55 protein-coding genes, 1 tRNA gene and 3 pseudogenes (1 of these 59 running past the window's edge) are annotated in these 55622 nt (G+C 65.6%); 30 read left to right on the plus strand and 29 right to left on the minus strand.

Annotated elements, in window-relative coordinates:
* Positions 1-317 (plus strand): annotated as a pseudogene (locus P0086_RS13325) (hypothetical protein); the annotation flags it as partial.
* A 76-nt stretch (positions 318-393) separates the two neighbouring features.
* Here P0086_RS13325 and P0086_RS13330 read toward each other — a convergent pair.
* Both P0086_RS13330 and P0086_RS13335 read right to left on the minus strand, forming a co-directional pair.
* Positions 394-1029 (minus strand): LysE family translocator, encoded by a 636-nt coding sequence (locus tag P0086_RS13330; protein WP_275786208.1) that lies wholly within the window; start codon positions 1027-1029, stop codon positions 394-396.
* A 155-nt stretch (positions 1030-1184) separates the two neighbouring features.
* Positions 1185-2075, minus strand: coding sequence for a DMT family transporter (locus tag P0086_RS13335; RefSeq protein ID WP_275786212.1), 891 nt, complete (start codon positions 2073-2075; stop codon positions 1185-1187).
* A gap of 331 nt (positions 2076-2406) precedes the next feature.
* On the opposite strand from P0086_RS13335, the gene P0086_RS13340 reads away from it, so the two are divergent.
* The 3 genes from P0086_RS13340 to P0086_RS13350 are packed head-to-tail and all read left to right on the plus strand — an operon-like array spanning position 2407 to position 5603.
* On the plus strand, positions 2407-3801 hold the full coding sequence (locus P0086_RS13340) for a circularly permuted type 2 ATP-grasp protein (RefSeq protein WP_275786971.1): 1395 nt from the start codon (positions 2407-2409) through the stop codon (positions 3799-3801).
* Positions 3802-3806: 5 nt separating this feature from the next.
* Positions 3807-4748 (plus strand): alpha-E domain-containing protein, encoded by a 942-nt coding sequence (locus P0086_RS13345; protein ID WP_275786214.1) that lies wholly within the window; start codon positions 3807-3809, stop codon positions 4746-4748.
* A 24-nt stretch (positions 4749-4772) separates the two neighbouring features.
* On the plus strand, positions 4773-5603 hold the full coding sequence (locus tag P0086_RS13350) for a transglutaminase family protein (protein ID WP_275786217.1): 831 nt from the start codon (positions 4773-4775) through the stop codon (positions 5601-5603).
* Positions 5604-5620: 17 nt separating this feature from the next.
* Here P0086_RS13350 and P0086_RS13355 read toward each other — a convergent pair whose 3' ends face one another.
* The 8 genes from P0086_RS13355 to chvE form a co-directional block, all read right to left on the minus strand.
* Positions 5621-6034 (minus strand): type II toxin-antitoxin system VapC family toxin, encoded by a 414-nt coding sequence (locus tag P0086_RS13355; RefSeq protein WP_275786219.1) that lies wholly within the window; start codon positions 6032-6034, stop codon positions 5621-5623.
* Positions 6031-6270, minus strand: a complete 240-nt coding sequence (locus P0086_RS13360) for a type II toxin-antitoxin system Phd/YefM family antitoxin (RefSeq protein ID WP_112606577.1) — start codon at positions 6268-6270, stop codon at positions 6031-6033. Before P0086_RS13360 ends, P0086_RS13355 begins: the two co-directional genes overlap by 4 nt.
* Before the next feature lie 168 nt (positions 6271-6438).
* The gene (gene araD, locus P0086_RS13365; RefSeq protein ID WP_112598593.1) at positions 6439-8178 is read right to left on the minus strand and encodes an L-arabinonate dehydratase; all 1740 of its coding nucleotides are present in this window, start codon (positions 8176-8178) and stop codon (positions 6439-6441) included.
* 64 nt (positions 8179-8242) lie between these two features.
* Positions 8243-9676, minus strand: coding sequence for an aldehyde dehydrogenase family protein (locus P0086_RS13370; RefSeq protein ID WP_275786226.1), 1434 nt, complete (start codon positions 9674-9676; stop codon positions 8243-8245).
* A 54-nt stretch (positions 9677-9730) separates the two neighbouring features.
* The gene (gene araD1, locus P0086_RS13375; protein ID WP_275786229.1) at positions 9731-10726 is read right to left on the minus strand and encodes an AraD1 family protein; all 996 of its coding nucleotides are present in this window, start codon (positions 10724-10726) and stop codon (positions 9731-9733) included.
* Positions 10727-10862: 136 nt separating this feature from the next.
* The gene (gene mmsB / locus P0086_RS13380; protein ID WP_112606579.1) at positions 10863-12071 is read right to left on the minus strand and encodes a multiple monosaccharide ABC transporter permease; all 1209 of its coding nucleotides are present in this window, start codon (positions 12069-12071) and stop codon (positions 10863-10865) included.
* Positions 12071-13606, minus strand: coding sequence for a multiple monosaccharide ABC transporter ATP-binding protein (mmsA, locus tag P0086_RS13385; RefSeq protein WP_112606817.1), 1536 nt, complete (start codon positions 13604-13606; stop codon positions 12071-12073). The genes mmsB and mmsA overlap by 1 nt, the downstream gene beginning before the upstream one ends.
* A 118-nt stretch (positions 13607-13724) precedes the next feature.
* Positions 13725-14795, minus strand: a complete 1071-nt coding sequence (gene chvE, locus P0086_RS13390) for a multiple monosaccharide ABC transporter substrate-binding protein (protein ID WP_112598587.1) — start codon at positions 14793-14795, stop codon at positions 13725-13727.
* A 268-nt stretch (positions 14796-15063) separates the two neighbouring features.
* Between chvE and P0086_RS13395 the strand changes: the two genes are divergently transcribed.
* Both P0086_RS13395 and P0086_RS13400 read left to right on the plus strand, forming a co-directional pair.
* On the plus strand, positions 15064-16080 hold the full coding sequence (locus tag P0086_RS13395; RefSeq protein WP_112598586.1) for a LysR family transcriptional regulator: 1017 nt from the start codon (positions 15064-15066) through the stop codon (positions 16078-16080).
* A gap of 9 nt (positions 16081-16089) precedes the next feature.
* Complete coding sequence (locus P0086_RS13400) at positions 16090-16626, plus strand: hypothetical protein (RefSeq protein WP_275786237.1); 537 nt, start codon at positions 16090-16092, stop codon at positions 16624-16626.
* Between the two features lie 34 nt (positions 16627-16660).
* Here P0086_RS13400 and P0086_RS13405 read toward each other — a convergent pair whose 3' ends face one another.
* Positions 16661-16897 carry a hypothetical protein gene (locus P0086_RS13405; protein ID WP_275786241.1) on the minus strand — a complete coding sequence of 79 codons (237 nt, stop codon included), beginning with the start codon at positions 16895-16897 and terminating at the stop codon, positions 16661-16663.
* 319 nt (positions 16898-17216) lie between these two features.
* Between P0086_RS13405 and iolG the strand changes: the two genes are divergently transcribed.
* Positions 17217-18209 (plus strand): inositol 2-dehydrogenase, encoded by a 993-nt coding sequence (gene iolG, locus P0086_RS13410; protein WP_275786244.1) that lies wholly within the window; start codon positions 17217-17219, stop codon positions 18207-18209.
* A gap of 105 nt (positions 18210-18314) precedes the next feature.
* Here iolG and P0086_RS13415 read toward each other — a convergent pair whose 3' ends face one another.
* Positions 18315-19532: an ROK family transcriptional regulator gene (locus P0086_RS13415; RefSeq protein WP_148187866.1), complete on the minus strand. Its 1218-nt coding sequence runs from the start codon at positions 19530-19532 to the stop codon at positions 18315-18317.
* Positions 19533-19780: 248 nt separating this feature from the next.
* Here P0086_RS13415 and xylF point away from each other — a divergent pair, with 248 nt between their 5' ends.
* The 5 genes from xylF to P0086_RS13440 all read left to right on the plus strand — a co-directional run bounded on the left by xylF (position 19781) and on the right by P0086_RS13440 (position 28341).
* Entirely contained in the window at positions 19781-20818 is a 1038-nt protein-coding gene (gene xylF, locus P0086_RS13420) for a D-xylose ABC transporter substrate-binding protein (RefSeq protein WP_112593921.1), read from the plus strand.
* A 236-nt stretch (positions 20819-21054) separates the two neighbouring features.
* Positions 21055-22368 (plus strand): sugar ABC transporter permease, encoded by a 1314-nt coding sequence (locus tag P0086_RS13425; protein WP_112593920.1) that lies wholly within the window; start codon positions 21055-21057, stop codon positions 22366-22368.
* A gap of 14 nt (positions 22369-22382) precedes the next feature.
* A complete protein-coding gene (locus P0086_RS13430; RefSeq protein WP_112593919.1) occupies positions 22383-23168 on the plus strand; it encodes an ATP-binding cassette domain-containing protein in 786 nt (261 codons plus the stop codon).
* A 416-nt stretch (positions 23169-23584) separates the two neighbouring features.
* Positions 23585-28081, plus strand: coding sequence for an FG-GAP-like repeat-containing protein (locus tag P0086_RS13435; protein WP_275786251.1), 4497 nt, complete (start codon positions 23585-23587; stop codon positions 28079-28081).
* A 183-nt stretch (positions 28082-28264) separates the two neighbouring features.
* Positions 28265-28341 (plus strand) — tRNA-Arg (locus P0086_RS13440).
* A 409-nt stretch (positions 28342-28750) separates the two neighbouring features.
* Here the strand turns inward: P0086_RS13440 and P0086_RS13445 are convergent.
* Together P0086_RS13445 and P0086_RS13450 are read right to left on the minus strand one after the other, a co-directional pair.
* Positions 28751-29107: pseudogene (locus P0086_RS13445) on the minus strand (ribonucleotide-diphosphate reductase subunit beta); the annotation flags it as partial.
* A gap of 181 nt (positions 29108-29288) precedes the next feature.
* The gene (locus P0086_RS13450) at positions 29289-31025 is read right to left on the minus strand and encodes a GNAT family N-acetyltransferase (RefSeq protein ID WP_275786253.1); all 1737 of its coding nucleotides are present in this window, start codon (positions 31023-31025) and stop codon (positions 29289-29291) included.
* A gap of 418 nt (positions 31026-31443) precedes the next feature.
* Here P0086_RS13450 and P0086_RS13455 point away from each other — a divergent pair, with 418 nt between their 5' ends.
* Both P0086_RS13455 and P0086_RS13460 read left to right on the plus strand, forming a co-directional pair.
* Positions 31444-31935 carry a terminase gpA endonuclease subunit gene (locus P0086_RS13455; RefSeq protein ID WP_275786256.1) on the plus strand — a complete coding sequence of 164 codons (492 nt, stop codon included), beginning with the start codon at positions 31444-31446 and terminating at the stop codon, positions 31933-31935.
* 107 nt (positions 31936-32042) lie between these two features.
* Positions 32043-33080, plus strand: a complete 1038-nt coding sequence (locus tag P0086_RS13460; RefSeq protein ID WP_275786258.1) for a PIN domain-containing protein — start codon at positions 32043-32045, stop codon at positions 33078-33080.
* 472 nt (positions 33081-33552) lie between these two features.
* Here the strand turns inward: P0086_RS13460 and P0086_RS13465 are convergent, their stop codons facing one another.
* Both P0086_RS13465 and P0086_RS13470 read right to left on the minus strand, forming a co-directional pair.
* Positions 33553-33894, minus strand: coding sequence for a carboxymuconolactone decarboxylase family protein (locus tag P0086_RS13465; protein ID WP_148655956.1), 342 nt, complete (start codon positions 33892-33894; stop codon positions 33553-33555).
* 7 nt (positions 33895-33901) lie between these two features.
* Positions 33902-34669: an SDR family NAD(P)-dependent oxidoreductase gene (locus tag P0086_RS13470; protein ID WP_112616457.1), complete on the minus strand. Its 768-nt coding sequence runs from the start codon at positions 34667-34669 to the stop codon at positions 33902-33904.
* A gap of 108 nt (positions 34670-34777) precedes the next feature.
* On the opposite strand from P0086_RS13470, the gene P0086_RS13475 reads away from it, so the two are divergent.
* On the plus strand, positions 34778-35281 hold the full coding sequence (locus P0086_RS13475) for a TetR/AcrR family transcriptional regulator (protein WP_275786263.1): 504 nt from the start codon (positions 34778-34780) through the stop codon (positions 35279-35281).
* Positions 35282-35418: 137 nt separating this feature from the next.
* Positions 35419-35793, plus strand: coding sequence for a hypothetical protein (locus P0086_RS13480; protein ID WP_275786266.1), 375 nt, complete (start codon positions 35419-35421; stop codon positions 35791-35793).
* Between the two features lie 66 nt (positions 35794-35859).
* Here P0086_RS13480 and P0086_RS13485 read toward each other — a convergent pair whose 3' ends face one another.
* Positions 35860-36129, minus strand: coding sequence for a hypothetical protein (locus tag P0086_RS13485; protein WP_275786269.1), 270 nt, complete (start codon positions 36127-36129; stop codon positions 35860-35862).
* 275 nt (positions 36130-36404) lie between these two features.
* On the opposite strand from P0086_RS13485, the gene P0086_RS13490 reads away from it, so the two are divergent.
* The 4 genes from P0086_RS13490 (at position 36405) to P0086_RS13505 (ending at position 39044) form a co-directional block, all read left to right on the plus strand.
* Complete coding sequence (locus P0086_RS13490; RefSeq protein WP_275786272.1) at positions 36405-36797, plus strand: GFA family protein; 393 nt, start codon at positions 36405-36407, stop codon at positions 36795-36797.
* Between the two features lie 90 nt (positions 36798-36887).
* Entirely contained in the window at positions 36888-37532 is a 645-nt protein-coding gene (locus P0086_RS13495) for a MarR family transcriptional regulator (protein WP_275786275.1), read from the plus strand.
* Between the two features lie 42 nt (positions 37533-37574).
* On the plus strand, positions 37575-38291 hold the full coding sequence (locus P0086_RS13500) for a hypothetical protein (RefSeq protein WP_275786278.1): 717 nt from the start codon (positions 37575-37577) through the stop codon (positions 38289-38291).
* A gap of 183 nt (positions 38292-38474) precedes the next feature.
* A complete protein-coding gene (locus P0086_RS13505; RefSeq protein ID WP_345799312.1) occupies positions 38475-39044 on the plus strand; it encodes a redoxin family protein in 570 nt (189 codons plus the stop codon).
* Between the two features lie 137 nt (positions 39045-39181).
* On the opposite strand, the gene P0086_RS13510 is transcribed toward P0086_RS13505, so the two are convergent.
* Positions 39182-39652 carry an aminoacyl-tRNA deacylase gene (locus P0086_RS13510; RefSeq protein WP_112593907.1) on the minus strand — a complete coding sequence of 157 codons (471 nt, stop codon included), beginning with the start codon at positions 39650-39652 and terminating at the stop codon, positions 39182-39184.
* Positions 39653-39863: 211 nt separating this feature from the next.
* Between P0086_RS13510 and P0086_RS13515 the strand changes: the two genes are divergently transcribed.
* Positions 39864-40232 carry a DUF488 family protein gene (locus tag P0086_RS13515; RefSeq protein WP_275786283.1) on the plus strand — a complete coding sequence of 123 codons (369 nt, stop codon included), beginning with the start codon at positions 39864-39866 and terminating at the stop codon, positions 40230-40232.
* Positions 40233-40470: 238 nt separating this feature from the next.
* Here P0086_RS13515 and P0086_RS13520 read toward each other — a convergent pair whose 3' ends face one another.
* The 4 genes from P0086_RS13520 to P0086_RS13535 all read right to left on the minus strand — a co-directional run bounded on the left by P0086_RS13520 (position 40471) and on the right by P0086_RS13535 (position 43357).
* Positions 40471-41514: a Gfo/Idh/MocA family oxidoreductase gene (locus tag P0086_RS13520; RefSeq protein WP_275786286.1), complete on the minus strand. Its 1044-nt coding sequence runs from the start codon at positions 41512-41514 to the stop codon at positions 40471-40473.
* 8 nt (positions 41515-41522) lie between these two features.
* A complete protein-coding gene (locus P0086_RS13525; RefSeq protein WP_275786289.1) occupies positions 41523-42308 on the minus strand; it encodes a ThuA domain-containing protein in 786 nt (261 codons plus the stop codon).
* A gap of 101 nt (positions 42309-42409) precedes the next feature.
* A complete protein-coding gene (locus P0086_RS13530) occupies positions 42410-42751 on the minus strand; it encodes an SMR family transporter (protein ID WP_112593903.1) in 342 nt (113 codons plus the stop codon).
* Positions 42752-42796: 45 nt separating this feature from the next.
* Positions 42797-43357: a TetR/AcrR family transcriptional regulator gene (locus tag P0086_RS13535; RefSeq protein ID WP_275786292.1), complete on the minus strand. Its 561-nt coding sequence runs from the start codon at positions 43355-43357 to the stop codon at positions 42797-42799.
* Between the two features lie 296 nt (positions 43358-43653).
* Here P0086_RS13535 and P0086_RS13540 point away from each other — a divergent pair, with 296 nt between their 5' ends.
* Together P0086_RS13540 and P0086_RS13545 are read left to right on the plus strand one after the other, a co-directional pair.
* On the plus strand, positions 43654-44070 hold the full coding sequence (locus P0086_RS13540) for a group II truncated hemoglobin (protein WP_275786296.1): 417 nt from the start codon (positions 43654-43656) through the stop codon (positions 44068-44070).
* Positions 44067-44438, plus strand: a complete 372-nt coding sequence (locus P0086_RS13545; protein WP_275786298.1) for a DUF423 domain-containing protein — start codon at positions 44067-44069, stop codon at positions 44436-44438. Before P0086_RS13540 ends, P0086_RS13545 begins: the two co-directional genes overlap by 4 nt.
* A 276-nt stretch (positions 44439-44714) precedes the next feature.
* Here the strand turns inward: P0086_RS13545 and P0086_RS13550 are convergent, their stop codons facing one another.
* From P0086_RS13550 to P0086_RS13565, 4 genes and pseudogenes are all read right to left on the minus strand, one after another.
* Positions 44715-44999: a hypothetical protein gene (locus tag P0086_RS13550; protein WP_275786300.1), complete on the minus strand. Its 285-nt coding sequence runs from the start codon at positions 44997-44999 to the stop codon at positions 44715-44717.
* Positions 44996-45322: pseudogene (locus tag P0086_RS13555) on the minus strand (DUF2325 domain-containing protein); the annotation flags it as partial. The gene P0086_RS13550 and the pseudogene P0086_RS13555, both read right to left, overlap by 4 nt.
* A gap of 508 nt (positions 45323-45830) precedes the next feature.
* A complete protein-coding gene (locus tag P0086_RS13560) occupies positions 45831-46730 on the minus strand; it encodes an energy transducer TonB (protein WP_275786303.1) in 900 nt (299 codons plus the stop codon).
* A 50-nt stretch (positions 46731-46780) separates the two neighbouring features.
* Complete coding sequence (locus tag P0086_RS13565; RefSeq protein ID WP_275786305.1) at positions 46781-47209, minus strand: hypothetical protein; 429 nt, start codon at positions 47207-47209, stop codon at positions 46781-46783.
* A 294-nt stretch (positions 47210-47503) separates the two neighbouring features.
* Here P0086_RS13565 and P0086_RS13570 point away from each other — a divergent pair, with 294 nt between their 5' ends.
* From P0086_RS13570 to P0086_RS13595, 6 genes are all read left to right on the plus strand, one after another.
* A complete protein-coding gene (locus tag P0086_RS13570; RefSeq protein WP_275786309.1) occupies positions 47504-48559 on the plus strand; it encodes a ChuX/HutX family heme-like substrate-binding protein in 1056 nt (351 codons plus the stop codon).
* 10 nt (positions 48560-48569) lie between these two features.
* A complete protein-coding gene (locus tag P0086_RS13575) occupies positions 48570-49514 on the plus strand; it encodes an ABC transporter substrate-binding protein (RefSeq protein WP_275786311.1) in 945 nt (314 codons plus the stop codon).
* Between the two features lie 25 nt (positions 49515-49539).
* The gene (locus tag P0086_RS13580; RefSeq protein ID WP_275786313.1) at positions 49540-50616 is read left to right on the plus strand and encodes an iron ABC transporter permease; all 1077 of its coding nucleotides are present in this window, start codon (positions 49540-49542) and stop codon (positions 50614-50616) included.
* A gap of 34 nt (positions 50617-50650) precedes the next feature.
* A complete protein-coding gene (locus tag P0086_RS13585) occupies positions 50651-51439 on the plus strand; it encodes a heme ABC transporter ATP-binding protein (RefSeq protein WP_112593894.1) in 789 nt (262 codons plus the stop codon).
* A gap of 99 nt (positions 51440-51538) precedes the next feature.
* Positions 51539-51916, plus strand: coding sequence for a hypothetical protein (locus tag P0086_RS13590; protein WP_112593893.1), 378 nt, complete (start codon positions 51539-51541; stop codon positions 51914-51916).
* Between the two features lie 197 nt (positions 51917-52113).
* Positions 52114-52545 carry a hypothetical protein gene (locus tag P0086_RS13595; RefSeq protein ID WP_112593892.1) on the plus strand — a complete coding sequence of 144 codons (432 nt, stop codon included), beginning with the start codon at positions 52114-52116 and terminating at the stop codon, positions 52543-52545.
* Positions 52546-52664: 119 nt separating this feature from the next.
* Here P0086_RS13595 and P0086_RS13600 read toward each other — a convergent pair whose 3' ends face one another.
* The 3 genes from P0086_RS13600 to P0086_RS13610 form a co-directional block, all read right to left on the minus strand.
* Complete coding sequence (locus tag P0086_RS13600; RefSeq protein WP_112593953.1) at positions 52665-54176, minus strand: HWE histidine kinase domain-containing protein; 1512 nt, start codon at positions 54174-54176, stop codon at positions 52665-52667.
* A 123-nt stretch (positions 54177-54299) separates the two neighbouring features.
* Positions 54300-54860: an RNA polymerase sigma factor gene (locus P0086_RS13605; protein WP_112593891.1), complete on the minus strand. Its 561-nt coding sequence runs from the start codon at positions 54858-54860 to the stop codon at positions 54300-54302.
* Positions 54857-55123 carry a NepR family anti-sigma factor gene (locus tag P0086_RS13610; protein WP_275786322.1) on the minus strand — a complete coding sequence of 89 codons (267 nt, stop codon included), beginning with the start codon at positions 55121-55123 and terminating at the stop codon, positions 54857-54859. Before P0086_RS13610 ends, P0086_RS13605 begins: the two co-directional genes overlap by 4 nt.
* A gap of 109 nt (positions 55124-55232) precedes the next feature.
* Between P0086_RS13610 and P0086_RS13615 the strand changes: the two genes are divergently transcribed.
* On the plus strand, positions 55233-55622 hold the 5' portion of the coding sequence (locus P0086_RS13615) for a response regulator (protein WP_112593889.1). Its footprint extends 402 nt past the window's final position; the window shows 390 of its 792 coding nt (coding positions 1-390); it begins with the start codon at positions 55233-55235; the stop codon falls past the right edge of the window.

Raw genomic sequence — 55622 nt, forward strand, 5'->3', positions numbered from 1 at the left:
CTTCCGATCTGGGCGCCCGCGGCGGCCAGCAGCATGCCGAGCATCGCGCGCAGTCAGGCAGCCAGGCCGGCGAACGCGGCGAAGGCCAGATCGTGGACCGCGGCTTCTCCGACCGCCCGCAGAAGCGCCAGGACCGCCGCCCCGACACGGCCAGCCACGACGGCGCCGGGCAGAACCGGCACGCGCCGGGCCGCCCCGACCAGAAGCACGCCGAAGGCCGCAACCGCAACCACGCCGGCGGCCGTCCGGGCCAGAACAACGGCAACCGCAATGGCCAGTCGCGCCGCCAGAACGGCAAGCGCCGCGAACAGGCCTGAGCGCGGCTATCGGATTGCAACGACGAGAATTGCGGCGGGCCTCGGCCCGCCGTTTTCATTTGGCCTGGCCCTGCCTCTAAGCCCCGCCCCGCCGATAGAGGGCCAGCGAGCCGGCAAGCGCCAGCAGCGCGCCGCCGCACATCCGGTCGAGCCAGATGGCGCCCGACCTGCGCAGCATCCGGACCGCCTGCGCACCGAGCAGCGCATAGCCGAACATGACGACGAAATCGATGCCGGCAAAGACGAGCGCCAGCACCAGATATTGCCCGGCCTGCGGCGCCGCCGGGTCGATGAACTGCGGCAGGAAGGCCGAGAAGAACAGGTAGCCCTTCGGGTTCGTCACCGCGACGAGGAAGCTCTTGAGGAAGATCGACCGGGCCGTCCCGGTATCGGTGGCGCCCGCCGGCTGCAGCGAGGCCTCGAGCGTGCCCTTCGAGCGAAGGAGCATGACGCCGAGGAAGGCGAGATAGCCGGCGCCGAGCCACTTGACGACGGAAAACCAGAATTCGGATGCGGCAAGCAGGGCCCCGAGGCCGAGCGCAACCGCGCCGATCAGCACGAAGTCCGACAGCACCGCGCCGACCATGCCGAGGCAGGCGCGCCGCACCCCGAAGCGCGATCCGTTCGATAGCGCCAGCAGCACCGTCGGTCCCGGCGTCGTGATCCCGATGAAGGCCACGAGTGCAAACGCAACTACGGTTGTTCCAACCATGTCGACTCCCCCGTCCTGATAGCCGTGCTCTGCTCCCGCCGCCGTCCGGACACGGGCGGACCGCCGGGATACGGCATCCGGCGCCCGCCAAAGAGTACGGAATTTTGCCGCGACTGCAATTGCCGGTGGCGGGCCGTCTGCCACGCCCTCGCCGCCTACTCCGCCGGCGCGGTCTGCGGCGCCTTGCGGTTTGCGAGATAGACGCCGGCGACGACGACGAACGTGCCTGCGATCATCGGCAGGGTCAGTTCCTCGCCGAAGGCGATCGCCGCTTCGATCGCCGCGAGCGGCGGCACCAGATAGATCAGCGAGGCGGCACGGGCCACCTGGCCGCGGCGCAGAAGGTAGAGCAGCAGCAGGATCGCCCCCATCGAGATCCCGACCACGGACCAGACGAGCAGCGCCACGAAACCGAAGGACAGTTCCACCCGGAACGGTTCGAGGGCCAGCGCGAAGGGCAAGGTGACGACAAGGGCGCCGACATATTGCAGCGTCGCGATCGCGCGGATGTCGCCGGTCTGCAGGTGCTGCTTCTGGTAGATCGTGCCGTAGGTGACCGACATCATGCCGATCACGTTCAGGATGATCGGGAAAGTCGGTATCTCCGCATGCCCCGCGCCCACAAACTTCGGCAGCACCGCGAGGGCGACGCCGGCGAAGCCAAGACCGATGCCGGCCTTCTGCAGCGGCGACAGCCGCTCGCCGATGAAGTACGGCGCCGCCAGCGCCGTCATCAGCGGCTGCAGCGCGGCGATGATGCCGGAGAGCGCCGCCGGCACCCCCTGGCCGATCGCCCACCAGACAGCCCCCAGATAGAAGCCGTGCAGGAAGACGCCGGAGACGATCGCATGCACGACCGTCGACCGGTCCGAAGGCCAGTGCACGCCGGCGACCTGGCAGTAGGCGGCAAACAGGATCGCCGCGGTCGCATAGCGCACCGCGAGGAACGTCAGCGGATCGGAGTAGATGCCGCCGTACTTCGCCACCACCCAGCCCGAGGACCAGAGCAGCACGAAGAGTGCCGGAGCGATGCGATCGAGGGACATGGAGGGCTTCCGGACGGCTTTTCGGATCGAAGGCGAAAGCGTTAGGGCGCCGGCGTCCGATGGTCAAAGCAATATTCTTGATCGTTAGGTTCAACCGCGCTGCGCACGCGGCATTTGCATCTTAATTGAGCAGTTGCAACCGCATCCGCAGGCCGACAGGCGCCGCGGCCGGCCAGAGACGGGCCGCGGCATCGAAACGCGTGCAGGCCTTTGCCGCTTGTTTGCGCCGGACAGATTTTTGCATGCCGATTGAGCACGGTTCTTGCATTGCCCAGGACGTTGTACTCAAATGGCGAGAAAATTGGGGAACACGCCGTTGGCATTTGACGAAATGATGAACGCGGACTCCAGCCCGCGCCAGCCATACCAAGACTACTTTGAATGGTATTCCAGTCAGGATCGGGCCCGCCTGATCGCCAAGTCCAGGGATGCCGAGAACATCTTCCGCAAGACCGGCATCACCTTCGCCGTCTATGGCCACGCGGATAGCTCCGAAAAGCTCATCCCCTTCGATCTCATCCCCCGCATCATCTCCGGCCGCGAATGGCGCAAACTGGCCCAGGGCATCGAGCAGCGGGTGATCGCGCTGAACGCCTTCCTCGACGACATCTACCACAAGCAGGAGATCATCCGCGCCGGCCGGCTGCCGCGCGAACTGATCGAGAAGAACGAGGCGTTCCTGCCGCAGATGATCGGCTTCAAGCCGCCGGGCGGCGTCTACACCCACATCGTCGGCACCGACATCGTGCGCACCGGCGAGGACCAGTTCTACGTCCTGGAGGACAATGCCCGCACGCCCTCCGGCGTCAGCTACATGCTGGAAAACCGCGAAACCATGATGCAGATGTTTCCGGAGCTGTTCCAGCAGAACAAGGTCCGCCCGGTCCAGAACTATCCGAACCTCCTGCGCCAGAGCCTCGCCTCGCTGGCCCCGCCCGGCTGCACCGGCAGGCCGCGCGTCGCAGTCCTCACGCCCGGCATCTACAACTCCGCCTTCTACGAGCACGCCTTCCTGGCAGACCAGATGGGCGTCGAACTGGTGGAGGGATCCGACCTGCGCGTCATCGACGGCAAGGTGAAGATGCGGACCACGCGGGGATACGAGGCGATCGACGTGCTCTACCGTCGCGTCGACGACGATTTCCTCGATCCCCTCACCTTCCGCCCCGAATCCGCGCTCGGCATCCCGGGCATCATGGACGTCTACCGGGCCGGCAACATCACCATTGCGAATGCGCCGGGAACCGGCATCTGCGACGACAAGGCGATCTATTCCTACATGCCGGAAATCGTCGAGTTCTACACCGGCCGCAAGGCGATCCTCGAAAACGTGCCGACCTGGCGCTGTTCGGAACCGGACAGCCTGAAATACGTGCTCGAGCACCTGGAAGAGCTGGTGGTGAAGGAGGTGCACGGTTCGGGCGGCTACGGCATGCTGGTCGGCCCGACGGCGACCAAAAGGGAGCGCGCCCTCTTCGCCGACAAGCTGAAGAGCAAGCCGGGCGGCTACATCGCCCAGCCGACGCTGTCGCTCTCCACCGTTCCGATCCTGGTCAACAAGGGCGTGGCGCCGCGCCATGTCGATCTGCGCCCCTATGTTCTCGTCTCCGACAAGGTGCAGATCATCCCCGGCGGCCTGACGCGCGTGGCGCTGAAGGCCGGCTCGCTCGTGGTCAATTCGAGCCAGGGCGGCGGCACCAAGGATACCTGGGTTCTGGAGGACTGAGCGCCATGCTGGGCAGAACCGCAAACGGACTGTACTGGATGTTCCGCTACATCGAGCGGGCGGAAAACACGGCAAGGCTGATCGATGCCGGCCTGCGCATGTCGCTGACCCGCAGCGACAGCCGCGACGACGACTGGGACGGCGTGCTGCAGAGCGCCGGCGTGCGCGAGGACTACGACAAGGTGCATCCGACGCTTTCGAGCGTCGACGCGATCGACTACCTGTTGCGCGACAAGGCCAACCCTTCGAGCGTGATGTCCTGCATCGACGCGGCCCGCAACAACGCCCGCATGGTGCGCACCGCGCTGACGCGCGAGACCTGGGAAGCGGTCAACGAGTGCTGGATCGAGCTCAAGCACGTGCTCGCCCGCAAGGCGCGCTCGACCGACCTGCCGGAGATCATCGAGACGATCAAGCGCCGCGCCGGCCTCATCCGCGGCGCCTTCCACGGCACGATGCTGCGCGACGACATCTACAACTTCGCCCGCATCGGCACCTTCATCGAGCGCGCCGACAACACCGCGCGCATCCTCGACGTGAAATACTACGTGCTGCTGCCGGCGATCTCGCAGGTCGGCTCGTCGCTGGACAACATGCAGTGGGAATCGATCCTGCGCTCGGTCTCCGCCCACCGCTCCTACGGCTGGGTCTATGACGGCGAGTACAAGCCCTCCAACATCGCCCACTTCCTGATCCTGAACGCGCGCATGCCGCGCTCGCTCGCCTTCAGCTACGAGAAGATCGTCAGCAACCTGTGCTTCCTCGGCCAGGCCTACGGCGAGACCCACGCCGCGCACGAGACCGCCTCGACGACACTGACGCTGCTCCAGAACCGGACGATGGAAGACATCATGGACCAGGGGCTGCACGAGTTCATCGAGGAATTCATCGTCCAGAACAACAGGCTGGGGCAGGAAATCGCGGACGGCTACCGCTTCTATCAGTAGCGTTGCGCGGCAGGGGACTTGAAGATGCGGCTGAAGATCAATCATACGTCGGTCTACACCTATGACGAGCCGGTGCAGTACTCGCTGCAGCGCCTGCGGCTGACCCCGAAGACCCAGCCGGGCCAGACGGTGCTCGACTGGCGGACGACCGTTCACGGCGCGCATGTGGAGGTCGGCTACAGCGACCATTTCGGCAATCACGTCGATCTCGTCAGCACGAACGCCGACCAGACGACGATCCGAATCATCGCCGAGGGCGAGGTCGACACCGAGGACCGCGCCGGCGTCTTCGGCCCGCACCAGGGCTACGTTCCGCTCTGGCTCTACCTGCGCGAGACGGCGCTGACGAAGCCCGGCCGGCTCGTTCGCGAACTCGTCCGCGCCTCGGACGGCGAGACGGAACTCGCCCGCCTGCACGCGCTGATGGCGACCATCCACAAGGCGATCGACTACAAGACCGGCGAGACGGCGGCGGATACGACGGCGGAGCGTGCGCTCGAGAAGGGCTCGGGCGTCTGCCAGGACCACGCCCATGTGATGATTTCGGCCGCACGCGTGCTGGGCCTGCCGGCCCGCTATGTCTCGGGCTATCTCCTGATGGACGGCCATGTCGACCAGACGGCCAGCCACGCCTGGGCCGACGTTCACGTTCAGGGCATCGGCTGGATCGGCTTCGACGCGGCCAACGACATCTGCCCCGACGATCGCTACGTGCGGCTGGCCACCGGCCTCTGCTACCGCGACGCCGCCCCCGTCTCCGGCCTGGTCGTCGGCCGCGCCGCCGAGACGATGAGCGTATCGATCCGGGTCGAGGCGGCCGGGCAGAGCCAGAGCCAGTCGCAGAGCCAGAGCTAGAGCCGGATCAGCCGGTGCTATACGCCGGCATCCTCGGCAAGGACGTGGCCGAGTGCAGCATAGTCGAGCACGGCCCGGTCCGCCGTCAGCAGGATCGCGCCGAGATTGCGCGTCGTGGCGACGATCAGGCGATCGGCGGGATCGGCGTGGAAGGCGCCCGGCAAGCGCACGCTGTCGACGGCGATCGCAGGGCTGATGGCGGCGAGGTGGATGCCGGGCAGCGCCAGCGCCGCGTCCAGCCAGGCAGCGACGTCGCGGCCGAGGGCCAGGCGCCCCTTCTCCGCAAGCATGGCGATTTCCCAGGGGGTGATCGCCGACAGGAACAGGCCGTTTGTCAGCACTGCGTCATCGATCGCGCGTCGGGCGCGAGCGCCGAGCCGGCCGCTTCCCTCCATCAGCCAGACGAAGACGTGCGTGTCGAGAACGATCACCGCGCAGCCGCCCAGTCGTCGGCGTCGGCGGCCGGGGCAAACGGATCGTCGTAGCGCAGTACGCTGCCCTTGAGGGCCCCGAAGACGGATTTGCCCTCCGCCGGAACCGCCGGCGAGAGCACGGCGACCGGCTTGCCGTGGCGGGTAATGACGACGGGTTCGCCGTCTGCGTTCATCTCGTCGATCAGGCGCAGGCAGGTGGCCTTGAATTCGGTGGCCGCAACGCTCTTCGTCATGTTCTGTCTCCGCACGGATTTCTGTACAGATAATATGTCCATTATCGAAGCATTTCAAGCCGACCACTGGCGGCGCGGCGGCGCGTCACGGTGTCGATGCCGGTCCTGCAACGAAAAAGGCGGGGTTTGTCCCCGCCTCTTCTTGTCTTGCCGTACCGGCTGCGGCCGTCAGTGGCTGTCCTTGCCGACAGCGCTGCCGCGACATCCCTTGAGGAAGTCGAGGTCGGCGCCGGTGTCGGCGCCCTGGACGTGCTGCTGGTGCAGCCAGGCATAACCGGAGGTCGGCAGTTCGTGGTTCGGCTTCCATTCGGAAAGACGCCGCGCCAGTTCCTCGTCGGAAATGTCGAGATGCAGGCGACGGTTCGGCACGTCCAGCTCGATCATGTCGCCGTTCTTCACCACCGCCAGCGGCCCGCCGACGGCGGCTTCCGGCGAGGTGTGCAGCACGACGGTACCGTAGGCCGTGCCCGACATGCGCGCGTCGGAGATGCGCACCATGTCGGTGATGCCCTTCTTCAGCACCTTCGGCGGCAGGCCCATGTTGCCGACCTCGGCCATGCCCGGATAGCCCTTCGGCCCACAGTTCTTCATGACCATGACGCAGGTCTCGTCGATGTCGAGATTGTCGTCGTTGATCTTGGCCTTGTAGTCGTCGATGTCCTCGAACACGACGGCGCGGCCGCGATGGGTGAGAAGATGCGGCGAGGCGGCGGACGGCTTCAGCACCGCGCCCTTCGGCGCGAGATTGCCGCGCAGAACGACGATACCGCCAGACTGCGTCAGCGCCTTTTCGGCCGGCAGGATCACGTCCTCGTTCCAGTTGACGACGCCCTTGACCTCGTCCCACATGGTCTCGCCGGAGACCGTCAGCGCGTCCTTGTGCAGGAGGCCGGCCTCGCCGAGGCGCTTCAGCACCACCGGCAGGCCGCCGGCATAGAAGAACTCTTCCATCAGGTACTTGCCGGACGGCATCAGGTTGACGATGGTCGGCACGTCGCGGCCACAGCGGTCCCAGTCGTCCAGCGTCAGGTCGATGCCGACGCGGCCGGCAATGGCGAGGAGGTGGATCACCGCGTTGGTCGAGCCGCCGATCGCCGCATTGGTGCGGATGGCGTTCTCGAAAGCCTGCTTCGTCATGATGTCGGACGGCTTCAGGTCGTCCTTGACCATCTGGACGATGCGCCGGCCGGTCATCTGCGCCATCACCTTCCGGCGGGAATCGACCGCCGGGATCGCGGCGTTGCCGGAAAGCGCCATGCCGAGCGCCTCGGCCATGGAGGCCATGGTGGAGGCGGTGCCCATCGTGTTGCAGGTGCCCGTCGAGCGGCTCATCGAGGCTTCGGCCTCGAGGAACTCGGCCTGCGTCATCTCGCCGGCCTTCACCATCTCGGAGAACTTCCAAAGATGCGTGCCCGAACCGACGCGCTCACCGCGGAAATAGCCGTTCAGCATCGGTCCGCCGGTGACGACGATCGACGGCAGGTCGACGGAGGCCGCCCCCATCAGGAGCGACGGCGTGGTCTTGTCGCAGCCGACCATCAGCACGCAGCCGTCCATCGGCTGGCCGCGGATCGCCTCCTCGACCGCGAGCGCCGCGAGGTTGCGGTACATCATCGCCGTCGGGCGGAAGGTGTTTTCGGAGGCCGAGAACACCGGCACCTCGACCGGGAAGCCGCCGGCCTCCCAGACGCCCGCCTTCACCTTCTCGGCGAGTTCGCGCAGGTGGCCGTTGCAGGGCGTCAGATCCGACCAGGTGTTGAGGATGCCGATCACCGGACGGCCGTCGAACAGGTCGTGCGGATAGCCCTGGTTCTTCATCCAGCCGCGGTGATAGATCACGTCGCGGCTCGTGCCGCCGTACCATTCCTGCGACCTCAGCCTGCGCGGCCATTCTGCTTTCTTTGTCATTTCCTAGCGTCCTTGAAGGAGGCGCCCCGGCGCCACTGCCGGGGCGATTTTCAGGCCGGCGCGGTCACGCCAGCGTGTAGGCGGTCTTGACCGTCGTGTAGAACTCGTTGGCATACTTGCCCTGCTCGCGCGGACCGTAGGACGATCCCTTGCGACCGCCGAAGGGCACGTGGAAGTCGACGCCGGCCGTCGGCAGGTTGACCATCACCATGCCGGCTTCCGCATTGCGCTTGAAATGCGTCGCGTGCTTGAGGCTCGTCGTGGCGATCCCCGACGACAGCCCGAACGGCGTGTCGTTGGCGGTGGCCAGCGCCTCCTCGTAGTCCTTCACCCGGATCACCGAGACGACCGGGCCGAAGATCTCCTCGCGGCTGATGCGCATGGCATTCGTCGCTTCGGTGAACAGCGCCGGCTGCAGGTAGAAGCCCGGATTGTCGCGCGTCAGCAGATCGCCGCCGAAGGCGAGCCTGGCGCCCTCGCCCTTGCCGATCTCGATGTAGTCGGTGTCCTGCTTGAGCTGGCTGGCGTCGACCACCGGGCCGATATGGGTGCCGGCCTTCAGCGCGTCGTCGACCACCAGCGTCTTCAGCTTCTCCGTCAGCGCGGCGACGAACTTGTCGTGGATGCCCTCGGTGACGATCAGTCGCGAGGAGGCCGTGCAGCGCTGGCCGGTCGAGAAGAAGCCGGAATTGGCGGCGGCTTCGACGGCGACGGTGAGGTCGGCGTCGTCGAGCACGACGAAGGGATTCTTGCCGCCCATTTCCAGCTGGAACTTGCGGTTATGCTCGATCGAGGTGGCGGCCACCCGCTTGCCGGTACCGGTCGAGCCGGTGAACGTGATCGCGGCGACGTCGGGGCTTTCCAGCATCGCCTGGCCGACGACCGAGCCCTTGCCCATGACGAGGTTGAGCACGCCCTTCGGCAGCCCGGCGCGGTGCAGGATGTCGACGATCGCCCAGGCGCAGCCCGGCACTAGCTCGGCCGGCTTGAAGACGATCGTATTGCCGTAGGCGAGTGCCGGCGCAATCTTCCAGGCCGGAATGGCGATCGGGAAGTTCCACGGCGTGATGATGCCCACGACGCCGACGGCCTCACGGGTGATCTCGACGCCGATGTTCGGCCGCACCGACGGAATGACCTCGCCGGCGAGCCGCAGCGTTTCGCCTGCGAAGAATTCGAAGATCTGCCCGGCCCGGATCGTCTCGCCGATTGCCTCCGGCAGCGTCTTGCCCTCCTCGCGGGCGAGCAGCGTGCCGAGTTCGTCCTTGCGCGCCATGATCTCGTCGGCGGTCTTCTTCAGGATCGCATGGCGCTCGAGGATGCCGGATCGCGACCAGGCCGGAAAGGCGGCCTTCGCCGCGGCGATCGCGGTCTTGGCATCATCGGCCGAGGCGCGGGCGTATTCGCCGATCACGTCGTTGGTGTTCGACGGATTGATGTTGGCAACCCCGTCGCTGCCGACCCATTCGCCGGCGATCAGGTTCTTGTGGATGGTCATGGGCAAGGCCCTCCTGTCTCATCCCGGCGGCGCGCAGGCACCGGCCCGGATCCGTTACAATTGCTGGATTTCGACCGGAACTTCCTTGGCAATTGCCAAGGGATTGCGGAGCGGCAGGCCGAACCCGTCGGCGCCGATCTCGAAGACGTCGCCTTCCTGCGTGCGGATGCCGTCACCGAACGACAGCGTCGCGGTGCCGAACATGTGCACGTGCACTTCGCCCGGCTGGCGGAACAGGTCGTACTTGAAATGATGGTATTCGAGGTTGGCGAAGGTGTGCGACATGTTCGCCTCGCCCGACAGGAACGGCTTTTCCCATAGCACCTTGCCGTCGCGGACGATGCGCGAGAAGCCGCGGATGTCGTCCGGCGCGACCCCGATGCGGATCTCCGGGCCGAAGCTCGCCTGGCGCAGCTTGGAATGGGCCAGCCACAGGTAGTTGACCCGCTCGGTGACGTGGTCGGAGAACTCGTTGGCGACGGCAAAGCCGAGGCGGAATGGCACGCCCTTCGACGAGATGACGTAGATGCCGGCCATTTCCGGCTCCTCGCCGCCGTCCTCGGCGAAGGAGGGCGAGGTCAGCGCGCCGCCGGGGGCGACGGCCTGGGTGCCGTTGCCCTTGTAGAACCATTCCGGCTGCACGCCCTTCTCGCCCGGCTTCGGCTTGCCGCCTTCGAGACCCATCCTGAACATCTTCATGGAATCGGTCAGTGTCTCGGCGGCCGCCTCCGTCGTCTTCTTGTGCATAGCGTCGCGGGTCGCGGCGGAGCCGAGATGCGTCAGGCCGGTGCCGGTCAGGTGCAGGTGGGCCGGATCGGGATGGGTGATCGGCGAGATCAGCCGGCCCTCGGCATAGGCCTTCTCCAGGTCGATCGCCTCGCCGTAGCCGTGCGCCTCGATCACCGCCTTGAGGCTCTTGCCGCCGTCGGCGGCCTCCATGGCGAGCGCGTACAGGCTGGCGGCGTTCTTGACCGCCCGGGCGCCCTGCCCGTCCTCGCGTGCGGCGACCGTGATCGAGCCGTCGGCATTCTTCAACTGTGATACCAGCATGGTCCAAATCCTTGTTCGTTCGCGGCGGCCCGCCTCGGCAAGGCTCCGCCAACGGCGCGACCGCTGCCGCGCCGCCAGACCGCGCGCCCCGCGGCCCGATAGGTTGACGACTGTGCGGCTGTCCGGCGCTGGCCGGTCAGCCCTTGTTCTTTTGGTAGACGTCGAAGAACACCGCAGCCAGAAGCACGAGGCCCTTGATCAGCTGCTGGTAGTCGATGCCGATGCCCATGATCGACATGCCGTTGTTCATCACGCCCATGATGAAGGCGCCGATCACCGCGCCGGTGATCTTGCCGACACCGCCCGAAGCCGAAGCGCCGCCGATGAAGCAGGCCGCGATCACGTCCAACTCGAAGCCGACGCCGGCCTTCGGCGTCGCCGAATTGAGGCGCGCGGTGATGATCATGCCGGCGAGCGCCGCCAGCACGCCCATGTTGGCGAAGGTGTAGAAGGTCAGGCGCTCGGTGTTGATGCCCGAAAGCTTCGCCGCCTTCTCGTTGCCGCCCATGGCGTAGATCCGCCGGCCGACCGTCGAACGCGTGGTGACGAAGGAATAGAGCGCGATCAGGACGCCCATGACGATCAGCACGTTCGGCAGGCCGCGATAGGTGGACAGCTGGAAGCCGATGAAGAGCGCAACGATGGCGATGACGGCCATCTGGATCGCGAAGAACACGAACGGCTCGTTCTCGGTGCCGTGCATCTCGTTGATCCTGCGGCTGCGGAAGCCGGACCAGACGGCCAGCGCGACGAGCAGGATGACGGCGACGAGCGCCACCACGTTCTTGATCACCTCCGGGGCCGGGTTCAGGAAATAGAGGAAATCAGGCACGAAACCGGTGGAAAGGACCTGGAATTCCTTCGGGAACGGACCGATCGGGCGGCCGCCGAGCACGACATAGGTCATGCCGCGGAAGACCAGCATGCCGGCCAGCGTGACGATGAAGGACGGGATCTTCTGGTAGGCCACCCAGTAGCCTTGCGCCGCCCCCATGATGCCGCCGACGATCAGACATGCGGGCACGACGATGATCGCCGGCACGCCCCATTTCACCAGCATGATCGCCGAGATCGCGCCGATGAAGGCGACGATCGAGCCGACCGACAGGTCGATGTGCCCGGCGACGATGATCAGCAGCATGCCCAACGCCATGATGACGATGAACGAGTTCTGCAGCACCAGGTTGGTGATGTTGACCGGGCGGAACAGGACGCCGCTCGTCAGGATCTGGAAGAACACCATGATGACCACGAGCGCGACGAGCAGGCCGTACTCACGGATATTGTTCCTGAGATAGTCCCCGATGGACGGTTTTGAGGTTGGAGCGCTGGTATCGGCGACCATTAGTGTTTCTCCCCGGAGCGCATGATGGCGCGCATGATGGATTCTTGGCTTGCCTCCTCCTTGGAAAGCTCTGCGACGATACGTCCTTCATTCATGACATAGATGCGATCGCAGGTTCCAAGCAGCTCGGGCATCTCCGAAGAGATCATCAGAATGCCTTTGCCCTCGGCTGCAAGCTGGTTGATGATGCTGTAGATTTCGAATTTGGCGCCGACGTCGATGCCGCGCGTGGGCTCGTCGAGGATCAGCACTTCCGGATTGGTGAACAGCCATTTCGACAGCACCACCTTCTGCTGGTTGCCGCCGGAGAGGTTCACCGTCTCCTGATAGATCGAATGCGAGCGGATGCGCAGCTTCGAGCGGTAGTCCGTCGCGACCTTCGTTTCCTTGTGGTCGTCGATGATGCCGTTCTTCGACACCGCCTCGAGGTTCGAGAGCGTGGTGTTCTGCTTGATGTTGTTCATCAGCACGAGGCCGAGGTGCTTGCGGTCCTCGGTGACGTAGGCCAGGCCCGCGTCGATCGCCTTCGGGATCGTGCTGACGTCGACGGGCTTGCCGCGCATGTAGACTTCGCCGCTGATCTTGTGGCCCCACGACTTGCCGAAGAGGCTCATCGCGGTCTCGGTGCGGCCGGCACCCATCAGCCCGGCGATGCCGACGACTTCGCCGGCGCGGACGTTGAAGTTGACGTCGTGCAGGAACTGGCGGTCGCGGTGATGCTGGTGGAAGACGTTCCAGTTCTTCACTTCCAGCAGCTTCTCGCCGATCTTCGGCTCGCGCGGCGGGTAGCGGTCTTCCATGTCGCGGCCGACCATGCCCTTGATGATCCGGTCCTCGCTGATGTCTTCCCTGTGACAGTCGAGCGTCTCGACCGTACCGCCGTCGCGCAGGATGGTGATCTTGTCGGCGACCTTCTTGATCTCGTTCAGCTTGTGCGAAATGATGATCGAGGTCATGCCCTGGGCGCGGAACTCCATCAGCAGCTTCAGCAGCGCCTCGGAATCCTTTTCGTTCAGTGACGCGGTCGGCTCGTCGAGGATCAGCAGGCGCACCTTCTTCGACAGCGCCTTGGCGATCTCGACCAGCTGCTGCTTGCCGACGCCGATATCGGTGATCAGGGTGGTGGGCGATTCCGTCAGGCCGACCTTCTTCAGCAGTTCCTGCGTCCGGGCGAAGGTCTGCGGCCAGTGGATCACGCCGTTGGTGGCGATCTCGTTGCCGAGGAAGATGTTCTCGGCGATCGAGAGCAGCGGCACCAGCGCCAGCTCCTGGTGGATGATGATGATGCCGAGCTCTTCGCTGTCGGCGATCGTGGCGAAGCGGCGCAGTTCGCCGTCGTAGTGGATTTCACCCTCGTAGGTGCCCGCGGGATAGACGCCGCTCAGCACCTTCATCAGGGTCGACTTGCCGGCTCCGTTTTCACCGACCAGCGCGTGGATTTCGCCCTCGCGGACCTTGAAGCTGACGTTGTCGAGCGCCTTGACGCCGGGAAACGTCTTGGTGATGCTCCGCATTTCGAGAATGATGTTGTCCATGTTCAGGCATTCCGGCAGCATTCTGCGTGCGACGGGCTGGAGCCGAAAGTCTACAGGCTCCACCGCCAAGATAAAAGGGTCCGCAACCGATCGCGGACCCCCCGTTTTCAGACCGCTATCAGTTGTTGATCTGATCTTCGGTGTAGTAGCCCGCGCCGACCAGGATGTCCTTGGCGTTGGACTTGTCGACCGAAACCGGCTTCAGCAGGTAGGACGGAACGACCTTGACGCCGTTGTCGTAGGTCTTGGTGTCGTTGACTTCCGGCTCCTTGCCGCCGAGGATGGCATCCGTCATGTTGACGGCAACCTTGGCGAGTTCGCGGGTGTCCTTGAACACCGTCGAGTACTGCTCGTCGGCGAGGATCGACTTGACCGACGGCAGCTCGGCGTCCTGACCGGTGACGACGGCCATCTTCTGGTCGCCCGAGCCGTAGCCGACGCCCTTCAGGGCCGACAGGATGCCGATCGACAGGCCGTCATAGGGCGACAGGACGCCATGGACCTGGGCATCGGTGTAGGTGGAGGACAGCAGGTTTTCCATGCGGGCCTGGGCGACCGCGCCATCCCAGCGCAGCGTGCCGACCTGGTCCATGCCCTGCTGGCCGGACTTGATCACGATGTCGCCGCTGTCGATGAGCGGCTGCAGGACCGACATGGCGCCGTCGTAGAAGAAGAAGGCGTTGTTGTCGTCCGGCGAACCGCCGAACAGCTCGACGTTCCACGGCTTGACGTCGCCGAACTGGGCCTTCAGGCCGTCGACGAGGCTGGTTGCCTGCAGGACGCCGACCTGGAAGTTGTCGAAGGTGGCGTAGTAGTCGACGTTGCCCGAATCGCGGATCAGGCGGTCATAGGCGATGACCTTGACGCCGGCGTCGTGCGCCTTTGCCAGGATGTCCGACAGCGTGGTGCCGTCGATGGCGCCGATCACGAGAACCTTGGCGCCCTTGGTGACCATGTTCTCGATCTGGGCCAGCTGGTTCGGAATATCGTCATCGGCGAACTGCAGGTCCGCCGTGTAGCCGGCCTCCGTGAACAGCTTCTCCATGGTCTCGCCGTCGGAAATCCAGCGGGTGGAGGTCTTCGTCGGCATGGAAATGCCGACCGTGCCCTTGTCCTGCGCAAAGGCAGGTACGGCGAAGGACGCCACGCTGATGGCAGCGGCGGCGAGAAGCGAAGTGATCAATTTCATTATTTAGTCTCTCCCTTGTACAGGCCTGACTCCACGTCCAGACCGAATTCAGTGCTTCGTTGCCCGCTGTCGCAGACGACGGTCTCCAACGGAGGAAAAGGATGTTTACCCCTCCCGGCCTCAACTCCCTTGGGCACGAGCGCACCTGCCGGGCAAACTCTACCGAAACGCTATAACTGTCAAATACAATAAGCTTCTAATCCCATACCAAAAACGATATAATGATCGTTAATGATATGATTTTTGGGTGAAGGAAGACGGTTAACATATGCATGAAGCCATATTTGACGCCCCGCCGCCCCCCGAGCGGCCCGCGGACGACCAGCTCGGCCTCGGCCTGCTGCGCTCGGGCCTCAAGCTGAACCACCTCCGCATGATCGTCGCGATCGACCAGCACAAGCAGGTCAGCGCTGCCGCCGCGGCTCTCAGCATCTCCCAGCCGGCGGCCTCGCGCATGCTGACGGAGATGGAGAGTATAATAAAGGTCCCGCTCTGTGAACGGGTCTCTCGCGGGGTGGAACTGACGCAGTTCGGCCGGGCGTTCGCCCGCCGCGCCCGCACCATCCTTCTGGAACTCGACGAGGTCGACCGGGAAATCGCCGCGCTGAAGTCCGGCGCCGGCGGCACGGTCTTCCTCGGCACGGTGGCCGCACCGGCGATCAGCCTGGCGGTCCCGGCGATCCAGCAGGTCAGCGCCGCCTATCCCGGCATCGAGGTCAACGTCCGCATCGAGACGAGCAACGTGCTGGCCCGCGAGCTGATCTCGTCCAAGCACGACTTCATCATGGCGCGCGTGCCCGACGATCTCGATCCGCGCCTCTTCAACGTCCAGGAAATCGGCGTGGAAAAGGCCTGCCTGATCGTGCGAAAGGGCCACCCCCTGACTGAGAAGGACACCGTGTCGCTGGCGGACCTGCCCTTCTACGACTGGGTGTTCCAGCCGCCCGGAACGCTGTTGCGCCGGCGGGTCGAGGAGCTGTTCATCGCCGGCGACGTCCCCCTGCCGGGAACGGTGGTCAACACCGCCTCGCTGCTGCTCACCGTGGCGCTCGTCTGTTCCTCCAACGCGATCGCGCCGATCGCCCTGGACATGGCCGAGTTCGTCACGGGGAACGGCGGCGGGCCGAGCGAGGTCCGCATCCTGAAGACCGACTTCGACATCGACATCAAGCCCTACAGCCTCATCTCCATCAAGGGCCGGGAGCTGCCGCCGAGCGCCAAGCTGTTCTATGATCTGATTCTCCAGCGCAGCCGGGTGCTCTTTCCGGACCGCTCGGACGGCTGAGGAGAGCGGATGTTCGGCAAGAGCGTGTTCGAGAGCGTGCTGGACCGGCTGGCCGCGGAAGGCCCGGCCGCGGAAGAGCGCGCGGGACAGGCCACGGTCGCCGGCGCGGACGACCCCGTCCATGGCGCCCATCCCGTCTTCACCGTGTTCCCCGAAGGCCGGCCTGCGGTCCCGCCCCGCTCGGCCGCGGCCGCCTACCGCGCCATGGACGATTTCGACGACGGCTTCGATGCGCCGGAAGGCGCCTTCGCATGCGCGGACCCCGGCACGGCGGCAGCCGAGGCCGCGCCGGCCGCGCCCGCGCCGCCGGCCCACCTGTTGCGGACGAACCCGGAGGAGATCGCGGCCGACCTCGGCCTCACGGGCAAGGAGACGCGCACGCAGCTTGCCGAGCTTCGCCGCGCCTTCGCCCGCGACAATCACCCCGACACCGCGCCGGCCGACCTGCGGGCCAACGCCACGCGACGCATGACGATCGCCAACATGCTGATCGACGAGACGCTGCGCCGGATCCAGGCGGAGACGGCGCTCGGGCTCCGCCGCTAGAAACGAGGCGCGCGAAACGCCAACAGCGGCGGCGTCACTGTTCGCTGCCCTCGTCCGGCGCCTTCTTCTCGTCCGGCTTGCGCGCCTCCTCCGGCTTGTAGAAGAGGATCAGCTGGGCGAAGGCATAGGCGCTGACGACGAGGAAGATCAGGCCCCAGGTTTCCTGGCCGTTATAGTATTCGACCGCGGTCCAGGCCGCACAGCTCCCCACGATCAGAAGCCGCACCCAGAGCGGACGATAGACCGGATGGGTGGGATCGATGAATTTCATGAAGCGGGCTCCCTTTTGCTGAACAGGCTCTTAGAACCATTTCCGCGCAAAGGAAATCGCTTGCGTTGACCGCAGGCGGGGCGAGCCGAGCGACGAAGCGGGCGAATTCCGGAGCACAGGCGGCAAACAGGCCTTGACGGCACCGGCATGAAATGGAATGAATATTCCACGGGAGAGAGAATTCAGACTACATATTCCAAATTGACTATGTCGGCCCGATCCTCGCCCGAACCCCGCCCTTGGCGGGGCGCGATCCGGGGAAGCGCATGGCCCCGCCCTTTGCCGGACGGAACGGTCCGGCCATACGAGAGCATGACAGATGACCGTCAGATTTGGTCTCCTCGGCGCCGGCCGCATCGGCAAGGTTCACGCCAAGGCGGTATCCGGCAACCCCGATGCCACCCTCGTCGCCGTTGCCGACGCCTTTCCCGCAGCCGCCGAGGCCATCGCCGCGCAATATGGCTGCGCCGTCCGCACAATCGAGGAGATCGAGGCCGCGGGCGATATCGACGCCGTCGTCATCTGCACCCCGACCGATACGCATGCCGACCTGATCGAGCGCTTCTGCCGGGCCGGCAAGGCGGTCTTCTGCGAAAAGCCGATCGATCTCGACGTCGAGCGCGTGCGTGCCTGCATGAAGGTCGTCAAGGAGACCGGCGGCAAGCTGATGGTCGGCTTCAACCGCCGCTTCGATCCGCATTTCATGGCCGTCCGCGAAGCGATCGATGCCGGGCGGATCGGCGACGTCGAAATGGTGACGATCACCTCGCGCGATCCCGGCGCACCGCCGGTCGACTACATCAAGCGCTCCGGCGGCATCTTCCGCGACATGACCATCCACGACTTCGACATGGCCCGCTTCCTGCTCGGCGAGGAGCCGGTCACCGTCACCGCGACGGCGGCCGTGCTCGTCGACAAGGCGATCGGCGAGGCCGGCGACTACGACAGCGTCTCGGTGATCCTGCAGACGGCCTCCGGCAAGCAGGCCGTCATCTCCAACTCCCGCCGCGCCACCTACGGCTACGACCAGCGCATCGAGGTGCACGGCTCGAAGGGCATGGTGTCGGCGGAAAACCAGCGCCCGGTCTCCATCGAGGTCGCCACCGGCGACGGCTACACCCGCCCGCCGCTGCACGACTTCTTCATGACCCGCTACACCGAGGCCTATGCGAACGAGATCGCGCGCTTCATCGCGTCGCTGGAAAAGGGCACCCCACTTGCGCCCTCCGGCGCGGACGGGCTGGCGGCTCTTGCCATTGCCGATGCGGCGCTGGCGTCGGTCAAGGAAAAACGTCAGGTCACCATCGGCTGACTCGGTCTCCTCCCAGCAACTGGCCGGGCCATGCGCCCGGCCTTTTTTTTGTGCCCGGTTCCGCGACGGCGGGCACGTCTGTCGGAGCCCGGGATCCGTCGTCCGTCACTTGTCGCCCGGTGCCGGCCGCTCGCCCGCCAGCATCCGGTCGACCTGCGTCAGCGCCCGGTCCAGATGGCCCTCGAACACCAGCGTCGCCTCGTCCGGCGCGATCGTGATCGCCGGCATGCCCTGCAGGCGGCCCTGCTGCGTCTGCATCAGTCCCTCCTCGATCCCGCGCGACAGCAGGTCGATGAAGCGCGCGCCCAGTCCGGTGATCGTGACCGGCATGCTCTCGTAGAGGCTGAAGACGCGCGACAGCCCCTGGCCGAGCGCCAGTCCCGCCTGGCGGAAGGCATATTCCGACATGCGGTGGCCCTGGCGGGCGCGGAGCGCGATCTTGTCCATTTCCGCAAGCGGGACGAACTTGGCCGGGATCGTGTCCGGCGGCACCTCGAAGGCGGTGCGCAGGATCCCGTAGAAGCCGGCCGAGGCCTCGATGCAGCCCTGGGACCCGCACCGGCAGAGCTTGCCGTCAGCGGCGTGCAGCATGTGGCCGAAATTGGGTGCGGAGACCTTGAGGTCGCCGGTCTCGTCGCCGCTGACGATCCCGAGCCCGACGCTGTGGCCGAGCGACAGGGCCGCGAGCGCCCGCCCGCCCCCGCCCGCCTTCTCCGCGCGCCGGCCGAGCGCGTGGGCGACGAGCAGCGTCTCGTTGCCGAGCGTGACCGACGACCATTCCGAAAGGACGGATGCGAAGTCGATCTCCGCCGACCCGAAGACCGGCGACCAGAGGAGCCGCGTGCCGGTCGCATCGACGATCCCCTTGCTGCTGATCGAGACGGAAAGCACGCGCTCGCGCCCGAGCGCCGATCGCTGCAGCACCTTGGCGAGCCCCGCCTGCAGGGTGAAGACGAACCGTTCCGTCGAGGGATCGGCATGCTCTCGCGGCTCCTCGAACCGGTCGATCAGCGTGCCGGCATAGTCGGCCAGCGAATACTGCACGACGTCTGAGGATATCCGCACCGCAATGAGATAGCCGCAGTCCCGCCGGGGGCTGAGAAGCACCCGCGGACGACCGCGGCCGCCGGCGCTCTGCTGCTCCAGCTTCTCGATGATCCGCGCCCGCTCCAGCTCGGCCGTGATCGCCGAGACGGTGGCGGAGGCAAGGCCGGTGCGGGCGGAAAGCTCGGTGTGCGCCAGCGCCCCGTGGCGGCGCAGAGTCGCCAGGACGAGCGCGCTGTTCTGCTGACGCACCAGTTCGGTGCTCGATCGCGTCAGCATGCAGGAACTCCGATCTCGATGCGCGCTTCCAACGAATGCTCCTCCCAAAGCACCTGTTGCAGCCTTCCACAAGTGCCGGGCACGGCTTGTTGACAGCCTTCCCAACTTCTGACATCTATTTTCTCGACTGTCGAGAAAAATTCCGGGAGAGCTTGAGGGCAAGGAATTTGCGGGCAGCATCTTTGGTCGGTCGTCGACGGTGACGGGAGGGTTCGTCCGGGCGGTCGGCTTTCTTTTGGGAGGATGAAATGAAGTCAGTTCTGAAGCTGATGGCAGGGGTTGCCGTCATCGTGTCGCTGCATTCGGTGGCGCAGGCCAAGGACCTCGTGGTCGGCGTTTCCTGGTCGAACTTCCAGGAAGAGCGCTGGAAGACCGACGAAGCCGCGATCAAGGCGGCCCTCGAGGCCTCCGGCGACAAGTACATCTCGGCCGACGCCCAGTCGTCCGCCGCCAAGCAGCTCACCGACGTCGAATCGCTGATCGCCCAGGGCGCCAACGCCCTGATCGTGCTGGCGCAGGATTCCGACGCGATCGGCCCGGCGATCGAAAAGGCCGCCGCCGAAGGCATCCCGGTCGTCGGCTACGACCGCCTGATCGAGAACCCGGCCGCCTTCTACATCACCTTCGACAACAAGGAAGTCGGCCGCATGCAGGCCCGCGAGGTGTTCAAGGTCAAGCCGGAAGGCAACTACGTCTTCATCAAGGGCAACTCCGCCGACCCGAACGCCGACTTCCTCTTCTCCGGCCAGATGGAAGTGCTGAAGGAAGCCATCGACGCCGGCAAGATCAAGAACGTCGGCGAAGCCTACACCGACGGCTGGAAGCCCGAGATCGCCCAGAAGAACATGGAGCAGTTCCTGACCGCCAACGACAACAAGGTCGACGCGGTGGTGGCCTCCAACGACGGCACCGGCGGCGGCGCGATCGCAGCGCTCGACGCCCAGGGTCTGGCCGGCGCCGTGCCGGTCTCCGGACAGGACGCCGACAAGGCGGCGCTGAACCGCATCGCGCTCGGCACGCAGACGGTGTCGGTCTGGAAGGACAGCCGCGAACTCGGCAAGCGCGCGGCTGAAATCGCCGTCGAACTGGCCGGCGGCAAGAAGATGGAAGAGATCGCAGGCGTGACGACCTTCAACGGCGGACCGAAGGGCGTTGCCATGCAGTCGGTCTTCCTGGCACCGCTTCCGATCACCAAGGACAACCTGAACGTCGTCATCGACGCGGGCTGGATCTCCAAGGAGGAAGCCTGCCAGGGCGTCGAGGGCGACGTCGCCGCCTGCAAGTGACCCATCCCGACGGGGCCTGACCCGATCCTTCCCGAGCGCCGCAACGCACCCCGTTGCGGCGCTTGCGCAAGACGGGGGTGCGGCGGACAATGGCGTTCCGATCGTCCACGCCATCGGTCCGAAGAGCACGCGGGCGTAACGCCCGCCGGTTCCCGCAATCGACAGACCTGCCGCACGCCCTCCCCGGGCGGGCAACGCGGCACCATCAACACGTTCAGTGGGGGGAAGGCACGTTCATGGCCGACATCACACATACGACCCAGGCAAATCGCGCCCGCAATGCCGACGAGCATCCGGTCAGGCGCTTTTTCCGGGCAACCGAGATCGACACGCGCCTGCTCGGCATGGTCGGCGCTCTCGTCATCATCTGGCTCGGCTTCCAGTTCCTGACGAGCGGCCTGTTCCTGACGCCGCGCAACCTCTGGAACCTGACGGTCCAGACCTCGTCCGTCGCCGTCATGGCAACGGGGATGGTGCTGATCATCGTCACGCGCAACATCGACCTCTCCGTCGGCTCCGTGCTCGGCTTCTGCGGCATGATCATGGGCGTCCTGCAGGCAAAAATCCTGCCGCAGTACCTCGGCCTCGAGCACCCGGCGATCTGGATCGTCACGCTTTGCTGCGGCGTGCTCGTGGGCGCTGCCATCGGCGCGCTGCACGGCTCGATCATCGCCTTCCTCAACGTGCCCGCCTTCATCGTCACGCTCGGCGGCCTGCTCGTCTGGCGCGGCGCCACCTGGTTCGTCACCAGCGGCCAGACGGTCGCGCCGATGAACACCACCTTCCGCCTGATGGGCGGCGGCACCGAGGGCTCGATCGGCGCCACCGCCAGCTGGGTCGTCGGCGTCCTCGCCTGCCTTGCCATCGTCGGCGCCATCCTCAATTCGCGCAAGCAGCGCAAGCGCTTCGGCTTTCCCCTGCGTCCGGTCTGGGCGGAGTATTTCCTCTCCGTGCTCGGCTGCGCCCTCGTCCTCGGCGCCGTCTCGGTGGCCAACCACTACTACTGGCCGGCCAACATCGCCCGGCGCTATGCCGAGGCCAACGCGATCGCCTGGCCGGACGGCGGGCTGCAGATCCCGCACGGCATCGCCATCCCCGTGCTGATGGCGATCGCCGTCGGCATCGTCATGACCTTCATCGCCACCCGCCTGCGCTTCGGCCGCTATGTCTTCGCCATCGGCGGCAACCCGGAAGCCGCCGACCTCGCCGGCATCAAGACCCGCTGGGTGACCGTGAAGATCTTCATGCTGATGGGCGTGCTCTGCGCCATCGCGGCCGCGATCTCGACCGCCCGTCTCAATGCCGCCACCAACGCCCAGGGCGAGCTCGACGAGCTCTACACGATCGCCGCCGCCGTCATCGGCGGCACCTCGCTCGCCGGCGGCGTCGGCACCATAGCCGGCGCGATGATCGGCGCCCTCGTCATGCAATCGCTGCAGTCCGGCATGGTGCTTCTCGGCATCGACAGCCCGTTCCAGCGCATCGTCGTCGGTGTGGTCCTCGTCGTCGCCGTCTGGCTCGACACCGTCTACCGCGCCCGAGCCAAGTAAGAAGGAGTACGCCCATGTCCCAACAACGCACTCCGCTCGTGGAAATGAAGAACATCTCCATCTCCTTCGGCGGGATCCACGCCGTCGACAATGCCTCGATCGATCTCTATCCGGGAGAGGTGGTGGCACTGCTCGGCCACAACGGCGCCGGCAAGTCCACCCTGATCAAGATCCTCTCGGGCGCCTACCGGCGCGATGCCGGCGAGATCCTGATCAACGGCGAACCGGCCGACATCAACAATCCGCGCGATGCGAAGAAGTACGGCATCGAGACGATCTACCAGACGCTCGCCGTCGCCGACAACGTCGACGCCGCCGCCAACCTCTACCTCGGCCGTGAGCTGCGCACCCCCTGGGGCACGCTCGACGACGTGGCGATGGAGGCGAAGGCCCGCGAGGTGATGGGCCGGCTGAACCCCAACTTCCAGCGCTTCAAGGAGCCGGTGAAGGCGCTCTCCGGCGGCCAGCGCCAGTCGGTGGCGATCGCCCGCGCGATCCTGTTCGACGCCCGCATCCTGATCATGGACGAGCCGACGGCAGCACTGGGGCCGCAGGAGACCGCGCAGGTGGGCGAACTGATCAAGCAGTTGAAGAAGGAAGGCATCGGCATCTTCCTGATCAGCCACGACATCCATGACGTCTTCGACCTCGCCGACCGCGTCTCGGTGATGAAGAACGGCCAGGTCGTCGGCCATGCGCGGACCGAGGACGTCACCAAGGACGAGGTGCTCGGCATGATCATCCTCGGCAAGTGCCCGCCCAAGGCGATCCCCGGCCCCGGCGCCATGCAGACCGCCTGAGCGGCGCCGACGCCAGCATCGACACCCGCAAGCCTCCGCCGGTCCCTCGGGTCCGGCGGATTTTTTTCTGCCCTCCCCCTTCCCTTGGTCCTCGGGCCGTCGCGACACTTTGCCGCCGGTCGGGCAGCGGCCGACGCCTGCGCCGCGCAGCCAGCGGCCCTGCGTCCCGCGGAACCCGCTTCTGCAATCATGGGTCGCATTTTTCTCCGCGCATTACTTGACTCTAAATGTCATGATAAAATATGACGAGTCCGCCGGCCGTGAGGGGGCGGCTGCATCCGTGGGGCGGGGGTCCTGCGCCTGTAAATTCAATGCATTTGATCACTGCCTGACCCGGATCGCCGCGCGGCCCGGGAACGAACCTTTGCGTCGGTCTGCCCGGTCGGCCGACCCGCCGGATACTGGAGAAATTCCTTATGAGTGCCCCAACAATCAGCATATCCCCGACCACCATATCCTATGACGAGGTGGAAGCCGTCGGCGGCGATACGTCGGCCCAGGAGACCCTGGTCATCGACGTCAACGGCGACGGTCACCTCGATCTCGTGTTGAACGGACGCAATTCCGAGACGATCAACGTGCTCCTGAACCAGGGCGACGGCACCTTCGGCGCGCCCACCACGATCGAGACCGGCTATTACTGGCACATGTACCAGGGCGACGTCGAAGGCGACGGCAACCAGGACGTCCTCGTGGCCAAATGGAACGAGGACCTTTCGTCCCAGACGCTCGGCTACCTGAAGAACAACGGCGACGGCACCTTCGGCGAATTCCAGGAGCTCGCCTCCGGCTTCAGCAACGTCCTCGACATTGCGAGCGTCGACTTCGACGGCGACGGCGATCTCGACATTCTGGCGGCCGCCAGCGGCGGCGCCGGCATCGTGCTGACGACGAACAACGGCGACGGCACCTTCACGAACTCGATCGTCGCCGAGGTGGCGACCGCCTATGCGGTCGCCGCCGGCGACCTGAACGGCGACGGCAAGCTCGATCTCGTCGCCACCAATTCCGCCGGCGACATCTCCGTCTTCACCGTCAATCCGGACGGGACGACCACGAGCGGCCAGGTCATCCATGCGGACGAAGTCTGGGGCCTGGAAAAGGTCGCGCTCGTCGATCTCGACGGCGACGGAAATCTCGACATCGTCGCCGCCAACTCGAACCGCAAGCAGCTCACCTGGTACAAGGGCGGCGGCGACGGCACGTTCGGCGACAAGCAGATCATCTCCACCGGCACCAGCGACAGCGGCTATGTCAGCAGCTTCCAGGTCGTCGACGTCAACGGCGACGGGCTGAACGACATCGTCGCCGGATCCGCGCAGACGATTGGCGATACGGCCAATACGCAGCAGTCCTACCTGTCCTGGTTCGAGCAGCTCGCGGACGGCACCTTCAAGGAGCACATGACCGGCGCCCAGTATCCCGGCAATTCCGATTTCTTCGGCGTGTCCCAGGGCGACCTGAACGGCGACGGCGTGACCGATCTCATCACGGCCGGGCCGGTGATCGAAGGCGGCGTGCGCAGCTACGTCCGCGTCGCCTATGGCATGCAGGCGCTCGAGGTCAACGAGAACGCAGCCACGGCCATCACCGGCATCGCCTTCAGCGACGATTCCGCCGGCCCCGTCAGCGTCACCCTCAGCGTCGACCGCGGAACGATCGAGGGCGACACTTCCTTCGCCGGCGTCACCGTCACCGGCGGCGGCAGCGCGATCACGCTGGTCGGCTCGATCGCCGACATCAACGCCTTCATCGCCGCCGGCGGCGCGACGTTCACGACCGCAAACAACGACGAGACCACCGCCAGGCTGACGATCTCGATCGACGACCAGGATGCGGGCGGCGCCTCGACCACCACCAAGGTGGTCGCGCTGGCGGTGACGCCGGCCCATGACGAGGCCCCGACCGACCTGTCGCTCGACGGCCATGAGGTCTCCGAGGACGCCGATATCGGCACGGTGATCGGCACGCTCTCCGGCCTCGATCCGGAAGGCGGAAACCTCACCTACAGCCTCTATTCCAGCGCCGGCTCGATGTTCACGATCGAGGGCAACCAGCTCAAGCTCAACGGCGCGCTCGACTTCGAATCCGCCCACAGCTACGAGATCGTCGTCCGCGCCAAGGACGCCGGCGGCAACTTCACCGACAAGACGTTCACGATCGACGTGACCAACGCCAACGAGGCTCCGACGGCGGTCACCCTGTCGAAGGTGCTCGTCGCCCAGAGCGCCGAGGCCGGCACGGTCGTCGGCACGCTCGCCGCCAGCGACCCCGACAGCGGCGAGACCTTCACCTACAGCATCCCCGGCGGCAGCGACGCCTTCGAGATCGTCGACAACAAGCTGGTCGTGAAGGACCTCGGCGATGCGCTGACCTATGACGTGAAGGTGCTTGCCACCGATTCCGGCGGCCTGACGGTCGAAAAGACCTTCCGCATCACCACCACCGACGATGACGGCAACCCGCTGGGATCCGCCGGCACGATCACCATCGATGCGTCCAACGCCGAAAGCATGGACTTCGAGGCCTACATCCGCGGCGGCTTCGTCGCCGGCACCGAAGGCGGCGGCTTCCCGGTCTTCGACAACAGCGCGGCCTTCTCCGGCCACGAGATGATGATGGGCTACGGCACCGAGGCCACCTCGAAATACGTGCTCGCCAGCGGCTCGCTGGAATACTACTTCAACACCCACACGGTCTGGGGCGAGATCAACACGATCGAGTACGGCGTCCGCGGCTCCGGCTCCTACGATTCCTCCGGCGCCTTCAAGGGCGGAACGGCCGAACTGCGCATCACCGGCCTCACCCTCGAGAACGGCAAGCCCGCCAGCGCCCTGGAAGAGGCCGACATCGAGGCGAACGGCCCGGTCCACAACTTCGCGCTGTCGCACATGTACGGCGCGGCCGGCTCGCCGACGCGCCTGGGCGTCTATGCGGACTCGCTCGACGCCTACGCCCAGAACTACATCGGCTCGTCCGGCGCCGACGTCTACACCGGCACGGTCTTCGCCGACACGATCAAGGGCGGCGGCGGCGACGACACGCTGAACGGCGGCGCCGGCAGCGACACGATCACCGGCGGCGCCGGCAGCGACGTCATCGACGGCGGCGAGGGCACCGACACCTTCATCGTCTCGGGCAAGGCGGCCGACTACAATGCGCTCGTGCTGACCACGACCTATCTCACCGACAACACCACCGGCGAGATGGACCGGCTGAAGAACGTCGAGTTCATCAAGTTCAAGGACGCCCTCTTCAACGTCGCGACGCAGGAATTCACCCCGATCGAGAACGAGGCCCCCACCGGCCTTTCCATCTCCGGCACCACGGTCAAGGAGAATGTCGGCACCGGCACCACGGTCGGCACGCTGTCTGCGACCGACCCGGAGGGCACGGCGCTGACCTACAGCCTCGGCTCCAACCCCGGCGGCTATTTCAAGATCGTCGGCAACAAGCTGCAGGTCGCCAAGGCCCTCGACCATGAGGCCAAGGCGTCGCACGTGCTGAGCATCACCGCGACGGACGAGGACGGCAAGTCCACCACCAAGGAGATCACCGTCCAGGTCACCGACGTCAACGAGGCGCCGGCATCGCTGGCGCTCTCGGCCACCAAGGTCAGGGAGAACGTGGCGACCGGGACTGCGGTCGGCACGCTCTCGGCCCGGGATCCGGAAGGCAGGACGCTGACCTACAAGCTGACCGACAGCGCCGGCGGCCTGTTCAAGATCTCCGGCAACAAGCTGGTGACGGCCAAGGCGATCGACTACGAGACGCTGAAGTCCGACAAGGTTACCGTCGAGGTAACCGACGCCGGCGGGCTGAAGACCAGCAAGACCTTCACCATCAGCGTCACCGACGTCAACGAGGCGCCGACGTCGCTCTCGCTCTCGGCCACCAAGGTCAACGAGAACGTCGCTGTCGGCACCACCGTCGGCACGCTCTCGGCCAGGGACCCGGAAGGCCGGACGCTGACCTACAAGTTGACCGACAGTGCCGGCGGCCTGTTCAAGATCTCCGGCAACAAGCTGGTGACGGCCAAGGCGATCGACTACGAGAAGGTGCAGAAGGAGACGGTCACCGTCGAGGTCTCCGACGGCACCAGCAAGATCGTCAAGACCTTCGGCCTCAGCGTCGTCGACAGGATCGACGAGATCAAGGGCACCTCGGCGTCGCAGACGCTGAAGGGGGGCGCGGGCGTCGACAGGATCGACGGCGCCGGCGGCAACGACGTGCTGCACGGGCTTTCGGGCGCCGACACCCTGCTCGGCGGCACCGGCAACGACACGCTCCTGGGCGGTGCCGGCGCCGACCGGCTGGACGGCGGCGCCGGGACCGACACCGCCTCCTATGCGGATGCGGCAAAGGGCGTCACCGCCAGCCTCGCCAAGGCCTCGCTCAACACCAACGATGCCAAGGGCGACACCTTCGTCTCGGTGGAGAACCTCACAGGCTCGGGCCATGCCGACAAGCTCTACGGCGACGGCGCCAAAAACAGCCTGAGCGGCGGCGCGGGCAACGACCTGCTCTCCGGCGCCAAGGGCAACGACACCATCGTCGGCGGCGCCGGCCACGACGATCTCTACGGCGGCGCCGGCAAGGACACCTTCGTCTTCAAGTCCGCCAAGGACCTGGGCACGCTGAAGGCTGCGACCGACACGATCTACGACTTCGACCGCAAGGAAGGCGACAGGATCGACCTGTCCGGCATCGATGCCAATACGAAGAAGAACGGGGACCAGGCCTTCTCCTTCATCGGCAGCGATGCCTGGCACAAGAAGGCCGGGGAACTGCGCTTGGAGAAGGTCGCCTCGGACACCTATCTCCATGGCGACACGAACGGCGACGGCAAGTCGGACTTCATCCTGCATTTCGACGACGCCATCGGCCTGAAGGCCGGCGACTTCCTGCTCTAACGCATGACAGGCGCCGCGCCCGCCCCGCGGGCGCGGCCACCCCGGCCGCAAGCCGGGCAACAACGGAAACCGGACCCACGGCCCGGTTTCGCCGTCCGGAAAATGAAATTGCCGATTGATGCGGCCGACATCCTGGGCTAAGAACCACCCATCGGCCCGGCGATTCCTCGCCGAAAACGGTTAGCACCCGTAGCTCAGCTGGATAGAGTGTTGGATTCCGATTCCAAAGGTCACAGGTTCGAATCCTGTCGGGTGCGCCAAATACCGCCGATTATCCTCCGCAGTGCGCTATAGCCGCCGAAACTATGCCCTTGTATCTGACAGAGGCCGGTCCGCGCGCGAAGGAGCGTAGAAACGGCGGCGTTTGGCGGCGGAAAAGTTAGAATCGCTTTCGGTCGAGTGATTGCCACAAGAATACGTTGCGGCCTGGTATGGCGGGAATGGGCCTTCATTTCGATCATTCAGAGTGTCGGATCGAGCTCCTGAAAGCCGACGATCTGCATGGAGCGATCGCGCCGGAAAGCGCCCCCTATCTGCCGCTGGACTCATCATGGCTCTCGGCCAGACGCGGACATCTAAGTGGCTACACGAGTGAATACCCTCGCACGAAGACCAGCCTGTTGTCGCTAGAAATCCCAGTCCTCGTCCTCCGTCGCCACCGCCTTGCGCGTACTGCTCCATGATGAGCGTGGATTTCAGCTGCAGGAACTCGTTTTCCTCCGACCAGCGATAGGCATCGTCGACGTCGGGCGTCAGGCAGAGCGTCGAGAAGATCGACGAATAGGAGCCCGCATGCACCGCCTCCATGAAGGAGATGTTGGACAGCACCGCCTCCTCATGCGGCGTCACTGCATCCGCCATCAGCTTCACCGCGCCGACACCGTTCTGGATGGTGTCGAGCAAGGTCAGGCCGGTGAAGACGCGGATCGTGAGTTGCTGTTCCTCCGCCTTCAGCGTCGCCCAGGACGGAATATCGTTCGAGAGCGGCACCTTTTCCGGCAGCCAGAAATTCCCGGTGAGGCGGTCCGGGAAAAGTTCTCCAAGGTCGTCAGTTGCCGTCGCTTGACGCGCGCCCAGAGCTCATCACTGATGATGCGCATCTGGGGGCTTCCATGACGATCCATTCGCTTTTGTCGTTGAGGCGAGCGGTGCGGCGTTCCGAGTCCGGGTTCTTGCGAAAATTCTGTTTCTGATGCCGATCCCGGATTTACCCCTCGTCCGAGATAGAGCCGCCTGTCAACGGCGGAGGTAAAAACCGGCCAGGCGGCGGCGTAGAAGTCGGCCCCGCGCGGCGATTTGGTGGATACGGCGGGAGCGTTCCGGAGTTGTAATGTACCGGGTCGATGATCGCCACAGACTGTTTGAGCGAGGTAGGCGCAACGTCCGCTGACTGGCGCCGCCCGACGACGAGCGGCAGGGTCGGTCGCTTGGCCTTGCCCAGGAGCGGCGGCGCCTTCAACCGAACATCGCATCCGGGTCTCGGCGTTGTCGTCGCGATACCGGTCTGGCTGAGCTTCACCATGCTGATGCCAAGTCCGTCGCGTGCGGACTGGATATCCGGTTGGATCTCGAGCGCTTTGCGAAACGCATCCGCGGCGTCGGCGTGGTTGTCCAGCGCCTGCAGGGCGTATCCCAGCCTGACCCAGCCCTTCGCCAAATGCGGCACAACGACCAACAGCTTCCCGAACGCGGCCGCGGCCGCCCGATGGTCGCCCTTGCCTGCCAGCAGTTGGCCGATCGCGTAGAGGGTCTGCGCGTGAGCGGGATCGGTATCCAGGATCTGGCGGTAGGCGTTCTCGGCCTCCGCTGTATGGCCTTTCTGGTGGTTCTTGTTCGCCTCGTGGAAGATGCTCGAGAGCGTACTTGGGTCGAGCCGGTCGCCCAGGTTGCGGCGGGTGCGGGTCTGCACGACCTTGCAGGTGATGAGTTTGTCGCTGGCGCCGAAGGTGTATTTGTATGCCTCGTCGCCGCGCAGGAAGTCATAGGTCCGGTATCCGTTCGCAATGGCGTGGCGGATGCTGTAAGCGTGCAGCACAAGTCCCGGCGGCACGATCTCGGCGCTCTCGTCGCGCCCGGCCATGCAGAACAGGTACGTCTTCTTCACCGGATCGATGAACGTCGCCAGGGCGCCGAGCGGCCGATCCCGGTGCCACAGGACTGGCAGGAACAGGCTGCCATTGGCGAAGGCATCGCTGAAAACGTTCCGGTTGGTGTTCAGGATCGCGGACAGGCGATTGCCCTTGCGGGGCCCCCATCGGTTCTTCCAGAAATCGAGGAGGATGCCGACGTCGCGCTTGATCGTTGCAGAATCCGCGAGCGTGATGCGGAATTCTTCCGAACCGTCTACCTTGCGCAGGAACCGCCTCAGCTTCTGGCGCATGTTGGTGCCGAGCTTCTGCTCGAGATACGCGTCCCATGTCTCGGGCAGGTCGACGGACGGACATTTGGAGTTGTCAACGTTGTCTTCTGCGCTGATCCTGCTCAGGGTCCGCATCGTGAGCTGCTTGTCCTCGAGGTTCTCGAGGAAGCTGCGCAAGCGTCCACTGGACATGTATAGGTTGTCGAGATGCAGGTTTGCCCAGTGCATCCTTCTCAGATGCTTGGCAAAGGCCGCCATGGCCGCCCGAGCGAATTCAGGAGCGCAGACCGCCCCGGTGTAGTCCGCGAAGTAGGAACCGCCCATGTGGACGTCGTGATAGAAAATTCCGGCCTTGACGTTCATCCGGGTCTTCAGCCGCAGGGGCATCAGCGCCACGTAATGTGAAGAGCGCGCGCCCTGGCTTGCAGCCAGAACGAACCATTGGCTTTCGAAGTACCGGAAGAGGGCTGAAATGAATTGCCAGGACAGGAAATACTGCGCGTCCGGGTCTGCTCTGTAGAGCTTGTCCCAGTTCTGCTTCAGCCTATCAAGATCTTCCCGTCTGGAGATGACGTCGATACGCATACTGCCTCCGCTCTACCGTTCCGGCTTGACCACGGCCTTGAACGCGGATTGACGGCGCTTTGTGGGTTGCGAAGGTTGTGGTTCAGCTAGCTGCCGCGCTGAAATCCTAAGCCTAGATGCGCATTATCCCAATTAATCCATTAGTAGATATCCCCAACCGCCCCGAAGGAGGATTACCGAATAAACGGCAACACACCTTTCCATCGAGGATGCCGATCAGCGCGGCCACCCTCACCACGCTATGCAAACCTTTCATCGGCTGTGCGCGAATCAGTTGCCGATCTCAGTAATGAGCCGATCCCAGACCTTGGCGGAAAGAAGTTCAGTGTCCGCTTTCCGCGTTGGGCCCTGCTGACGGCTCCATTTCAGACCTTCAAGCGTGACGTGCTCACTGAGAAGCGACGTCCCCCATCGAGCAATGGGCGTATCTAACAGACCCTCGGATGGGGGACATTCAAAGGAGGGCTATAGCGTAGACATAGTTCTCATCTTCGCCCGGCGCGGCGCGCCATTTCCCTCATTTTATACCAATGAAATCAAAGACGTAGCAAAGTTGGCTCGTTTTAGTGACCCTGTCTGTCTTTATCGTCGGCAGCGATGCCATCAAAAATTCGATCTTCAATCGCCTGTCTGCTGGCAAGAGCATCTGCTTTCCGGCGATCTCGAAGCGCGTTTCTTTGAGGAGCTTGTAAGCGAGCGGCGCATTGTTCGCTATTCCAGAGGTCAGCCAACGCGAGCGTTCGAGCGCATTACCGGCAGACGAGCCGAGTGCCTGGACGCTTTCACCTACAGCCTCGCGGCCCGCGTTTTGATCAATGTCGATCTAGACAGGCGAGAAACCGAGCTTTCTAGTGCCGCCGCACCAAAAGCTGAAAAGACGGTGTTCAGATCAGCGTTTCTCAATCGATGAAAACTAAGTTGTAGTTATCCCGTTCCCCAATATGCGGCAGCTTTTCAGCCACCACGAAACCTCATATCGTTCGATTTCAATCAACGGAAAATCACGGTTAGTCAAGAATGACTTTGCGTCTCCTGGTAGATACCTCTGTTTGGCTCGATCTAACTAAAGATCATCGCCATCTTCCACTTCTCGACGCATTGTTGGCCATGACGAAGGCGGATGAAGTCGAGTTGATTTTGCCGCAAATCGTTCTTGATGAGTTCGCGCGAAATAAAGAGCGTGTGATGGCGGCAAGCAGAGCCAGCCTTTCTAGTCATTTTAAGCGGGTGAAAGAGGCGATCATCCAGTTCGCGCCGGAGGACGCTCGGGATGCCACAATTAAGCAGCTAAATGAAGTGGATCATCGCATCGCGACAGGAGGCGAAGCCGTCAACGAAGCCGTCGAACTTATTGAGAGGTTGTTCGCGACTACCTCGCCGATTCCTATCGGTGAAAGCGTCAAAGCTAGGGCGGCTGATCGTGCCATAGCGAAAATCGCACCCTTCCATCGTCAAATAAACGGTATCGGCGACGCGATAATCGTTGAAAGCTATATCGATGCGCTTTCGGCGAGGAAGGACGGCGATGTATTCGCCTTTGTTACCCATAACGTGCACGATTTCAGCCAAAAGGGCGCCGACACTAGGCTTCCTCATCCTGATCTTGCAATCCACTTTGATGGAGTAACTTCACGTTATTCGACGAATTTAGGTCCCCTCCTTAACGAGTTCGCCGAGGACTTGATTGAGGAGGTCACTTTCGACCGTGAATATAGCCAGCAGTCCAGGCAACTTTCAGAGTTGGTTGAGGCCGAACACAAGCTATTTCAACAAGTTTGGTACGGTAGAAAATGGGGAATTATCGATCGCGTAGAAACCGGGAAGACGCAAGTTGTAAGCCGCGAGATATGGGATGGCGCGCCTTTAAAGAAGCAACGAAATATGATCGTTGACGATATCTGGAACGGCATGCTTGCGGCAATGAAAAGCACCGAAGAAGAAATTGGCGTCGATGAGCTTGGACCTTGGACAGATTTCGAATGGGGCATGATCAACGGCAAACTCTCTGCCCTGCGATGGGTGCTAGGCGATGAGTGGGACATGCTCGACACTTGATATTGCAACACATAATGTAACTCATTTTGAGAACAAAAAAGATACTTTATCATTGTAAATCAAATATTTAGTGGACATAGACGGCGAATTTGGCAGATGTCTGGTGCGCCATCTCCTTTAAAATCACACTTAAAAATCAGCCGCTTACTTGTGACAATCCCGAGCAACGCAAGCAGATACAGGATGCGGCCAAGTGTGGCGAAAGCAGACATGTTTTCAGCGTCTCACAAGGCCCAGCGCATTGGAAGCATCCAAGCAAGGTTGCGACCGACTGCCACACAGGCGCGATCGGACCCGCGGCCATGATGCCCAAGTCCAGGGTCATGGATGTGCGGGGGCAGCAGATCGCAATTCAGTTGGCCCGATGCGCCGTCATGGGGTGACGCGGCCGCACCGCATCGGTGCGGGCGAACCGAACAGTGCCGCCGCGCGGATGGGCGCATCTTTCCTGCGCCCATCCTCCAGTTCCGGCCTACAGCGCGTCGATCGTGTCGAACACGCGGGCGGTGTAGGTCAGGGCCGCGCCGGCGTTGAGGGCGATCGCGACGCCGAGCGCTTCGGCGATCTCCTCGCGCGTCGCCCCCAGTTCGACGGCCTTCTTTGCGTGGACGGCGATGCAGCCGTCGCAGCGGGTGGTGACGGCGACGGCGAGGGCGATGATCTCGTGGATCTTCGGTTCGAGCCGTCCCGTCCTGCCGGCGCTGCCCTCGATCGTGTTCAGGCCGCGGAGCACGTCCGGGCTGAGCCTTGCGAAGTCGCCGACCCTGCCGATCAGCGCGTCGCGATAGCCGTTCCAGTCCTGCAGGGTGCCCATATGAGCCTCACTGGCGGCCGGCGGTCACGCCGCCGTCGACCGGAAGGACGGTGCCGGTGATCCAGGACGCCTGCTCGGAGGCGAGGAAGAGGATCGCCTCGGCGACGTCGCCGGGCTGGCCGTTGCGGCCGAGCGGATGGAAGGCGTTGAAGGTCGGCAGGACGTCCTTCACCTGCTCGTCGGACAGGAACGTGTTGTAGACCGGGGTCTCGACGACGGCCGGCGCGACGGCGTTGATGCGGATGTTGTAGGGCGCGAGCTCGATCGCGAGGTTGCGCACCATGGCATGAACGCCGGCATTCGCCGCCGAATACGCGGCCGAGGGTGTCGCGCCGATCGCCTGGATCGCCCACATCGAGCCCGTCTGGACGATCGCCCCGCCCTTCTCCTTCATCGCCTTTGCCGCCGCCTGCGCGGCGAAGAACTTGCCCTTCAGGATCGTGTCCAGGTACCAGTCGTAGTCCGCCTCCGTCAGCTCGACGAACGGCTTCGGATTGAAGACGCCGGCATTGTTGACCAGAACGTCGAGCCTGCCGAAGCGGGAAACGGCGGCCTCGACGAGGGCCGCGCCGGTCTCGGGCCGGGCGATATCGCCGGCGGAGACGGCGACACGGCTGCCGCTCGCGTCGATCGCTTTTGCGGCCGCCGCGAGCTTCTCGCGATCGCGTCCGTTGATGACGACCTTGGCGCCTTCGGCGACGAACCGCGCCGCCGCTTCCCTGCCGATGCCCGAACCGCCGCCGGTGATTGCAACGACCTTACCTTCGAAACGCATGTCTTTCTCCTTGTTGTCTATCTATCGATAGATAGATGCGCGGGCTACATAGAGATTGCTTTCGCAGAGCGCAACCCCTATCTATCGCTAGATAGAGAAGGACATGCGATGAGCGAGACGACAGAGGCGATCATGGATGCCGCCGAGGAGCGCATCCGCCAGGCGGGCTACAGCGGCTTCAGCTTCCGGGAAGTGGCGGCCGATATCGGCGTGAAGAGTTCCAGCGTCCACTATCACTTCCCCACCAAGGAGAAGCTCGCCGCGGCCGTTGCGCGCCGCTACACTGACCGCTTCCTGAAGGGCGTGGATCAACGGGTTGCCGAAGGCAGCGACATCGTGACGGCCTTTCGCCAGGTCTTTGGCGATGCGCTGGACCGGGACGGCCGGATGTGCCTGTGTGGCGCGATGGGCGCCACGTCCGCCGATCTGGCCGATGAGGTGCGCGCCGAGGTGCGGCGGTTCTTCCAGCTGGGGCTGGAGCGGCTGGCGAAGGCCGGCCTTGCGAAGGACGCGGCGGTCCAGGTGATCGCCACGCTCGAGGGCGCGATGCTGGCCGCAAACGTCCTCGACGACCGGTCCCTGTTCGAGAGCGGCACGGCCGGCCTCGTCTAGTCGCGCGCCGGACGAGGTCGCGCGCCGGACCACGGGCGCCAGCGCGCAGATGCGGATATCGACACGGAAGCCCTTCGCTCCCAGAACAAAACCGCGCGCCAGGCGTTGTAGGGAACAGACATTTCAGGGAGGTGGACGTGACCAACATTCGTTCGAGCGGCTTCGACAATCCGGCGCAGCTTCGCGAGCATCTGGCCGAGCTCGACGACGCCGCCGCCGATCGGGACGATCCGACACACGACAACGCCGATCTGCAGAGGCAGATCGCGCAGCTTCGCAAGGAAATGCGCGACCTGCGCAAGCTGGTCGTGCAGACCCGGGCCCGGCCGGCCGGACAGGGCGCCGCCAGGAAGGGGCAGGACAAGCGCGACGACCGGTTCTGGCTGCGGCTGGCGACGACGGTGGCCGGCACCCTTCTTCTTTCCGCCGCCGTCCGCTACTTCCGTCTCGGCCCGGCCGGCGCCGCCGCAGTGCCGCTGATCGCCTCGAAATTCAGCGGCGGTGCCCGCTGAGCCCGCAGGCTTCGTGATCGATAGCGACGAGGGATCGCCCGCCGACAGGCGGTCGTACGATGCTGCTCACGGGTCTGCGGACGGCCAGTAGTCGTCGCGACGATAGTCGGCCGGGATGGGATCGAGCCGGCCGAGCGTCTGCGCCACGAATTCGATCTGCAGTTTCAGATACGCGACCGACCGCGGGATCGCAGCCCCTGTGGCCAGGCTGCGCGCGTGCCATGCGGGATAGCCGCTCGCCCGGATCCTGCGTTCCGCCTCCTGGCGCACATGACGATCGCTCGGGGCCGCCTGTTCCCCGGACCGTCCTCCGCCGTCGATGACGTTGAATCGCAATTCGACCTCGCCTTTGCCCCTGGCGGATTGTGGTCGAAAACGGCCGGCCCTGCCAGTGCGCGCCTTGCGGATCGGGCGCTCGATGCCGATCCATCCACATGTTCCGCGGGCGCGCCCTCGCGCGATGGCGGCGTTCGCACCAAGCAGGGTCGAGACGGCGGCAATGCGTGAACGAAGGGGCGTCCTGTCGCGCGTGCAGAGGCCCGGCCGGCGATTGCGGCGACCATGGTGTCGCTGTATCCCTTTCCCCTCGCGGAATTTCGGAGGAGGCGAGCATGGATCGATTCACCGGCGGCTGCCTGTGCGGCAAGGTTCGGTTCGTGGCGTCGGGCCGCCCGTACCGGGTCGGCATCTGCCACTGCCTCGACTGCCGCAAACACCACGGCGCCCTCTTTCACGCCTCGGCGATATTCCCGGAAGATGCGGTGACGGTCGAAGGCGAGACGGGCGACTATGGCGGCCGGCATTTCTGTCCCCGCTGCGGTTCGCCGGTTTTCGGCCGCAGCGCCGACGAGATTGAGGTGAACCTCGGCGCGCTCGATGCCCCCGACCAGCTCGTGCCGACCTACGAACTGTGGACCATCCGTCGCGAGAGCTGGCTGCCGCCGTTTCCGGTTCGGCACCGGTACGAGCGCAACCGCGACCCCACGAGCCGGTCTGAGGACTGAAGCGTATCGTATCGCTGCGCGGGCCGCGGGCGACGCAAGGTTTTCAAGAGCGCGCTTGCAATTAATAGGAGTCCTATATATATTGACCGCATGGAAACGCCGAACAACCCCACCTCCGTCCATCATCGCATCCGCGAAGCGCTCGCCCGCGTCGCCATGGTCATGCGGGCGGACGAATGGAACCGGGCCAAGACGACCGGCCTGAACCCGACGCAGCTTGCGATCCTGGAGCTTCTCGAAGGCCGCCGGGACGGGCTGGCCGTGAAGGACATCGCCGCGAACCTCGGCGTCTCGCAGCCGACCGCGACGGACTCCATTGCCGCCCTCGAGCGCAAGGGGCTGGCAACCAAGCGCAATGCCGGTACCGACAGGCGCGGCGTCAACGTCGCCATCACGCAGGAAGGGCTCGCGGTGCTCAAGGCCGGTAGCGACGGGAACGGTGCGGCAGAGCGGTCGCTGGACGCACTGGCCGGCCACGAACAGGAAGACCTGCTGGTCACGCTGGTCAAGATGATCAGGACCCTGCAGGAGATCGACGCGATCCCGATCCAGCGCATGTGCGCGACCTGTCGGTATTTCGCACCGTTCGCCCATTCCGATGCGGCACGTCCGCATCATTGCAATTTCGTCGACGCGGCATTCGGCCAGCGGGACATCCGCATCGACTGCCGCGATCACGAAACCGCCGATCCTGCGTCACGGGCAGCCACCTGGGACGCGTTCACGAGAGGATAGGCGCAACCCTCCAGGCTACGGAGAAAGAAGGAGAAAACCGACATGTTGAGACAATTCGCAGCCGGCGCGCTTGTCGCCGGGATGGTCTCGCTATGGCTGACGGCGGCGCATGCCCACTCGATCAAGGCGGAGCCCAACGAGGCCGTGCAGGCCTCGTTCGACATCATCGAGACGACGATCGTCGCCAGGGGCGATGCCGCCGTCTTCACCACGCGCGTCCGCGGCCAGGCCGGCACGGAGAAGCCCAGGGCCACCGGAAAGTTCGAGGGGTCCGACGTCTACGCCTATGTCTGGCCGACCTCGCTGAACAGCGGCGACATCGGCTTCGAGAGGGACCAGGGCATCGTCGCCCTCGCCGTCACCTTCCATCCCGATTTCGACGATGCGGCGAAGGGCGGCAGGAACCGCGACGTCTGGCATCCCCATTGGGTGGTGCTCGCCGAAGACAAGGCCTGCGGCGGAGGCCTGAAGGTCATCGACATCCCGCCGGGCGAAAAGCCGAAGGTTCCCGAAACCTGGCCCGGCGTTCCCCTGCTCATCGACAGCCCGGCCTACCCCACAGAGCTCAAGGGCGACGCCGTCGACGTCACCATCCCGCTGTCGCTGATCGGCGGCATCGAGGGCGCGTCCTACGACGGGGTGACGGCGGGCCTCAAGGTCAACGGCAACCTGCACGCCCCGCTTCTCTGCGTCAGCAACGTCTTCAAGGTCGCATCCGGCAACCTCAGCCTTCCCGGTAAGGTCATGCCCGCGAAATGACGGAGAGCGCGGGTTCGCCGACAGCCATCGCCGAACCCGCATGTTCCTGCCCTCCAGGCTAACAGAGAGAAAGAACACGACGGGAAATACACGCTTCGCCCCCGGGAGCGCAACCGTGCGGGCGAGCCGGGAACCCGAAGCCGCGGGTCGCCGTCCGCCCCCTTTTCAGAAGGATTGAGGATCATGTCCAGCACTGCAACGACGCTCGCGCCCGAACTGGCGGTGAGCGAATGGTTCAACACGCCTGCCCCGCTGACGCTCGCCGGCCTTCGCGGCCGCCCCGTCCTGCTTCACACCTTTCAGCTGCTCTGCCCCGGCTGCGTCGCCGAATCCATCCCGCAGGTGCAGCGGATCGAACGCGTCTTCGGCAGCACCGACCTGCAGGTCATCGGCATCCACACGGTGTTCGAACACCATGCGGCGATGACGCCCGTCACCCTGAAGGCGTTTCTGCACGAGTACCGCATCCGCCATCCGGTCGGCGTCGATCGCGCGGACCCGGCGTCCGACACGCCGCTGACCATGCAGCGGTTCGCCCTGCGCGGAACGCCTTCGTCGGTGCTGATCGGCCGCGACGGCACGATCCTCCATCACGTCTTCGGCGTGGAGGACGATATCGCCGTCGGTGCCAGGATCGCCATGGCGTTATCCGCACCGGCGCCGCATGCCCTCAGAGCATCCGCCTCGACGGACGAACAGGGCTGTGCCGGCGGCCGCTGCGAGGTTGCGGCCGGCGGGCAGAGCACGGACTGAGAAGGGTTCCCCTATCTCCTGTCGCCGGCCGGATGACGCTGGACGATCGTTCGCTTCACCAGTCTCTGGCGACCGAAAACACCAGCCGCCGCCGCGCCGCAGGGCTGTCCCGAGGCGCGGGCGAATTGTCGCCGCGGCTAATGCGGGTGGCTGATGCGGGCGATCTGCGCGTCCCTCATCAGGTTGAGGAAGTTCGGGCCGGTGACGTGGACCAGCGTCCGGTGGTCTCCTCCCTCGAAATAGACGTCGCTGACCCGTCCCAGGCTTTCGTCGAGGATGACCGGGACATTGTAGGCCATTCCGACGGGCGGGGCGGCGCCTTCGTCGCAATCCGAAAACAGCGCGCAGACCTCCTCCTCCGACGCCAGCCCGAGCCTGCGGTCGACCACGTCCTGCAGGGTGGACAGCTCGATGCGGTGCGTGCTGGGGACGACGGCGAGCACATAGCCCATTTCGTGGTGGACGACGACGGTCTTGGCGAGCCTGCTGCCGGGGATATGCGCGGCCTGGGCCGACTGGCTGGTCGTGGCGGTGCGATGATGCGGGACGGTGTCGTAGGCGATCCCTTCCCGCTCGATATAGTCCTGAAGCCTTCTGGCGATGGTCATGGTAGGCGCCCCTTCCTGTCTGCTGGTGACGCGTAACGAAGCCATTGTCCTCCCATCATCGGCGAAGTCAACGAAGAACAGAACGGGGCGGACCGCAGCCGGCAGTCCCGCCCCGGGGCCTGCAGGCGTTGCCTGGCGAACGGGCGCGGTGCATGCTCGCCCCGCACCAGCGCGGGCACCGCCGCGCCCGATCGATGAGGAGAACCAAGCAATGACGGTCCGGATCAAGCGGGTCTACGATGCGCCGGAGGCGTCCGACGGGATGCGTATCCTCGTCGACCGGCTATGGCCGCGCGGCATCGCCAAGGAAAAGGCGCGGATCGACCTGTGGCTGAAGGACATTTCCCCGAGCGACGATCTCCGCCGGCGCTTTCACGCCCGGCCCGAAAGCTGGGACGAATTCCGGACGCTCTACGCCGAAGAACTGGAGGGCGACGCCGGACGGATCGCCGCGGCGGAGCTCCGCCGCCACATCGCCGAGGGTCCGGTGACGCTGCTCTATGCCGCGCGCGACGAGCAGCACAACAATGCCGCCGCCCTGAAGCTCTGGCTGGAGGAGAACGCGCCGAAGCCGCGCTGAGCGGTCGCGCAAGGACGGGCTACGGTCTTGTGAGGGCGACGGCGAAATAGCGAAGCCCGAAGCCTGCGGCAGGCGCCCGGAGGCCCTGCCCGCTTTACGATGGCTCAGCACCTCGGCCATCTCACAGGGCCGGTCCCGGCGACACGTCGCGCCTGTCCTGCGGCCCCGCGGGGATGGCAACCCCCTCGAGCGTGTCGCATCTGTTTCGAGCCATTCTTGCCGAAGCAGGCGACACGCCTTAGACCGCAAGCTCCCGCCGGGCCGTCTCCGCTTCGATGGCGAGGTCGAGGACCTTCTGCAGGTCTGCCGCATGCCGGAAGCCGGGCTCGACCGGCCGCCCCTCGCGCACGGCCGCGACGAACCGCTCGTAGTTGGTGGGCACCTGGCCGGCATCGATCTCCTGCCAGCGGGCATTCTCCACGTCCTCGCCGATGCAGCCGCGCAGGCTCGAGCCCTCCGGCGTGTGGATCACCTCCAGCGCCCCGCGGTCGCCGTGCATGCGCAGGCGCAGTTCGTTGAGATGGCCGGTCGCCCAGCGGCTGGCATGGATCACCCCGAGCGCCCCGTTGGAGAATTCTGCCGTCATGGCGAAGCTGTCGTTCGCATCGAGCTCGTATTCGCCGATGCGGTTGCCGGGCGCCTTGTCGAAGGCCTTCATGCGCGCATAGATCGCCTCCACCTCGCTGCCGCTGCCATAGGCCGCGAAATCGAGGATATGGATGCCGACGTCCCCGAGCACGCCGTTCGATCCGTGCCGCGTCGACAGCCGCCACAGCCACTGGCTCTCGGTCGTCCAGTCGCCCCAGGCGCGCGACACCAGCCAGCTCTGCAGGTAGGACGCCTCGATGTGACGGACCAGGCCGATCGTGCCGGACAGCACCAGTTCGCGCGCCTTCTGCAGGGGGGCGACGTTGCGATAGGTCAGGTTGACCATGGTCACGAGACCGGAGCGCTCGGCCGCATCCGCCATCTCGTCCGCCTTGGCAAAGCTCTCGGCCAGCGGCTTCTCGCACAGGACGTGCTTGCCCGCCGCCAGCAGCGCCAGCGTGGTCGGATGATGAACCCTGTCCGGCGTGACGTTGGTCGCCGCGTCGAACTCGCCCCAGGCGAGCGCCTGCTGCAGATCCGCAAACGTGCGCGCGATCCCGTGGCGCTCGGCGAAAGCCGCAGCCCGCGCCGGATCGACATCCACGGCGCCGACCAGTTCAACGCCGGGAATGGCAGAGAAATGCTCGGCATGGGTATTGGCCATGCCGCCGGTTCCGAGGACGAGAAGACGCATGGTTCCGCTCACCGGTAACCGGCCTCGCCGGCCTTGTGCAGGCGCGGGCCACGCTCGACGATCGGCTCCAAAGCGCTTTCAACCGGCACGTTCGGGGCCTCGTGCACGGCGAGATGCGGGGCGAGCGGGTTATGCGCCCACGTCACCGCGTTGCGCAGCACCTGCTGCACCGTTCCGTCGTGATAGGTCGGATAGGTTTCGTGGCCGGGCCGGAAATAGAAGATGTTTCCCGCCCCGCGCCGCCAGGTCATCCCCGAGCGGAACACCTCCCCGCCGGCGAACCAGGAGATGAAGACCGTCTCGAGCGGCTCGGGCACCGAGAACGCCTCGCCATACATCTCCTCGTTCTCCAGCACGAAATGCTCGCCCAGCCCGGCCGCGATCGGGTGGGCCGGATTGACCGTCCATATACGCTCCCGCTCGCCCGCCTCGCGCCATTTCAGCGCGCATGGCGTTCCCATCAACCGTTTGAAAATCTTTGAGAAATGCCCGGAATGGAGGACGATGAGACCCATGCCCTCCCAGACCCGCCGCGCCACCCGCTCGACGACCGCGTCGGAGACCGCGCCATGGTCCTTGTGGCCCCACCAGAGCAGCACGTCCGTCTCCGCCAGCCGCGCCGCCGGCAGGCCGTGCTCGGCCTCCTGCAGCGTCGCCGTCGTCGCCCGGATCGCCGGATCGACGTTGAGGGCGGCGGCGATGACAGTGTGCATGCCGTCCGGGTAGATCGAGCGGACCACCTCGTTCGTCTGCTCGTGGATGTTCTCGCCCCAAACGATGGCGCGTATCGTCATCTCGACACCTCCCGGTCTTCCAATCGTCAATCCAAAGCGGTTTGAGCTCTTGTTTTAAAGCGGTTTGCGCGCTTGGCAAGCCCCAAAAGGCGATGAGGCCGTCAGTGGAAGGCGGATTTCGAGAACAGGTTCAGCACCAGGACTCCGGCGATGATCAGCCCGAGCCCGACCAGCGCTGCGAGGTCGAGCGTCTGGCCGAACACGAGATAGCCGACCATTGAGATCAGCACGATGCCGAGGCCGCTCCAGATGGCATAGGCGATGCCGACCGGGACGTAGCTCAGGCTCCACGACAGGAAATAGAAGGCGACCGCATAGCAGACCACCATGACCAGCGTCGGCCCGAGCCGCGTGAAATGCTGGGCCGCCTGCATCGCCGACGTGCCGAGCACCTCGAAAAGGATGGCGACCACCAGGACGGAATAGACGACGGCGAGGTTCATGACAGGCTCCGCAAGGAGAGAGATCGGGTTTCGGGATGAGAGGGGTCAGCCTCGGGACAGATCGAACAGGCGCTGCTTCATCGCCAGCGCCTGCCCCGGATCCATCGGATGGCTCTCGAGGACGGAAGCCAGCCACAGCCCGTCGAGGGCAAAGCGCGCCAGCACGCAATCGAGCGAGGAATCGGTGCCGACATTGAGCTCGGCCTGCAGCGCCACCCATTCCCGCCAGCGCGCGCGCAGGGCGGGCTCGGTCAGGAGCGGCATGGTCATGGCCTTCCAGCGCGCCTCTTCCGCCTGTGCGTCCGTGCCGAACGTGACGGCGACATAGGCCCGGGTGAAGCGGCCGTGCGGTTCCGGATCGGCGCGCATCGCCGCGTCGATCGCGGCATCCATGCGGGCGATCAGGTCGTCCAGCAGCCCGAACAGGAGCTCCGCCTTGCTCGGAAAATGATGCAGCAGACCGCCCTTGCTGACGCCGGCAGCGGCGGCGACGGCATCGAGCGTCAGGCCGGCCGCACCCTTTTCGACGCACAGATCGGCCGCGACCTCCAGCAGTTGCTGGCGGACGGCGTGCGGGTCCTTCTTGCGCTTGTGTGCGGTGCTCATGAGATAAACATACCGTCTGGACGGTTTTATTGCAAGAGCAGAGAGCGCCGAAACGGCAAAGCCGCGGAATCAATTCGGCGCTCGCCGGCTTCCGGCGGCAGTCCCGCCAGTGGCAGGAGACCACGCCCAGCCCCGCACCGCTCCGGCGTCCCGCCTCGCGCCACATCCAGAACCCCGACCGGCGTCCTACCTGGGACAACGCCCCGCGATCCGATGTCACAGGACGCGTGATGCCGTTGCCCCCTTCCCTGTCGTGAACTATCTGTGACGCAGGCGAAACCGGGCGAGGCTTGCAGGTGCAGGACGGACAGAGCGAAGGGGCGATCACCCTCTACGAGGCGGTGGGCGGCGAGGCGGGCGTGCGCGCGCTGACACGACGCTTCTACGCGCTGATGGACACGCTGCCGGAGGCGGCCGCCTGCCGGGCCATCCACCCCGCGGATCTTTCGGGCAGCGAGGAGAAGCTCTTCGAATATCTGAGCGGTTGGCTCGGCGGTCCGCCGCTCTATACCGAAAAGCGCGGGCATCCGATGCTGCGCCGGCGGCATTTCGTGGCCCCGATCGGCGCCGCCGAACGCGACGGCTGGCTCCTCTGCTTCACGCAGGCGCTGGAGGAGACGGTTCCGGGCCCGCAACTGCGTGCGGTCCTGCTGGCGCCGGTGACGAGGCTTGCCGAGCATATGGTCAACCAGGACGAGGAGGATGGTCGATGACGGTCTCGACCGCACGCCGCGCAACGCTGTTCACGGCCGGCCTGTTCGGCTTCGCCGGCGTCGTCAGCGCCGCCATCGCCTCGCATGCGAGCGGCGATCCACGGCTGATGGGCGGCGCCTCGGCCATGTGCCTCGCGCATGCCCCTGCCCTGCTGGCGCTCTATGCCGCCTGGCCGAGCCTGCGCACCGCCCCGCTCGCCGCGCTCCTCCTGATCGCCGGCACGCTTCTGTTTGCCGGCGACCTGACGATGCGCCACATGCTGGGACACGGATTGTTCCCCATGTCCGCGCCTACCGGCGGCACCCTGATGATGGCCGGCTGGCTCGCCGTCGCTCTCGGCAGCCTGCTGAGGCCGCGCGCGATCTGAGCAAGAGGGAATGAAGTGACGGGCCGGAAAACACGGGCCCGAAAACATGGGCCTGAAAACCGGGCTTGATAAACTGGGCCTGAACAGCGCGCCCGAAGCTGGCGCGGGCGAAACCGGATCGATTGCCGCAGCACCCGAGCCCGCGACGGACGCCGGGCGCTCGAAGCGCGCCGGGGCTGCGATGCCGGCGGCTGTCAGCGTCGCCGGATCAGCCGTGTGCTGGCACGCGCTTGGGACCAAACCATCCGCCGGATCAGGCGTGCCGCGCCGCCCGCTTCAGGCGGAGCCCTGCCGCCGGTGGGGCCGGGCCGCGCGCTGCGGGAAGGCGATGACATTGTCGCCGGCGCCGGCCGGCGTCCTCTCAGCCGCCTCGAACGGCATGGCGCGCGCAGGCGAGCGCGCCTCCCACACCGGAAAGATGGAGACGTTCGGGTTCTCCGCCTGCATCCGCGCCTCGCGCGTCAAGAGCGCATAGAGCTCGGGGATGAGCCCGTCCCCGTTCTGCGCGGCCAGCTTGTGCAGGCCGATCATCATGAAGCCGTCAGGCTTGTCACTGCTCATTGCACCGGATTTCCTTCGCTGAGGCTCTGCAGGGCCCGCTCGAAGCTGGACTTGCTGCCGTTGCGCAGCGGCACGAAGGCCTTTTCCCACTTCTTGCAGCCCGTCTTCACCCTGAGACACGCATCATGGCTGATGCAGTCGATCGGGCAGAACACACAGTCGACCGAGGGAAGCACGTTGTCGATTCGCGAGACCGCCTCGCGAAGGCCGCCGTCGTGATGGATGAGGTTGGCGCCGAACGCGCTGGCGATCTGGCGCAGATGCGCGACCTGGCAGTCGCGGCCGCCGACATAGAGAAAGTTGCGGCCTTCGAGCGCCGCCTTGGCCGTGGCATCGCCGTCGCCGTCGGCACCGTCCGCCGGCTGGCCCTGCTTTTCGGCAGCGGTCCTGCGGTCGATCTCGATCGTCCGCCGCTTCACCCGGGTCACCTCGACGGTCCGCTGCGGCCGCGCTTCGGGGGCTGCGGGACGAGCCGGTTGCGCCTTGCTCTCGCCGGCATGGGCCGATGCGGACGCAAGGCGGGCCTTCAATGCGGCGACCTCTTTTTCCAGGGCGGCGATCCGGGCGTCACGCGCCGTCACCATCGCCCTCAGCACCTGCTCGCGCTGGCCGTCCTTGCCTGCCTGCATGCGTCACTCCTCGCGCTCTGGGCCAACCTGCCCGTTTCGATTGGCGCGACCCTACAAAACATGATTTCTGGAGTAAAGTATAAACATGATAAATTTCATCATCTTTTTTGACCAACCGCAAGTCGCACCAGGAAGCCCGGCGGAATGGTCGCGGCAAGAGCGGACCGACCGGCACCCGGCGCGGGGCTGCGGGCCGGTGCGCCTATCGCTTGAAGGTGATCGGGACGTTGAAGGACCAGGAAGAGCGGCCGGCTTCCGCCGGGATCTCCGGGAACGGTGAGGCGCGACGGACGGCGTCGAGCGCCGCCTGGTCGATGTTCGGTTCGCCGGAACTCCTGGCGATGCGAATGCTGGTGGCCTCGCCCGAGGCGGTGACGACAAAGGCGACGGTGACGACGCCCCGGCCCTTCGCGCTCCGCTTGGATCGATTGATCTTGCTGTGGACCTTGCCCGGATAGTTGCTGACCGCGGCGTTTCCGGCCGTGGCACTCCCCTTCTTCTGGCCGCCGGGCGAAGACGTGGTCACCCCGGTGGATCCGGTGGCCACGCCGCGCGTTGCCGCCTTCGGGCTGTTGCCCTCGTTGCCGGCCTTCTTCGCCTTCTTCTTCTCGGGCTTCTTCTCGACCGGCTTTTCCGCCTTCTTTTTAAGCGGCTCGATCGCCTGCGGCGGCTTTTCCACGATCTCCGGCCGGATGTCGGGAACCGGTATGGCGGCGATCTCGACCTCGGCGCCCTGGATCTCGACGGCTTCGCTCATCTCGGGAACGAACTCTTCCGCCTCCGGCGTCGGCGCGACCTCGCTCGGCGCGACCTCGTCGGGCACGACCTCCTGCGGCATGATCTCGGTCACCGGCTGGGTCAGCGGCTCGACGGTCTCCGGCTCCATCTCCTCGGTCGGCTGGATCTCCTCCGGCGAACCCGATTCGATCGCATCGAAGGCATTGTTTCCGAGCATCGCCACTTCGGCGACGACGCTGCCGCCTGCGACCTGCGCCACGTCCGGTTCCGGCTCGGGCGCGAGCGTCAGGATCGCCGCCGCACCCGCATGGGTGATCAGCGACAGGACGATCGCCGCGCCCCAGATTGTCTTGTTGCCGGCCATGGCTACACCTTCACTCCAAACTCGATCCAACAGACAGCGCGGGCGCCGGCTTATCCTTCGAACCCGACCGGCGTGTTGCTGCGCGTGACGATCCCGCTCATGCAGGCACCGGCGGCAATGCCCTCGCCCTCGCAGACGGGGGAATCGTTGATCAGGACCCGCTTGACGTTGTCGCATTGCGTGCCGGGCAGATCGAACTGCCGCACCTTCGTCTTGCCCTGCGGCAGGTCGCGGAAATCGAGCACGATCATCCGCTCGACCGTTCCCGTCCCGTTGAAGAGCACGAATTCGAACTTGGCGCGCGCCACGTTCTTCTCCATCCCGTTGCCGACGACGAAGGTGAAGACGCAACCGCGCTCGGACGGCGCCACCGCATTCAGCTCCACCTGCAGGCCCTTCGCCGGCTGGGCATCCTGCGACCACGTGCTTGCGGCAGACAGGGCCAGGGCCATCACGGACAGGGCTGCAGTTCGGATCATCGGGGTGCCTCGACTGTTCGACAAAATCAAAACCCGGACATGCACCGCCACAATGAAGCAATTGTGGATTGCATGGCGCATTTCAACCAGAGGCCGATCCGGTATTGCGTCCATAAATAAATATGACTATGAAAGTCAAGAAAGTTTAACGAAAACGACGTTCAATCCCCTGTGAATGCTCGCAAATTTCTTGCGTGACAGTGGCGCCGGGTTTCCGCCGAGATCGGCACCGCGTCCGGCGCTGCGCAGGGGTTCGAAGATTTTGAGCAACCGGACTTCGAGCAGGCAGACGCCATGACGGAAAAGCAGCCCCCCACTCCTTCCGAGATCCGCGCATACCGGGCTGAAAACCCCAAGCTGCGCGAGCGTGACGTCGCAGTCCAGCTCGGGATTTCCGAAGCCGCGCTCATTGCGGCCGAAGTGGGCTTGACGGCCGTCCGCATCGACAGCAGCGCCAACCGCCTGCTGGAACGGGCGCCGCTGCTCGGAGAGGTAATGGTGCTGACCCGCAACGACAGCGCCGTGCACGAGAAGATCGGTGTCTACGAGAACGTGACGACCGGCCAGTATGCCTCGATCGTGCTCGGCGAAAACGTCGACCTCCGCATCTTCCCGCAGATGTGGGCGCACGGCTTTGCGGTGAGCAAGGGCGAGGGCAACGACATCCGCCGCAGCCTGCAATATTTCGACGCCGCCGGAAACGCCGTCCAGAAGATCCACCTGCGGCCCGCCTCCAACCTCGACGCCTATCTCGAGCTCGTCGACGCGTTCCGCCTGGAAGACCAGTCGCAGGAATTCGTCGCGGCAACCCCTGCGGCGTCGGAGAAGGAGGAGACCGGCCCCGTCGATGTCCCGGTCCTGCGCCAGAACTGGAGCGAGATGACCGATACGCACCAGTTCTTCGGCATGCTGAAGAAGCTCAAGATCGGCCGGCGCGACGCCGTCCGCAGCGTCGGCGAGGACTATGCCTGGCAGGTCGCCGGCAATGCGGCCGAGTTCATGCTGCGGGCCGCGGCCGAGAAAGGCACGCAGATCATGTGCTTCGTCGGCAACAGCGGCACGATCCAGATCCACACCGGCACCGTCAGCAGGGTCGAGCCGATGGGACCCTGGATCAACGTGATGGATCCGACCTTCCATCTCCACCTGCGCCAGGATCACATTTCGGAATGCTGGGTCGTGCGCAAGCCGACCAAGGACGGCCATGTCACCTCGCTGGAGGCCTACGATGCCAAGGGCGAGATGATCATCCAGTTCTTCGGCAAGCGGAAGGAAGGCAATGTCGAGCTCGCGGCATGGCGCGACATCCTCGACGGCCTGCCGCGGGTCAACGCCAGCGTCGCAGCTTGAGGAAACGCACATGAAGCGCTCCCACTTCTTCCGGACACCGCGCCGTGCGGCGCTCGCCCTGACGGCCCTGGCCCTCGCCCTGCCCTCCGCCTTGTCGGCGGTGACGGGCTCAATGGGCCTCGTTTCCCCCGCCGCCGCGCAGGAGACGCAGAAGGCCGACACCGCACGCATCGTCGTGATCGGCGGCGCCCTGACCGAGATCGTCTATGCGCTCGGCGAGGAGCGCCGCCTGATCGCGCGCGATTCCACCAGCACCTATCCCGAAGCCGCGATGAGCCTGCCGGACGTCGGTTACATGCGCGCCCTGTCGCCCGAAGGCGTCCTCGGCGTCGATCCGAGCGCGATCCTGGCCATCGAGGGGAGCGGCCCGCCGGATGCGCTGGCGGTGCTGAAGAACGCGGGCGTACCCTTCACCACCGTGCCCGAGGGCTACGACCGCGCCGCGATCCTCAACAAGATCGCCGTCGTCGGCGATTTCCTCGGCGTTCCCGACAAGGCGCAGGCGCTTGCCGACACGGTCGGCGCCGATCTCGACAAGGCCGTCGCCGACGCCGCCAGGCGCCCCGAAGGCGAGCGCAAGCGCGTGCTCTTCATCCTGAGTTTCCAGGACGGAAAGATCATGGCGGCAGGCGCCCACACCGCCGCCGACGGCATCCTCAGGCTCGCCGGCGCCGTCAATGCGACCGACGCGGCCTTCCCCGGATACAAGGCGATGTCGGACGAGGCGATCGTCGAGGCCAAGCCCGACGCGATCATGGTGATGGCGCGCGGCGGCCACGACGACAGCGACGAGCAGCTTCTGGCCCACCCGGCCATCGCGCTGACGCCGGCGGCGGCCACGAAGTCCGTCATCCGCATGAACGGCCTCCAGCTCCTCGGTTTCGGTCCGCGCACCGCATCGGCGATCCGCGACCTCAACGACCGGCTGTATGGCAAGGCCAATGTCTCTCAGTGACGCAGCAAGGTCGGGAGCCCGGGGCATGATTGGTCACCGGCTGCGCCTCGGTGCCGAGGGTGATCGCACCGGCCTCGCCCGGCTCGTCATCGCGGCACTGGCCGTTCTGACGGTCCTCGTCCTCCTGCTGTCGACGGCGACCGGCGCCTCGGATGCCTCGGTGGTCGATGTCGCCCTGTCGCTCGTCAGCGGCGAGCCCTCCTCCGTGCTCAGCCAGCGCGACCACATCATCGTGATCGATATTCGCCTGCCGCGCGCGTTGCTCGGGCTCGTGATCGGGGCGGCGCTGGCGGTGTCGGGCGTGGTCATGCAGGGCCTTTTCCGCAATCCGCTGGCGGATCCGGGCCTGATCGGCATTTCCTCGGGCGCCGCCCTCGGCGCCGTGCTGATGATCGTGCTCGGCGGGGCGCTGCCGGCCGTGTTCCTCGGCCTCATAGGCGCCTTTGCGCTGCCGCTGGCCGCCTTCACCGGCGGTCTGGTCGCGACGCTTCTGCTCTACCGGATCGCCACGCGCCACGGCCAGACCTCGATTGCGACCATGCTTCTGGCCGGCCTGGCGATCGCCGCCCTGGCGAATGCCGTCACGGGCGTGCTGATCTACGTGGCCGACGACCGCCAGCTGCGCGACGTCACCTTCTGGAGCCTCGGCTCGCTGGCCGGCGCGACCTGGCCGAAGGTCGTCACCGCCGGCCCGATCATCCTGCTGTCGCTCTCGGTCCTGCCGTTCCTGGCCCGCGGCCTGAATGCGATCACGCTCGGCGAGGCAACCGCCTTCCACATGGGCGTGAAGGTCCAGAAGCTGAAGAACATCGCCGTCGTCAGCGTGGCCGCGGCGATCGGCGCCGCCGTCGCCGTCAGCGGCGGCATCGCCTTCGTCGGCATCGTCGTCCCGCATGTGCTGCGCATGGTCATCGGTCCCGACCACCGCTACCTGCTGCCCGCCTCGGCCCTCCTCGGCGGCATCCTGCTTCTGGCCGCCGACATGTTCGCCCGCACCATCGTCGCACCGGCCGAGCTGCCGATCGGCATCGTCACCGCGCTCGCGGGCGCGCCGTTCTTCCTCTGGGTGCTGCTGCGGCACCGCGCATCCACCGGCCTGTGACGGCGGCGGGCGAACAAACGCATTCGGAACCGACATGATCTGCGCCAAGAACCTCTCCGTCCGCCTTGCCGGCAAGCTGATCGTCGATGCGCTGTCGCTCACGGCGAAGGCCGGCCAGGTGACGGCGATCGTCGGCCCGAACGGCAGCGGCAAGACCACGACGATGAAGGCGATCTCCGGCGAGATCGCCAGCAGCGGCGAGCTGACGATCAACGGTGACGACATGCGCAAACTCGAGCCCTGGCAGCTCGCCGTGCGCCGCGCCGTGCTGCCGCAGTCGACGACCATCACCTTCCCCTTCACCGTTCGCGAAATCGTGCGCATGGGGCTTTCGACCGGGCTGAACAACGACGCCGCGCATGCGCAGGCGATCGCTGCCGCCGCGCTCGCCGCCGTCGACCTGGAGGGCTTCGAGGGCCGCTTCTACCAGGAGCTTTCCGGCGGCGAGCAGCAGCGCGTCCAGCTCGCGCGCGTCCTGACGCAGATCTGGGACCCCGTCCTCGACGGCAGGCCGTGCTTCCTGATGCTCGACGAGCCCGTCTCCAGCCTCGACATCCGCCACCAGCTGACGATCATGCAGCTCGCCCGCAACTATTGCCTGCGCGGCGGCGGCGTGATCGCGGTCATGCACGACCTCAACCTGACGGCGATGTTCGCCGACCACATGGTGATGATGAAGAAGGGCAAGGCGATCGCCGCGGGTGCGCCGGCGGACGTCCTCACCGACGCGGCGATGGAAGAGGTCTTCGGCTGCCGCATGCGCGTCAGCGGCTTGCCTGCCGCGGGAACTCCGTTCATTCTGCCGCAGACGGCCGTTCTGTAGGCCCCCTCTCTCGCCAGTCACCGGGGGAACCTTTCCGGGCCGTCGACGTTGTGCCGGCACAACTTTAGTTTTGCGTTCGAACAGGCAAAGGAGGGTGTAATGGCATCCGGAATGTTCTCCCGCGGCAAGGACCGCACGGTTTCCGAGACAGCTGCAACGATCGAGGACCAGATCGCCGAGCTGCGCGATCAGATCTCGTCGCTGGCCAAGCTCGTGGCGCAGGACGTCGCCGACGGGACGGAAAGCGCCCGCGACCGCTTCTCGATGTTCCGCAGGAATGCGCGCCAGGCCGGTTCCGACGCCTCCGACAGCCTCGAGGAGCTGATCGCAAGCGGCGAGGAAATTCTGGCCGAGCTGACCGCCCGCTACAAGGATACCGGCCGCGAGGTGCGCCGCACCGTCAAGGACCACCCCTTTGCCACGCTCGGCGCCGCCGCGCTCGCCGGCTTCGTCATCGCCGCCATCCTGCGGCGCTGACATCAGCCTATTGGGGACGATTGCCTGTCGGATGCGCGTGCCGTTTCCGTCGCCGCGAAAACCGGCGGCGGTCGGAACACAAGGAGCCCGAAATGATCGCGGGCTCGCAGTGGCCGGCAAGGCAAGACAGGCAGGATGCGCCAGGAACCGGAGAGCCGCCGGGGGCCGTCTGAAATCACATCCAGGAGCGGGAATTCATGTTGTCGATCGTCGCCGCCCTCGCCCAGAACATGCTCTTCCGGGTCGAGGACAGGATTGAGGAAACCCTGCAGCGCTCGAAGCGCAACGCCATCTTTGCCGGCATCGCCGGCCTGCTTCTCCTGACCGCCTATGTGCTGGCGGTCGCTGCCCTTTCGGTCACCCTCGCCGAGCGCTACGGCACGGTCCCCGCCCTCCTCGGGCTCGCCGGCGGGGTGGCGACGCTGGCGCTGGTGCTGATCGCCGTCCTTCTCTACCTGAACAACCGCGACGCCAGGCTGCGCCGGCGGCGGCGCGAGCAGATGCGCGCCCGCACCCAGCTCGCCGCGGTGGCGGCCGGTTCCGCCGCCCGCAACCCGCTTGCAACCGCGGCACTCGGCGTCGCGCTGGCGCTGCTGCTGCGCCCGGGCAAGCGCAAGCGCGACGACTGATCCTCCTTCTTCCGGAAACTTGAAACGACCGGCACGACCTGCCCGCAGCGCCCGAAGTCCGGGCCGATGCATCGCGGCCGGTCGGACCGCAGCGCCGCGAGCCGCGCCGGTCGACCGCCTCAGGCCTGGTCGAGCGGCAGCCTGATGATGGCGGTGAGGCCGCTGGGCAGGAACTCGAGATGGACGTCGCTGCCCAGCACCTTGTCGAGGCTCCGCTCGATCAGGATCAGACCGAAGCCCCGGCGCTGCGGCGGCTCGACGGGCGGCCCGCCCTTTTCGTGCCAGGTCATGTGCAGGACCGACTGGCCGTCTTCCTCCAGCACCCGGGCGGTGATCACCAGCTTGCCGCCGGGAACCGACAGCGCGCCGAAGCGACGCGCGTTCGTCGCGAGCTCGTGCAGCACGAGACCGAGCCCGATCGACTGGTCGGGGCGGAGCTGGACCTCGTCCTTGTGGATCTCCACCTGTCGTTCGAAGTCGTCGACGACGGGGCGCAGCTGCGCCTGCAACAGGGCGGTCAGCCGGATCGTGCCCCATTCCTGATCGCTGAGAAGCCCGTGCGCCTCGGAGATCGACTGCAGCCGCCCGGCGAAGGCCTCCATGAAGGCCTCCGGATCCTTGGTCTGCCGCAGCGTCTGGCGCGCCAGCGACTGCAGCATCGCGAGCGTATTCTTGACCCTGTGGTTGAGTTCGCGCAGCAACAGCCGCATCCGCTCCGAGGCGATCTGTCCCTCGGTGACGTCGAGGGTGACGCCGAGGAACATGTGCGGCTTGCCGTCCGCGTCCCATTCATGCACGCGGCCGCGGCCGAGAAGCCAGCGCCCGGACGATCCCGCCCGGAACATGCCGTCATATTCGCCGCCGGTCTCCAGCGCATTGCGCAGCTTGTCGATCGTCGCGGACCTGTCGGTGGCGTGGATTGCCTGGAACATCCGGCGCGCCGTCAGGCCGTCACCGCGCTTGATGTCCAGCATGCGCAGGAGCGGCGCATTGCCGACCACCGTGCCGGTCCTGATGTCCCACAGCCAGCTTCCGACATTGGCGGCGTCGAGCGCCTCGGCGTGCCGCTGCTCCTCGCGCGCGATCGCCGCGTTGGCGAGCGCCCGGCGGCGCGCCTCCTCCTTGAGAAGCAGAAGCGAGCCGGCCAGCTTGGCGAGCTGCTGCAGGTGCAGCAGCGCCTCATCGCTGGCCCCGGCACGGGGCGCGACGTCCAGGACGCAGACGCTGCCGATCGGCTGGCCGGCATGGATGATGGCGGCGCCGGCGTAGAAGCGCACGAAGGGCGCGCCGGTGACGTTGGGCAGGCCGGCGAACCTGGGGTCGGCGGTGGCGTCGGGCACGACGACGGGCGCGCCGCCCTCGGTCAGCAGCCGCGCGCAGAAGCTATCGGCCGCACTGGTGCCCACCTCGCTCAGGCCCTTGCGGGCCAGGAACCATTGCGTCGTGTCGCCGATCAGGGTGACGAGCGCGATCGGCGCGGAGAACAGTCCGGCGGCGAGATCGGCGATATCGGTGAAGTCCGCGTCCGGGCCGGCATAGGCGGGCAACGTCGCCCCCACCGCCTCCAGCCGCGCCGGAGAGGCAAGGGCGGCGGCGACGGCCACCGGCACGGACGAGGTCCGACTGTTCATGACGAGCCCGTGGGCCACGCGGACGGTGATCCCGCGTGCCTTCGCTCCATGCTGAGACCTTGCATGACCACTCTCCGAAACCTGCCCCTCACCTGTCAGCACCGGACAGGCGTCGTCGCCCCTTTATGATACGAAGGCCCGGGACGTCAGCGGCGCCGAAACCGCATCCGGACCGAATTCGCCCTCGTTGGTGATCTGCAGGATCTCCTGCAGCTTCTGCCGCGCACGGTTGACCCGGCTCTTGATCGTCCCCAGGGCGCAACCGCTGATTTCAGCCGCCTCCTCATAGGAGAAGCCGGACGCCCCGACAAGGATGATCGCCTCCCTCTGTTCGTCCGGAAGCTGTTCCAGCGCGCGCCGGAAGTCCTGCATGTCGAGCTTGCCGTACTGCGCCGGATGCTGGGCGAGGTTGGCCGTCAGCACGCCGTCGCTGTCCTGGACCTCGCGCCCGCGCTTCCGCAGCTTGCTGTAGAGTTCGTTGCGAAGGATCGTGAACAGCCACGCCTTCATGTTGGTGCCCATTTCGAACTGGTCCTGCTTGGCCCAGGCCTTCATGATGGTGTCCTGGACCAGATCGTCCGCCTCGTGATGGCGGCCGACGAGCGAGATGGCGAAGGCTCTCAGGCTGGGAAGGATGGAGAGCAATTCGCGCTTGAAAGTGTTGGTCGGTTCCGTTGCGCTCACCGATCGTCACTCCCCAACTGCATTTCCTGGCGCTGTTCGACGATACCCATTTCCCGCTGTTCGGCGAGATCCAGTTTTTCGAGGAGATCGAGAAATTTCTGCGGAATAGGTTCTTCCTGGACGGACAGGTAGAACGCGCGCAGACGGCTCGCGATCTGCCCTTCGGCCCCTTCTGACGTCATCGGAAATTCTGGTCGTTGCTGTTGTTTCACATCTCTGACTTTCAAAATGCTTCCGTTGTCCCCCACAAGGGAATTCGACATCTAGAATGCGGCGTGACGAAAAAGGTTCCGGCGCACGGAACCAAATTTGGGCGCACCCGTTCTCTGGTCAACCGGCAGTTCAGCCGTTCGCATCACAGGGGAGCATCCGATGCCGATTTCCGACCGCATTACGCCTCATCTGCCGCACCTGCGTCGCTACGCCCGCGCGCTCACCGGCACGCAGACTTCGGGTGACGCCTATGTCGCCGCCACGCTCGAAGCCATCCTGATGGATCCCGCCGTCTTTGCCAATGTCGACGACGATCGCCAGTGCCTGTTCCGGCTGCTGTCGCGGATGATCTCCTCCCTGCCCATCTCCATCAGCGATTCCGTTTCGATCCGCCCGGGCGTCGGCGCGCCCGTCGATCTCGGCGCGGTGCCGCCGCGCGTCCGCCAGGCCCTGCTGCTCGTGACGATGGAGAGCTTCCCGACCACGCAGGCCGCCGAGATCCTGGAGACCGACGAGGCCGAGGTGTGCGCGCTGCTCGACACCGCCTTC

It is taken from the genome of Mycoplana sp. MJR14 (genome assembly GCF_029210525.1).
Taxonomy (GTDB): Bacteria; Pseudomonadota; Alphaproteobacteria; order Rhizobiales; family Rhizobiaceae; genus Mycoplana.

Excerpts from the sequence above, each read along its gene's own strand:
- P0086_RS13330 (WP_275786208.1), bottom strand. The coding sequence starts at position 1,029 with ATGGTTGGAACAACCGTAGTTGCGTTTGCACTCGTGGCCTTCATCGGG.
- P0086_RS13340 (WP_275786971.1), top strand. The coding sequence starts at position 2,407 with ATGATGAACGCGGACTCCAGCCCGCGCCAGCCATACCAAGACTACTTT.
- P0086_RS13465 (WP_148655956.1), bottom strand. The coding sequence starts at position 33,894 with ATGGGCACCCTGCAGGACTGGAACGGCTATCGCGACGCGCTGATCGGC.
- P0086_RS13475 (WP_275786263.1), top strand. The coding sequence starts at position 34,778 with ATGAGCGAGACGACAGAGGCGATCATGGATGCCGCCGAGGAGCGCATC.
- P0086_RS13370 (WP_275786226.1), bottom strand. The coding sequence starts at position 9,676 with ATGACCATCCACAAGAACCTGATCGCCGGCGAATGGGTCGGCAGCGAC.
- P0086_RS13550 (WP_275786300.1), bottom strand. The coding sequence starts at position 44,999 with ATGAGCAGTGACAAGCCTGACGGCTTCATGATGATCGGCCTGCACAAG.
- P0086_RS13585 (WP_112593894.1), top strand. The coding sequence starts at position 50,651 with ATGATCTGCGCCAAGAACCTCTCCGTCCGCCTTGCCGGCAAGCTGATC.
- P0086_RS13595 (WP_112593892.1), top strand. The coding sequence starts at position 52,114 with ATGTTGTCGATCGTCGCCGCCCTCGCCCAGAACATGCTCTTCCGGGTC.
- P0086_RS13530 (WP_112593903.1), bottom strand. The coding sequence starts at position 42,751 with ATGAACCTCGCCGTCGTCTATTCCGTCCTGGTGGTCGCCATCCTTTTC.
- P0086_RS13470 (WP_112616457.1), bottom strand. The coding sequence starts at position 34,669 with ATGCGTTTCGAAGGTAAGGTCGTTGCAATCACCGGCGGCGGTTCGGGC.
- P0086_RS13400 (WP_275786237.1), top strand. The coding sequence starts at position 16,090 with ATGTTCGGCAAGAGCGTGTTCGAGAGCGTGCTGGACCGGCTGGCCGCG.
- P0086_RS13560 (WP_275786303.1), bottom strand. The coding sequence starts at position 46,730 with ATGGCCGGCAACAAGACAATCTGGGGCGCGGCGATCGTCCTGTCGCTG.
- mmsA (WP_112606817.1), bottom strand. The coding sequence starts at position 13,606 with ATGGACAACATCATTCTCGAAATGCGGAGCATCACCAAGACGTTTCCC.
- P0086_RS13495 (WP_275786275.1), top strand. The coding sequence starts at position 36,888 with ATGGAAACGCCGAACAACCCCACCTCCGTCCATCATCGCATCCGCGAA.
- P0086_RS13515 (WP_275786283.1), top strand. The coding sequence starts at position 39,864 with ATGACGGTCCGGATCAAGCGGGTCTACGATGCGCCGGAGGCGTCCGAC.
- P0086_RS13525 (WP_275786289.1), bottom strand. The coding sequence starts at position 42,308 with ATGACGATACGCGCCATCGTTTGGGGCGAGAACATCCACGAGCAGACG.
- P0086_RS13580 (WP_275786313.1), top strand. The coding sequence starts at position 49,540 with ATGATTGGTCACCGGCTGCGCCTCGGTGCCGAGGGTGATCGCACCGGC.
- P0086_RS13565 (WP_275786305.1), bottom strand. The coding sequence starts at position 47,209 with ATGATCCGAACTGCAGCCCTGTCCGTGATGGCCCTGGCCCTGTCTGCC.
- P0086_RS13545 (WP_275786298.1), top strand. The coding sequence starts at position 44,067 with ATGACGGTCTCGACCGCACGCCGCGCAACGCTGTTCACGGCCGGCCTG.
- P0086_RS13510 (WP_112593907.1), bottom strand. The coding sequence starts at position 39,652 with ATGACCATCGCCAGAAGGCTTCAGGACTATATCGAGCGGGAAGGGATC.
- P0086_RS13395 (WP_112598586.1), top strand. The coding sequence starts at position 15,064 with ATGCATGAAGCCATATTTGACGCCCCGCCGCCCCCCGAGCGGCCCGCG.
- P0086_RS13405 (WP_275786241.1), bottom strand. The coding sequence starts at position 16,897 with ATGAAATTCATCGATCCCACCCATCCGGTCTATCGTCCGCTCTGGGTG.
- P0086_RS13490 (WP_275786272.1), top strand. The coding sequence starts at position 36,405 with ATGGATCGATTCACCGGCGGCTGCCTGTGCGGCAAGGTTCGGTTCGTG.
- P0086_RS13590 (WP_112593893.1), top strand. The coding sequence starts at position 51,539 with ATGGCATCCGGAATGTTCTCCCGCGGCAAGGACCGCACGGTTTCCGAG.
- P0086_RS13415 (WP_148187866.1), bottom strand. The coding sequence starts at position 19,532 with ATGCTGACGCGATCGAGCACCGAACTGGTGCGTCAGCAGAACAGCGCG.
- P0086_RS13600 (WP_112593953.1), bottom strand. The coding sequence starts at position 54,176 with ATGAACAGTCGGACCTCGTCCGTGCCGGTGGCCGTCGCCGCCGCCCTT.
- P0086_RS13350 (WP_275786217.1), top strand. The coding sequence starts at position 4,773 with ATGCGGCTGAAGATCAATCATACGTCGGTCTACACCTATGACGAGCCG.
- iolG (WP_275786244.1), top strand. The coding sequence starts at position 17,217 with ATGACCGTCAGATTTGGTCTCCTCGGCGCCGGCCGCATCGGCAAGGTT.
- P0086_RS13425 (WP_112593920.1), top strand. The coding sequence starts at position 21,055 with ATGGCCGACATCACACATACGACCCAGGCAAATCGCGCCCGCAATGCC.
- P0086_RS13575 (WP_275786311.1), top strand. The coding sequence starts at position 48,570 with ATGAAGCGCTCCCACTTCTTCCGGACACCGCGCCGTGCGGCGCTCGCC.
- P0086_RS13460 (WP_275786258.1), top strand. The coding sequence starts at position 32,043 with ATGACTTTGCGTCTCCTGGTAGATACCTCTGTTTGGCTCGATCTAACT.
- P0086_RS13610 (WP_275786322.1), bottom strand. The coding sequence starts at position 55,123 with ATGTCGAATTCCCTTGTGGGGGACAACGGAAGCATTTTGAAAGTCAGA.
- P0086_RS13500 (WP_275786278.1), top strand. The coding sequence starts at position 37,575 with ATGTTGAGACAATTCGCAGCCGGCGCGCTTGTCGCCGGGATGGTCTCG.
- P0086_RS13455 (WP_275786256.1), top strand. The coding sequence starts at position 31,444 with ATGGGCGTATCTAACAGACCCTCGGATGGGGGACATTCAAAGGAGGGC.
- P0086_RS13360 (WP_112606577.1), bottom strand. The coding sequence starts at position 6,270 with ATGACGAAGAGCGTTGCGGCCACCGAATTCAAGGCCACCTGCCTGCGC.
- P0086_RS13430 (WP_112593919.1), top strand. The coding sequence starts at position 22,383 with ATGTCCCAACAACGCACTCCGCTCGTGGAAATGAAGAACATCTCCATC.
- chvE (WP_112598587.1), bottom strand. The coding sequence starts at position 14,795 with ATGAAATTGATCACTTCGCTTCTCGCCGCCGCTGCCATCAGCGTGGCG.
- xylF (WP_112593921.1), top strand. The coding sequence starts at position 19,781 with ATGAAGTCAGTTCTGAAGCTGATGGCAGGGGTTGCCGTCATCGTGTCG.
- araD (WP_112598593.1), bottom strand. The coding sequence starts at position 8,178 with ATGACAAAGAAAGCAGAATGGCCGCGCAGGCTGAGGTCGCAGGAATGG.
- P0086_RS13345 (WP_275786214.1), top strand. The coding sequence starts at position 3,807 with ATGCTGGGCAGAACCGCAAACGGACTGTACTGGATGTTCCGCTACATC.
- P0086_RS13505 (WP_345799312.1), top strand. The coding sequence starts at position 38,475 with ATGTCCAGCACTGCAACGACGCTCGCGCCCGAACTGGCGGTGAGCGAA.
- mmsB (WP_112606579.1), bottom strand. The coding sequence starts at position 12,071 with ATGGTCGCCGATACCAGCGCTCCAACCTCAAAACCGTCCATCGGGGAC.
- P0086_RS13570 (WP_275786309.1), top strand. The coding sequence starts at position 47,504 with ATGACGGAAAAGCAGCCCCCCACTCCTTCCGAGATCCGCGCATACCGG.
- P0086_RS13450 (WP_275786253.1), bottom strand. The coding sequence starts at position 31,025 with ATGCGTATCGACGTCATCTCCAGACGGGAAGATCTTGATAGGCTGAAG.
- P0086_RS13535 (WP_275786292.1), bottom strand. The coding sequence starts at position 43,357 with ATGAGCACCGCACACAAGCGCAAGAAGGACCCGCACGCCGTCCGCCAG.
- araD1 (WP_275786229.1), bottom strand. The coding sequence starts at position 10,726 with ATGCTGGTATCACAGTTGAAGAATGCCGACGGCTCGATCACGGTCGCC.
- P0086_RS13335 (WP_275786212.1), bottom strand. The coding sequence starts at position 2,075 with ATGTCCCTCGATCGCATCGCTCCGGCACTCTTCGTGCTGCTCTGGTCC.
- P0086_RS13435 (WP_275786251.1), top strand. The coding sequence starts at position 23,585 with ATGAGTGCCCCAACAATCAGCATATCCCCGACCACCATATCCTATGAC.
- P0086_RS13520 (WP_275786286.1), bottom strand. The coding sequence starts at position 41,514 with ATGCGTCTTCTCGTCCTCGGAACCGGCGGCATGGCCAATACCCATGCC.